Genomic DNA, 57,671 nt, shown 5'->3' with positions numbered 1-57,671 from the left:
AAACGAGGATAACACTTTAGGTGCTATTATCTCTTTAAACTGTGAGACTGACTTCGTTGGTAAAAACGAGGCTTTCATCGAGCTAGCTTACGAATTGGCTGAAATGGCAATCTTTGCTGCTACTAAAGAAGAATTATTGGCTACAGATTTCCACGGAATCACTGTTGCTGAAAAATTAATCGAGCAAACAGGTGTTATCGGTGAAAAAATCGAGATCGGTACATTCGAAAGAATCGAGGGTCCTTATTTAGGAGCTTACATCCACGCTGGAAACAAAATTGCTGCTATCACTGCTCTTTCTGCTAAAGTAGAAGGTTCTGACGAAGTCGCTAAATCTGTTTCTATGCAAGCTGCTGCAATGAACCCAATCGCTCTTGACGAAACTTCTGTTTCTCAGGAAACTATCGATAAAGAATTAGAAATCGAAAGACACAAGCTTGTAGAAGAAGGTAAGCCTGCAAACATTATCGACAATATCTTGAAAGGTAAAATGCAGAGATTCTACAAAGACAACACTTTGGTACACCAAGATTTCATCAAAGACAGCTCTATTTCAGTTGCTGACTATGTGAAGTCTGTAAACGGAGATCTTAAAGTAACAGGATTTGTAAGAGTAAGCTTATAATCTTTTTAGATTTAAAATATTAATCCCGGTGATTTTATCATCGGGATTTTTTATTTCACAAATATGGAATTCACGAAATATTAACTGATTATTAAATATTTAGCAATTAACGTTTTTACACAGATCCATAATATAAAACACTGTAGAAATTAATTATTAATGCTTAGATTTGCAGCCCTTTATTACTAGACATGAAAAAATTTCTACTAATCGTATGCACTTTTTTTTGCATAATTGCTAATGCTCAGTTAGATACAGAACACTGGTTTGCACCAATGTCTGCAAGTTCTCTTCAGGGAACTCCGGAATGTTATTTATACCTTTCGACCAACGAAACGACTCCTTTTTCCGTACAGATTTACAATAATAATACAGTATATTCTACGGTACAGGTAAGTAAAGGTAATCCCGTACAAGTGACGATCCCTAATAATTTTATGATCGCTTCTACTCTGTCGAATCTTTTTGTACAAAGAACAATGGGATTATATGTAAAAGGTACTAAAAAATTCTTTGCAAATTTTAGATTTGCCGTTCCCAACCAAGCTGAAATCATCACTTCAAAAGGATTGGCAGGAATTGGTAAAAACTTTTTCGTGGGAGTAGCTCCAAACACGACAGCAAAACCTTATGTAAATTCTACGATTGGTTTCATTGCAACCGAAGATAATACAACTGTAACATTATCTGGATATAACCCAAACGTTATTTTCTCTGACGGTACTTCTACTCCATCAAGAACTTTTACAATCAACAAAGGTAAATCGTATATAATTGAAGCTCAAAGCGACTTATCTTCCAGCAACTTAACCGGATTAGTAGGAGCAAAAATCACTGCCAACAAACCTATTTCAGTAACCAACGGAAACTTTAACAGTATCTATACCACACAAAATAACAGTAATGTTGATATATTAATGGATCAGGCTGTTCCTGTGGAAAGATTAGGCAAAAACTTTGTGATGGTAAAAGGAAACGGTCCTTCCAATTCAGGAATGGAAGCCGCGTTAGTAATTGCTACAGAAAACAATACAAAACTTACTGTTAACGGGACTCTTTTAGGAAGTGTCACTTTAAATGCAGGGCAATATTATATCATACAAGGTACAAATTACATTAATCAAGGAGGCAGCGGTCATTATAATATGAGTATTTCCGCGACAAATAATGTCTATGTATATCAACTTCTTGCCGGAACTTCCGGAAGTACAGTTTACGCGACAGGTGGAATGAATTTTATACCTCCATTAAGCTGTTTTTTACCTAAAGAAATTAATGAGATCGGATTTATTAATAAAATCGGAAGTTCATCTTTCGATACTAAACTTAATATTATCACTCAAGCAGGTGCAACCGTAACATTTAACGGAGGAGCGATAACAACCGCCAATGGACCTTATCCTGTAACTGGAAATCCAAACTGGGTAAGTTATTCCATTCCAAATGTGACAGGAAATATCACTGTAAATTCTACACTTCCTGTAACCGCAGGAATTGCGGCAGGAAATGGCGCTGTAGGTTATGGTGGATATTTTGCAGGGTTCTCTTCTGTTCCGGCAATTACAAAAACGGGAGACTGTTATGCCGGAATTCTTTTACAGGTTGATAATAATTACGATGCTTATCAGTGGTTTTTAAATGGAACTCCTATTTCGGGAGCAACCTCTTATTCGATTAATCCGGAATTGTATGGAGCGGGAGATTATACTTGTTTAATTACAAAAAACAATTGTGAAACAAGATTGACAACTCCTTACAATTATACTTTATGTCCTCCGATTTCTACAACAACTTTTAATATCGGATCTTGTAATACAAAAGTAATTACACCTGCATTTACAAGTTCTACTCAGACCATTGTTCCTTCACTTACAAGTATTATTTCAGCTCCGACTTCAGGAACTGCAACAGTGAATTCTACGGGACAGATTACTTACACACCGAATCCTGCAACAGTGAATACAACAGATTCATTCATCTATTACGTTCAGGGAAATGGAAATCCGTTTGATTTTGAATATTTTAAAATAATCATTAATACAAATGTTCTTCAGGTTAATAATGGAACTTTATCATCTTGCGCAGGAACAAGCGGAAACGGAACTTATAATCTTACCTCGGTAAATGTTTCTTCAGATCCAGGAACTACGATTACCTATTTTACCAATTCAAATTTAACGGGACAGATTACAAATCCTACAACATATTCCGGACCTGCGGGAACTATTTATGCTAATGTAACTTCTCAGTATGGATGTTCAAAAACAGCTCAGATTACGTTGACTGTAAATCCAGCTCCGAATGTGAATAACACTTCTTTAGCTTCTTGTGCGGGAACAGGCGGAAATGGGACTTACAACCTTACTTCAGCAAACGTTTCTTCAGATCCAGGAATTACAGTTACTTATTTTACCAATTCAAATTTGACTGGACAGATTACAAATCCTGCAACTTATTCGGGACCTGCAGGAATTATTTATGCTAATGTAACTTCAGCGGCAGGATGTTCAAAAATGGCTCAAATCACATTAACTGTAAATCCAGCGCCGAATGTGAATAATGCTTCTTTAGCATCTTGTGCGGGAGCAAGTGGAAACGGAACTTATAATCTTACTTTAGCGAATGTTTCTTCAGATCCAGGAATTACTGTTACCTATTTTACCAATTCAAATTTAACCGGACAGATTACAAATCCTGCTACTTATTCAGGACCTGCGGGAATTATTTATGCTAATGTAACTTCAACGGCGGGATGTTCAAAAACAGCTCAGATCACATTAACTGTAAATCCAGCGCCTAATGTGAATAATGCTTCTTTAGCATCTTGCGCAGGAACAGGCGGAAACGGAACTTACAATCTTACTTTGGCAAATGTTTCTTCAGATACAGGAATTACTATTACTTATTTTACCAATTCAAATTTAACAGGACAAATTACAAATCCTACAACGTATTCGGGACCTGCGGGAATTATTTATGCTAATGTAACTTCAGCGGCGGGATGTTCAAAGACAGCTCAGATCACATTAACAACTACTCCTTCTCCGAATATCAACACAAGTAATTACAATGCTAATCTTTGTGATGATAATTTAGATGGAATCATTAATGTAAATTTTTCAACTATCACTCCTCAAATTGTTACTAATTCGGCAAACTTTAATGTCAGATATTATTTAAATCAAACAGATGCCAATGCTGGAAATAATAATACTTTGCCTGTCAACTGGACATATACTGGAAACACAACAGTTTATGTAAGAGTAGATGCCATTTCAGGAAGCTGTCCTGCTGTATTTGGTCAGATTAATTTTAAGATCGGAAACAAAATTACTTTATTAACAAATACAGTAAATGTAGATGTTTGTGATAATGATCTTAACGGTTCTGAAAACATAATTCTTAGTGATTATAAAAATTTATTTACAACCAATCCCGCCATTACTGTAACATTCCATGCTACTTTAGCAGATGCTCAAAATGGGACAAATACAATTTCGCCAAATCAGACAATTACTGCTCCAAAAACTTTTTATGTAAGATTTGTAAGCGGAACAGAATGTCCAAATACAGGAATTATTAATTTAATATTAAAAACGCCTAAGAAATCAACCACATTAAATGATAAGGTTGTTTGTTCTACAGAAAAAGTTCTATTGGATGCCGGAGCAGAATTCACCTCTTATAAATGGAGTACAGGAGCAACATCTCAAACGATTCTTGCAGGCGCAGGAAGTTATTATGTTGATTTAGGTTTCAATGGCTGTGTTTATCGTCAGTATGTAAATGTGACAACAGCACAAGCTCCGATTATTACCAGCATTAACGTAACAGGAACAACTGCAACTGTAAATGTTACAGGCGGAACTCCTCCTTATCAATATTCATTAAATGGATTTGATTATCAGACTTCAAATACTTTTACCAATCTAACAAGAGGTCTTCATTCTGTGTATGTTTTGGGAAGAGACGGATGCTTACCTGTCATTAAAGAATTTTTAGTTTTGAATCTTGTAAATGCCATCACACCAAATGGTGACGGAATAAACGATATGTTAAATTATTCAGACTTAAGGATAAAACAAGATGTATCAATAGAAATTTCAGATAGATACGGAGCATCTGTTTATAAGTCTGAAGGTAAAACTTACACTTGGGATGGAAAATCCGGAGGCAGAACTCTTCCTACAGGAACGTATTGGTATATTTTGAAATGGATAGAACCTGATACAAAATTACCCGTTTCACATTCCGGTTGGATATTAATTAAAAACCGAGAATAATTTCTTCATAATCTTATAATCTTATAATCTTTTTAGATTTAAAAATATCAATCCCAGTGACAAAATCATTGGGATTTTTTATTTATTAATTATGAGATCGTTCAAAACATTAAAAAAATATTAAATATTCAATAATATTCAACATTATAGAAATTCCTTATCGAATTTTATGTAAAAAATTGATTTTTAATACTTACATTTGCATCCCTTATTGAGAAATATGAAAAAACTTCTACTAACCTTTTGTACTTTTCTTTGTTTATTATTCAATGCACAGCTTGATACAGATCATTGGTTTGCTCCGATGGCTTCAAAATCAGGAATTGGAAACCTTGAAGGATATTTATATTTATCCACAAATGAAACTACTCCTTTTAATGTGCAGATATATAATAACAATACACTTTATACGACAGTTCAGGTTAGTAAAGGGAACCCGGCTCAGGTTACTATTCCTAATTATTTTTTAATTACAAGTAATCAGCCAGATCTTTTCACGCCCAATTCGATGGGAGTATATCTAAAAGGCACAAAAAAATTCTTTGCCAATTATAGATTTTCAGTACCAAGTCATGCCGAAATTATAACTTCAAAAGGATTGGCTGGTCTGGGAAGAACTTTTTATGTGGGACTAGCTCCAATAACAGGTGCGGCAAGCTATGTAAACTCTACCATAGGAGTAACAGCAACAGTAGACAATACTACAGTTGTGGTTTCAGGTTACAATCCAAATGTAGTTTTTTCAGACGGAACATCAAGTCCGACTAAAACTTTCACCTTGAATAAAGGACAATCTTATATTATGGATGTCCTAAGTACAGATTCCGGCTATAATCTTGATGGGCTGATTGGCGCTAAAATTCAGGCAAGCCAACCGGTTTCAGTAACAAATGGAAACTGTAACGGTATTTATACCAATCTAAATTTCACCAACAATGATATCTTAATGGATCAGGCTGTGCCTATCGATAGATTAGGTAAAGACTTTGTTGTAGTAAAAGGAAACGGAACGGTAACGTCCGAAATGGAAACAGCTTTAATTGTTGCAACCCAGAATGATACCAGAATTACCATCAACGGAATACCCAGCGGAATCACTTTGAATGAGGGGCAATATTATATGGTTCCAAGTAGTAATTATATACAACATGGAACCGGAGACAATTATAACATGAGTATTTCGGCTAATAATAATATTTATGTTTATCAATTATTAGCAGGAGTCTCCGGTGCGACAGGTGCTAATGAATATGCAACGGGAGGAATGAACTTTATTCCACCTTTAAGCTGTTTTATGCCTAATAAAGTTGATGAAATTGGCTTTATAAATAAAATTGGTAGCCAGATTTTTAATACAAGATTAAATATCATTACACAAACAGGAGCAACCGTTACATTAAACGGAAATCCAATTGCAACAGCAAACGGACCTTATCCTGTGAACGGAAATCCGAACTGGGTAACTTACACAGTTCCAAACGTAACGGGCACAATCACTGTAAATTCTACAAAATCTGTAACCGCAGGTATTGCAGCAGGAAGTGGAGCCGTTGGCTTTGGAGGATATTTTGCCGGTTTCTCATCGGTTCCTGTGATTTCAAAAACAGGAGACTGTTATACGGGGATTTTATTACAGGTAGATAATTCTTACGATTCTTATCAGTGGTACCTTAATGGAAGTACTATTCCGGGAGCAACTTCATATTCTATTAATCCTGAATTATATGGATCAGGAGTTTATACATGCTCCGTTTCGAAAAGCGGTTGTGGATCGTTACTTACAGACAATTACTACTACACAGCATGTCCGCCAATAACAACTACTACTTATAATATCGGATCATGTGGCACAAAAGTGATCACTCCTGCATTTACGAGTTCTACACAAACAATTGTTCCTGCCAATACAAACATTGTTTCCGCACCAACTTCGGGAACGGCAACTGTAGATCCTATAACAGGACAAATTACTTATACTCCGAATGCCGGACTTACAGCTGATACAACAGATTCATTTATTTATTATATTGAAGGAAATGGAAGTCCTGCCAATTTTGAATATTTTAAAATCATTATCAATATTGATGTTTTAAAAACTACTAATGGATCTTTAGCATCTTGTGCAGATACAAGCGGAAATGGAACTTACAATCTTACTTCTGTAAGTGTGACACCAGATTCCGGAACAACAGTTCAGTATTTTACCAACTCTGCATTGACAGGAACTCCAATCGCAGCTCCAGCAACTTATAATGGACCTGCAGGAACAATCTATGCTAATGTAACTTCTCAATATGGATGTACAAAAGTTGCTCAGATTACTTTAACGACTACTCCACTTCCAAATATTAACACAAGTAATTATAATGCTACACTTTGTGATGATAATTTCGATGGAATTGTAAATGTTAATTTTCCAAGTATCACTCCTGTGATCGTAACAAATGCAGCCAATTTTAATGTAAGATATTATCTGCTTCAAGCCGATGCCAATGCTGGAAATACAAATAATCTGCCTGCAAACTGGACATACACAGCCAACACAACGATTTATGTAAGAGTAGATCCTCTTACCGGAAATTGTCCGCCTGCATTTGGTCAGATTAATTTTAAAATAGGAAACAGAATTACATTACTTACCACAAATACAACGACTGATGTCTGCGATAATGACATTAGCGGTTCTGAAGGGGTAAATTTAAATGACTATAAAAACCTTTTCACAACAAACCCTGCTGTTACTTTAACATTTCATGCTTCTTTAGCAAATGCACAGGCGGGAACAAATGCTATTTCGTCTTTTGCAACAGTTACTGCAACGGGAACATTTTATATAAGATTTACCAGCGCTACAGAATGTCCGAATGTTGGAACAATAACAGTTAATGTAAAAACTCCAAAAAAATCAGACAGACTAATTGATAAAATTGTTTGTCTTGATGAAAACACGACTTTAGATGCAGGACCAGGATTTACTTCATACTTGTGGAGTACAGGAGCGACGACACAGACAGTTAATGTTGGTGCAGGAAGTTATTATGTAGATTTAGGATTTAATGGTTGTGTTTACCGTCAATCTGTAAATGTTACTACAGCGCCAACTCCTAAAATTACAAAAATTGAAGTTTCAGGTTATAATGCAACTGTATCTGCTTCAGGAGGAACGCCTCCTTATCAATATTCACTAAACGGAATTGATTATCAGTCTTCTAACGTTTTCACAGGACTATCAAGAGGAGTTCATAATGTGTACGTGAGAGGAGCAGACGGATGTTCTCCTACTACAACAGAATTTTTAGTCCTAAATCTGATTAATGCAATCACTCCGAATGGTGATGGGCTCAACGATGTATTGGATTATTCTGATTTAAGAATCAAACAAAATGTATCTATTGAGGTGGTAGACCGATATGGTGCAATAGTTCATAGATCTTCTGATAAAAATTATGTTTGGAACGGGAAAATCAATGGAGCTCCATTACCTACCGGAACGTATTGGTATTTATTGAGATGGAACGAACCTGATACTAAATTACCAGTTTCATACTCAGGATGGCTATTAATTAAAAATCGTGAATAAAATTTAATATTTTCTTTACATTTTATTAACAATATTTCAGATATTATTTTAAATTTGTAGAAATCATAAATCATTGAATATGAAAAGATTTCTATTATCTTTAGTACTAATGTTCCTCAGCATTAATACGCTTTTTGCCCAGAGAGATACAGATCATTGGATAGCTCCTTTTTATGCATCTTTAACGGGATACACAAATGCAGTATACTTATCTACGGATTCTACAACTCCATTTGATGTAAAGATTTATAATAATAACAACCTGATCCAAACTGTTTCTGTTGTTAAAGGTACACCGGTAGCCTATACCGTTCCTACAAATTTAATTAACGGAACCACAACCGCAGACGCATTTAGTGTAGGTACAAAAGGTTTATATCTGAAGGGAGACAAACCTTTTTACTGCACTTTAAGATCTGCTCAAGGATCTCACGGTGAAATCATTACCTCTAAAGGTAAAGCAGGAATAGGTAAAAAGTTTTATGTAGCTGCAGCCCCTAATTCAGCAAATAGTGGCTCTAATAATTTCACTGCAGGAATTTTAGCAACCGAAGACAACACTTTGGTTACAGTTTCCTGGAATACTTCAGGATTAGTTTTCATTGGAGGTACTCCGGGTGGGAACTCTCACTCTTTCACGTTAAATAAAGGACAGTCGTTCATGTTTGCAGGTACGCATACTACAACGGCAAACCAAAACGGATTTATAGGAGCAAAAGTAGTTTCAGATAAACCTATAACACTAACCAATGGAAATGCTAACGGGAATTTCGGAACCAGTACTACTGACGGCTCAGATTTAATTATGGATCAGTCTGTTCCTGTAGAAAGATTGGGAAATACCTTTGCCATGGTAAAAACGAAAGCCACCAATCCAACTTTGAATATGGAAGGTGGAATCGTAGTTGCAACGGAAGACAATACTGAAATTTTTATTAATGGCGCAAGCTCTGCAATTGCTACAATTAATGAGGGGCAATGGTACAGAATCAACGAAACAAGTTACGTAGAGCAAACCGCAGGAAGTGGACATTACAATATGTTTATTTCTACTTCTAAAAATGTTTATTTATATCAATTCATTGGAATACAAGGCTTTTCATATAACGGAGGCTATAATTATATTCCGCCATTGAATTGTTTCTTACCTAGAAAAATTGATGAGGTAGGAAAGATCAATGAAATGCCCGGAATCGCGACAGGCGACATTAATTTCTTAAAATTAAATATCTTAACAGAAGCCGGAGCCACTGTTACCTACAGCATGAATGGCGGACCAGCTACAACACCTACCGCAGCACAAGGGCCTTATCCTTTAACCGGAAATACAAACTGGGTAACTTACGCTATTGAAAATCCCGCAGGAAATCTAACAATTACATCAAACAAAGCAGTAACTGCCGGAATCAACGGTGGATACGGAACAGCCGGATATGGCGGATATTTTGCAGGATTCTCTTCTATTCCTGTAATTGCCAAAAAATCAGGAGAATGTGTGCCGGGTATTGTTCTTGAAGTTGATGACAGTTTTGAAACTTATCAGTGGTATTTGAATGGTGTTGCCATTTCAGGAGCGACATTAAATACATACACTCCTGCCGTTGCAGGAAACTATACGGTAAAAGTAACAATGGGAACTTGCCCTCCTGTTACAACTCCTATTTATAAAGTTTTTGCATGTACGAGAAATACAACAGCAAGTTTAAATGTTTGTGCTACGAAAGTAATCACTCCTACATTCTCATTCACTACAACGCAGACTCCGGTTGCAAGTACGGTAACAATCCTTACTTATCCAACTCACGGAACAGCAACGTTGAACTCTGCAGGACAAATTACTTATGTTCCCAATGCAGGATATTTAGGTCCGGATACAATCGTGTATCAGTTCTGTGGTAATGCAACTGAATTCATTGATTGTGAACATGTAACATTAAATCTAACGGTTGTTCCGTTTGTTTTAACAGATACAACAATCAAAGCTTGTCAGTATAACGGAAAAGGATTTTTTGATCTTACTGCTGCAAATGTGACAACATACGATCCTGTGGTTAAGAAATTCTACCCTACTTTGGCTGATCTTAATGCAGGAACAAATCAGATTACAAATCCTACGAATTATCTTTCGGCAATTGGATTTGTTTATGTAAAAGTAACGACCAGTGAAGGATGTACAGGAAATGCAAAAATCACTTTGGCTTTTCTTCCTACTCCGGTAGTTACTGAAGCAACTCTAAGTGAGTGTTTCCTTGAAAATAATGAAACTAAAGCATCATTCAATTTAACGATTTCCAATGTTTCTACCGAAACTCCAATCATTAAAAAGTATTATCCGACATTTGTAGATGCAAGCAACGGAACAAATGAAATTTTAAATCCTTTAGCTCATATTTCTGGAGATACTGTTATTTATATCAGAGTATATAATTCAAACGGTTGTTATGCGATTGCTAAAGTGAATTTAAAAGTAATTCCTCCGAGAAGATCTACAATATTAGTTGACAAAACGATTTGTATCGATGCAAGAACAAATCTTGATGCAGGACCGGGATATCAGTCTTACCTATGGAGCACAGGAGCGACAACTCAGGTTTTATCGGGAGTAACTGTAGGAGATTATTGGGTAATCCTTAAAGATAACGGATGTTCTATAAAACAATTCGTAAGTGTGAAAAAAGCTGAAGATCCTGTAATATCCGATATTGAAATTTCTAACACTACAGTGACTGTTCATGTGACAGGAGGAAAAGCTCCTTACCAATACGCAGTAGATTCTCCGACAAACTGGCAGGACTCTAATGTATTCACAGGACTTTCGAGAGGTCAGCATATATTTTATGTGAAAGACGCTTATAACTGTACTCCTATTTCTGTTGAAGTAACTGTACCAAACTTATTGAATGCAATTACTCCGAATGGTGATAATAAAAATGACTTTATCGATTACAGTGAATTGGCTTACAAAGACAATCTTACTTTTGTTATCTATGACAGATACGGAAATAAAATTTTCACCGGTGATAAATTCAATAACTACAAATGGGACGGTAAACATTATGATAAAAAAATAGTTACCGGAACCTATTGGTATCATATCAACTGGAATGAACCAAATAAAGAAAAAACTCCAATTAAATATACTGGTTGGATTTTGGTCAAGAACATAGACTAGATTTTTAATATAAAATTTAAAAACCACGATTTTTTCTAAATTGTGGTTTTTTTTATTTATTTAATTGTCCTTTTTTAGAAATATTATTAAGAACTTATCAAATATTCTGTTATTTTTGCAATAATCCTAATTCTATAATTATGAAAAGATTTCTATTATCTTTTGTATTAATGTTTCTCAGCATTAATACACTCTTTGCGCAGAGAGATACAGAGCATTGGATTGCACCTTATTATGCATCCACAACAGGATATACCAATGCGGTATACCTGTCAACGGACTCTGTAACTCCTTTTGACGTAAAAATTTACAGCAATAACAATTTAATTACTACTGTTACCATCAGTAAAGGAAGCCCTCAGTCTTATACTGTGGCTGCCACTGATATTTCAGCTACAGCTACAACGGATGCTTTTAAAGTAATTACAAAAGGTCTGTATCTGAAAGGAGACAAACCTTTTTACTGTACTTTAAGATCTGCACAAGGATCTCACGGTGAGATTATTACCTCTAAAGGTAAAGCAGGAATCGGCAAACTATTTTATGTAGCTAACCCTCCTAATACAAGTGCAGGAACAGGGAGTGCAAATAACTTTACAGCCGGAGTTCTGGCAACTGAAGACAATACCTTGGTATCTGTTTCCTGGAGCACTGCAGGATTGGTTTTCATTGGGGCACCTACAACTTTCACTGGAACCTCTCAGAGTTTTACTTTAAATAAAGGAGAATCGTTCCTTATGTCCGGAAATAATGCTACTGCAGCAAACCTTACAGGGTTTATCGGGGCTAAAATCACTTCTGATAAGCCGGTAAGTCTTACAAACGGTAGTTCCAACGGTAACTTTGGGGCATTAGGTTCAAGCGGCTCAGATTTAATTATGGATCAGTCTGTTCCTGTAGAAAGATTGGGGAACACCTTTGCCATGGTAAAAACCAGATCTACAGCTCCTGCTGAAAACATGGAAGGAGGAATTGTAATTGCAACCGAAGACAATACTGAAATTTATGTTAATGGTGGTACTACTCCTCTTGCAACAATCAATGCAGGGCAATGGTACAGAATCAACGAAACAAACTATATAGAGCAAACTTCAGGAAGCGGGCATTTTAATATGCTTGTTTCTACATCTAAAAATGTTTATTTGTATCAGCTAGTTGGTGTAGGTGTATCAAACAATACTGGAGGCTATAATTATATTCCGCCATTGAACTGTTTCTTACCTAGAAAGATCGATGAGATCGGAAAGATCAATGAAATGCCAAGCGTAACAGGTATTACACTGAAATTGAACATTTTAACAGAAACCGGAGCTACTGTGACTTACAGTATGAATGGTGGAGCTCCAACGACACCTACTGCAGCACAGGGACCTTATCCTTTAACAGGAAATACAAACTGGGTAACTTACGCTATTGATAACCCAATAGGAAACGTAACAGTAACTTCAACTAAAGCGGTAACTGCCGGAATCAACGGTGGATATAGTTCAGCTGGATATGGTGGATATTTTGCAGGATTCTCTTCGATTCCGGTAATTGCAAAACAGACAGGAGACTGTATTCCTGGAATTATCCTGGAAGTTGATGACAGTTATGAAACTTATCAGTGGTATCTGAATGGAAACCCGATTACAGGAGCTACATTAAATACTTTCACTCCGGTAACCGCAGGAAACTATACTGTAAAAGTAACAATGGGAACTTGCCCTCCTGTTACAACTCCTATCTATAAAGTTTTTGCATGTACGAGAAATACAACAGCAAATTTGAATGTTTGTGCTACGAAAGTAATCACTCCGACATTCTCATTCACTACAACGCAGACTCCGGTTGCAAGTACAGTAGCAATTCTGACTTATCCAACTCACGGAACAGCAACGTTGAACTCTGCAGGACAAATTACTTATGTTCCCAATGCAGGATATTTAGGTCCGGATACAATCGTGTATCAGTTCTGTGGAAACGCAACCGAATTCATTGATTGCGAACATGTAGTTTTAACATTGAATGTTGTTCCATTTGTTTTAACAGATACAACAATCAAGGCTTGTCAGTATAATGGAAAAGGATTTTTTGATCTTACTGCTGCAAACGTGACAACATACGATCCTGTGGTTAAAAAGTTCTACCCTACTTTGGCTGATCTTAATTCAGGAACAAATCAGATTACTAATCCTACGAATTATCTTTCGGCAATTGGATTTGTTTATGTGAAAGTAACGACCAGTGAAGGATGTACAGGAAATGCAAAAATCACTTTGGCTTTCCTTCCGACTCCGGTAGTTACTGAAGCAACTTTAAGTGAGTGTTTCCTTGAAAATAATGAAACTAAAGCATCATTCAATTTAACGATTGCTAATGTTTCAACTGAAACTCCAATCACTAAAAAATACTATCCGACATTTGTAGATGCAAGCAACGGAACGAATGAAATTTTAAATCCTTTAGCCCATATTTCTGGAGATACCGTTATTTATATCAGAGTGTATAATTCAAACGGTTGTTATGCAATTGCTAAAGTGAATTTAAAAGTAATTCCTCCGAGAAGATCTACAATATTAGTTGATAAAACGATTTGTATCGATGCAAGAACAAATCTTGATGCAGGACCGGGATATCAGTCTTACCTATGGAGCACAGGAGCTACAACTCAGGTTTTATCAGGGGTAACCGTTGGAGATTATTGGGTAATCCTTAAAGATAACGGATGTTCTATAAAACAATTCGTAAGCGTGAAAAAAGCTGAAGATCCTGTAATTTCTGATATTGAAATTTCAAACACTACAGTGACTGTTCATGCAACAGGAGGAAAAGCTCCTTATCAATACGCAGTGGATTCTCCTACAAACTGGCAGGACTCCAATGTATTTACAGGACTTTCAAGAGGTCAGCATATATTTTATTTGAAAGACGCTTATAACTGTACACCTATTTCTGTTGAAGTAACTGTACCTAACTTACTGAATGCAATTACTCCGAATGGTGATAATAAAAACGATTTTATCGACTACAGTGAATTGGCTTACAAAGACAATCTTACTTTCGTGATCTATGACAGATACGGAAATAAAATTTTCACCGGTGATAAATTCAATAACTACAAATGGGACGGTAAACATTATGATAAAAAAATAGTTACCGGAACCTATTGGTATCATATCAATTGGAATGAACCAAATAAAGAAAAAACTCCAATTAAATATACAGGTTGGATTTTAGTTAAAAATATAGACTAAAAAACTTCTTAATTGAATTTTTTAAACCACGATTTTACCATCGTGGTTTTTTATTTAATTTAACTTTTAATTAATTATTTAAAAAAATTAACAAAAAATTCTATTATTTTTGCAAGAATCCTAATTCCATATCTATGAATAAAATTTTACTATCTTTTTTATTAGTGCTTCTCAGCATTAATACGCTTTTTGCGCAAAGGGATACAGATCACTGGATTGCACCTTATTATGCATCCACAACAGGATATACCAATGCAGTATATCTGTCAACAGACTCTGTAACTCCTTTTGCTGTAAAAATTTACAACAACAACACGCTGATTCAAACAGTTACTATCAGCAAAGGAAACCCTCAAACCTATACTGTAGCTGTAGGTTTGATTACAGCAACAACAACATCTGAAGCCCTTCAGGTAATTACAAAAGGTCTGTATCTGAAAGGAGACAAACCTTTTTACTGCACTTTAAGATCTGCTCAAGGAGCTCACGGTGAGATCATTACCTCTAAAGGAAAAGCAGGAATCGGTCAGTTGTTTTATGTGGCAAATCCTCCCAATACCACAACTGCAGGTACTGGAACAGACAAAAATTTCACAGCTGGAGTTTTAGCAACTGAAGATAATACCCATGTTACCGTTTCGTGGAATACTTCAGGACTTGTATTCTTAGGAGGAACTCCAAGTGGAGGTAACTCTCAGACTTTTACCTTGAATAAAGGACAGTCTTATATTATGGCAGGAAACAATGGTACTGCGGCAAACCTTACAGGATTTATTGGAGCTAAAATTGTTTCTGACAAACCTATTACATTGACAAACGGTAGTTCCAACGGTAACTTTGGAGCTGGAGGATCAAGTGGTTCCGATTTAATCATGGACCAGTCGGTTCCTGTAGAAAGATTGGGAAATACCTTTGCCATGGTAAAAACAAAATCTACAGCTCCTGCGGAAAACATGGAAGGAGGAATTGTAATTGCAACGGAAGACAATACTGAAATCTATGTTAATGGCGGTACTACTCCGCTTGCAACAATCAATGCAGGACAATGGTACAGAATCAACGAAACGAATTATGTTTTACAAGGAGGAGGACATTACAATATGTTTATTTCTACGTCGAAAAATGTTTATATTTATCAATTAGTTGGTGTAGGTACAGCAAATAATACGGGAGGGTACAACTACATTCCGCCATTGAACTGTTTCTTACCAAGAAAAATTGATGAGATCGGAAAGATCAATGAAATGCCAAGTGTAACAGGTATCACATTAAAATTAAATATCTTAACAGAAAAAAATGCGGTTGTTACTTATACTGTAAATGGTGGAGCGCCAATAACGCCTACTACAGCTCAGGGACCTTATTCTTTGACAGGTAATGCGAACTGGGTAACTTATGCGATCGACGGAATTACAGGAAACGTAACTGTGAATTCAAATAAAGCGGTAACTGCCGGAGTAAATGGTGGATATAGTTCAGCAGGATACGGTGGATATTTTGCAGGATTCTCTTCAATTCCATTAATTACAAAACAGATAGGAGACTGTATTCCGGGAATTATTCTGGAAGTTGATGACAGCTACGATACTTATCAGTGGTATTTGAATGGAAATCCAATTACAGGAGCAAATTCAAACAGCTATACTCCTACAACTGCAGGAAATTATACTGTAAAAATCACAGTAGGATCTTGTATTCCTGTAACAACACCGGTTTACAAAGTTTATACTTGTCTTCAGCAATCAACAAAAGCCTTGACGGTTTGTGAAGGATTCCAGTCAGTTGTTCCGGCGTTTACAAACTCTACTCAGACTTATGTTCCAAGTACAGTAACAATTATTACTCCTCCGGCAAATGGTTCGGCTATAATCGACCCGGCTGGTGTAATTATCTATACACCTACTTTCGGATTTGTAGGAACAGATACAATTGTTTACAAATTCTGTGGAAATGATCCTGATTTTACAGATTGTGAGCAGGTAACTTTAACTTTCACAGTTTCAGCAAGTCCTGTTGTGACAGATGCAACTTTAAGAACTTGTTTCTTAAATACAAATCCTGCAACCGGATCGTTTAATTTAACAACAGCTCCGGTAACAGTAACTCCGGGTATTGTTAAGCAATATTATCCTTCTCCTACAGATGCGCAGAACGGAACGAATGCAATTTTGAATCCACTTAATTATATTGCTCCAAACGGGGTTGTTTATATTAAAGTAAGCAATGCGAATGGATGTTTCAGAATTGCAAAAGTTACACTAATTGTTCTTCCTCCGGTTTACTCAAGTATTCTGGAAGATAAAATCATCTGTATGGAAGATAAAACAACATTAGATGCAGGATCTGGATTTACCTCTTATAAATGGAGTACAGGAGCAACGACTCAATCCATCAATAATGTAGCAGTCGGAACATATTGGGTTGATCTTAAAACAGGAGATTGCGTTGCAAGACAGACCGTAAAAGTTTACGCTTCTGAACAGCCTGTTATTTCTAATATTGATATTACAAATAATACAGTTACCGTAAATGTAGTTGGAGGAACAGCTCCTTATCAATATTCAATTGACAATATTCATTGGCAGGAATCTAATGCATTCACAAATGTTCCGAGAGGAAACAATACTTTCTATGTAAAAGATGCTTACGACTGTAATCCTCTTGATGTAGAAGTTACGGTTCCTAATTTAATTAATGTAATCACACCAAACGGAGACGGTGTAAATGATATCCTTGATTATTCTGCATTAGCTCATAAACCAAATTTTGTATTTAATGTTTATGACAGATACGGAACGAAAATGCACCAAGGTAATAAAGCCAACGGATACAAATGGGACGGTGCAGTCGGAGGTAAAAAAGTACCGACTGGAAACTACTGGTTTGATATCAGCTGGAATGAGCCAAACAGCAAACAAACTCCAATAAAATACTCCGGTTGGATCTTAGTTAAAAATAGAAACTAATACAGTTTATTATAAATTATTAAAAACACAGTTTTAAAACTGTGTTTTTTTTATGTTTTTTGCAAGTTTTTAGAAATAAAATTCTATTTTTGTCAAAACTAATCACATGACTATGAAAAAACAACTCTATTTTGTATTCTTATTTGTTTTAGCTTTTATTAATCTTTCGGCGCAAAGAGATACAGAACATTGGTTTGCTCCTTTTTCATCAGCCAATTTATCTACCACTGCAAAACAGGCTGTATATCTTTCGACCGATTCTACAACACCATTCAGTGTTGATATTTACAATAACAATATTGTTATCGGAACGGTAACGATCAGTAAAGGCAGTCCGCAGATGTTTGACATTAATGCCGCCAATATGATCGGTTCTACAACGGCAGATCTGTTTAGCATAGGTACGAAAGGACTTTATCTGAAAGGAACCAAACCTTTCTTTGCTACATTCAGATTTACAGTTCCTGCGCACGGTGAAATTTTGACTTCTAAAGGAAAAGCCGGTATCGGAACAAAATTCTATGCAGTTGTTGCTCCTATTACCAATGCCAGTTCAGGAATGAATTTTACAACAGGGGTTCTGGCAACTCAGGATAACACTACAGTTACCATTTCAGGATATGCAAACAATGTGGTTTTCACAAATGGAACTACCGCTGCTGCAATGCCAACCATGACCATTACTTTAAATAAGGGACAGTCATATATAGTTGAAGGAAGAGGAAACCAACCAGGAAACTTAAAAGGCTTTATCGGTGCTAAAATCGTATCAGATAAGCCAATTTCTTTAACCAACGGAAATTTCTTAGGAGAATATAATATAGGAACTCCATTAACGGGAGGAGACATTGTTATGGATCAATCTGTACCTACAGACAGATTAGGAAAAGAATTTGTTTTAGTAAAAGGATACGGAAATATTTCGTCGGCAACAGAAGATGCTTTGATCGTTGCTACTGAAGATGATACAAAGATTTACGTAAATGGAGACCCAACTCCTGTTGCTACAATTAATGAAGGACAGCATTATAGAGTCAATGAAGTCAATAATAACAATTACATCAATCAGGGGAATGATCATTATAATATGCACGTAAGAACAACAAAAAATGCTTACGTTTATCAGCTTCTCGCAGGAACTGCTACTTCAAGTGCAACAATTGGGTTTAATTATATACCTCCATTGAACTGTTTATTACCAAGAAAAATTGATGAAGTCGGGATGATTGAAAAACTTCCTCCAAGCACATCAAATAATATTAAATTAAATATTCTAACAGAAAAAGGTGCTACTGTTAATTATACAGTTAATGGTGGAGCACCGATCACACCAACTGCAGCTCAAGGACCGTATGATGTAACAGGAACAGTAGACTGGGTATCCTATTCTATTACAGGAGTTACAGGAAATGTTGCAATTACATCTACTAAAGCCGTTACTGCAGGAATTGCAGGAGGAAGCGGTGTAGTTGGGTATGGAGGATATTTTGCAGGATTTACTTCAGTTCCTGTAGTCAGCAAAAGTGGAGATTGTGTCCCTGGAGTTGTTTTGGAAGTAGGCGACAGTTTCGAATCTTACCAGTGGTATCTTGGTCCGAATCCAATTTCTGGAGCGAACAGTTATACCTATACACCAATGCAAGCCGGAACCTATACCGTAAAAGTAGGAATGGGCGGTTGTTTTGCTACAACTCCTGTTTTCGTTGTAGAATCATGTTATGAGCAGGTTACAAAAAGTTTAATAGTTTGTGACGCTCAAAAAATAATCGTTCCTGCATTTACTAATCATAATGTTGCAATTGTTGCAGGAACATTACAAATTGATACACCTCCAACTAAGGGAACAGCTACAATCGATGCAGCAACAGGGAACATTATTTATACACCAAATCCCGGTTACGTTGGTAATGATACTTTAATTTATCATTTCTGCGCAAACCCGGCTACAGGTGTTGGTTGTGAGCAGGTAAAAATGACTTTTATTGTAGATCCTAATCCTACAGTGAAAAATGTTTCTATAAGATCTTGCTACATTGCAGCCAATCCTACTACTGCATTGTTCAATCTTGAAACAGCTCCGGTTACAACACAAACAGGACTGATAAAGAAATACTATCCTACTCTTGCAGATCTTACTAACGGAACAAATGAAATTTCACCTGCATCAGCTTATATTTCATCTGATAAAAAAGTATATGTAAAAGTGATAAATTCTAACGGATGTTACAGCATAGCGGAAATTACACTTGTAGTTATCCCGCCTGTAAAATCTACTGTTTTAGCAGATAAAATCATTTGTATTGAAAATACTGCAACATTAGATGCAGGACCAGGATTTGATGGTTATCAGTGGAGCACAGGAGCAACAACTCAGACGATCAATGTTGGAGTAGGGGCTTATTGGGTTAATTTAAAATCAGGCGAATGCTACACAAAACAAGATGTAAAAGTAATTCAGGCTGTACAACCCGTAATTTCAAGTCTTGATATTAAAAATAATACAATCACTGTGAATGTAATTGGTGGAACTCCAGCGTACAAATATTCATTAGATGGAATTAATTGGCAAGATTCAAACTATTTTGAAAATCTTCCAAGAGGTGAAAACAGCATCTATGTAAAAGATTTTTATAATTGTGAACCAATTGATGTAACAGTAACTGTTCCGAATTTGCTTAATGCAATTACACCAAATGGTGATAACAAAAATGATTATATCGATTATTCGGAATTAGCTTACAAGAAAAATTTGGTTTTCAATATTTACGACAGATACGGAAACAAAGTACATCAGGCAACTCAGTTCAACGCTTATAAATGGGATGGAACGATGTACGGTAAAAAGATTCCTACCGCTACTTATTGGTATGAAATCACCTGGACGGAACCAAACAAAGCCCAGACTCAGATAAAATACTCAGGATGGATTCTTGTAAAAAACGTTGATTAACACTTTATTTTAATAATACTCTGAAAACCATGATGTTGAAATCATGGTTTTTTGTTTATTTTTTAGGCAGGTAACATTTTTTATATTAAATTTGTGTTAAAGGCAATCTGAATGAAAAAAATTCTATCTCTTTTATTTATATTTTATTTTTTCACCTCTACATTTGCTCAATTGGATAGGGAGCATTGGTTTGCGCCTATGGTCGACAGAACAGGAAACCCTAATCCTTATCAGAAATTATATCTTTCCACAAACCGTACGACTTCGTTTCCGGTAAGTATTTATAATAACAATATATTAATTGCAACAGTAAATATCAGTAAAAACAATCCTCAAAAAATTGATATTTTACGTGATTATATTATTACCACACAACAAACAGATCTGTTTACGCCAACCACAAAAGGAATTTATGTAAAAGCAGAATTTCCTTTTTATGCCAACTTAAGATTTTCAGTTTATAATCACGCAGAAATTATAACCTCAAAAGGAATTCCTTCTACGGGAAAATTATTCTACGCTGCAAATGCTCCGATCACGGTAAATAATTCTATTTTGAATTTTATGACCAGCATTTTGGCAACAGAAGACAATACAACTGTTACTATTTCAGGATACAAACCTACGGTACAATTTTCAAACGGAACAACGGGAATCACTACTCCATCGATGACGTTTACTTTAAATAAAGGTCAGTCATATATTATTGATGGTATCGGGACTAATACAGGAAACTTTGATGGTTTTATCGGAGCCAAAATTGTTGCCAATAAAAATGTAAATGTCACCAATGGAAATTTCAACGGGCAATATGCAGGAAATTTCCCTTCCAGTTCAGATATTCTGATGGATCAGGCTGTACCAGTAGAAAGGCTCGGAAATGAATTTGCTTTAGTAAAAGGTAACGGAACTATCGGTTCAAACATGGAAGGAGCTTTGGTAATTGCCACCGAAGACAATACAGAAGTAAGAGTAAATAATGAAGTAACGCCTATTGCAACTTTAAATATCGGGCAATATTTTGTTATTCCTGATTCTAAATATCAGCTTCAGGGAACTAATGGGCATTATAATTTATATATCAAAACCACTAAAAATGCTTACATTTATCAGATTCTTGCAGGAGCAAATACTGCTGGAAATGAAGTAGCAACAGGAGGTTTCAATTTTATTCCGGCTCTTAACTGTTATTTGCCAAAACAAATTAATGAACTTGGTCTTATAGATGAAAACTTTGTTTATTCTAATGGAAACCCGACAGGAATTTTAAATATCCCGACAAAATTAAATATAATCACTGAAAGAGGAGCTGTTCTAACGGTAAATGGAGGTGTTCCACCAGCAACGACCGGACCTTATGATATGACCGGAACAAACAATTGGGTAACTTATGGAATTCCCAATACTACCGGAACAATCACCATAGTTTCTACTAAAGCAATTATGGCAGGAATCAATGCGGGAAGTGATGCAGTTGGCTATGGCGGATTTTTTGCAGGATTTCCAACTCAGCCTGTAATTTTAAAATCAGGAGGAGATTGTATTCCGGGAATTGTTCTTACTGTCGATCCTATTATTTATGACACTTACCAATGGTATGTTGGCGGAGTTTTAATTTCGGGAGCAACAGGCTCTTCGATTACTCCTACACAGTCAGGCTATTACACATGTTCTGTAACGATGGGAAGCTGTGCTCCTTTGGTAACGGAACAATTTAAAGTACTGAACTGTACAAAACTGACTAATACAACATATGATGTTTGTTCAACAAAAACAATCACACCAACATTTACAAACTCTCCACAAACACCTGTTCCAGGAACGGTTTCAATTCTTACAGCTCCAACTTTAGGAACAGCCACTGTAAATGCGACAACAGGAGTTATCACTTATACTGTAACAACTCCCGGAACGGTAGGAACAGATACATTCACTTATACATTCTGTGGAAACAATGTTAACTTCCCTGATTGTGAAACGGTTACAGTGACAATGAATATCCAGGCTTTAACTGTGAATAATGCAACTTTGAATGCTTGTGATAACGGATCAGGACAAGGATTTTTTAATTTAACAACAGCGAATGTTACAAGCAATTCTCCGGTATCGATTACATTTTATCCCACTTTGTTAAATGCACAAAACGAAACTCCAGGCACTGCAATAGTAACTCCTTTAAATTATCCTGCTGCAAACGGAACAATAGTTTATGCTCTTGTACAAAATAATATTGGATGTAAAGCAATTGCACAAATTACACTTAACTTCTACCCTTTTGCCAATGTACTTAATAATTATACCGGTACATTTTGTGATGATAATTTGGATGGCATTGTAAACGTGATTTTATCAAATATCACTCCATTGGTTTTAACTAATCCTACCTATTTTACAAGTGTAAGATATTATGGTGACATCACCAATGCTAATGCCGGAAATACAAATACACTTCCGAATAACTGGAGTTATACTACTACGACGACTATTTACATCAGAGTAGATTCTCCGGACGGTTGCCCACCTGTAATTAAGCCTTTAGTATTTAATATCGGACCTAAAATTCCATTAATTAAGACCACTCACACGGTTACAATGTGTGATGATGATTTGGATGGAATAAGAATGATTGATTTAATGCCTTACATCAGTCAATTTACGGCTGATCCTTCGGTAATAGCAACCTTCCACCCTACTTTATTGGACGCTCAGAATAATACAGCTGCACTTAGTAACCCGATGAATTTAACAGGCTCTTCCACAATCTATATCAGATTTGAAAAAGCCGGAGTTTGTCCTAATATTGCTTCCATTACCATCACCATTAAAATCCCGAAACATTCACTTGTTTTAAATAATAAAGTTATTTGTCCTAAAAATTTAACAACATTAGATGCGGGATCAGGATTTGACAGTTATCTATGGAGCACAGGAGCCACAACACAATCTATCACAAACGTTCCGGCTGGAAGTTATTGGGTAGATCTTACTTTTGACGGCTGTACTTACAGACAGAATGTTACTGTTACAGAATCTCCGCTTCCAATAATTACAACTATTGAAATTAGTGGAAATACAGTTACTATCGGAGCAAGCGGCGGAACTCCTCCTTACGAATATTCTTTGGATGGGGTAAACTGGCAAAGCTCAAATGTTTTCAACAATGTTCCAAGAGGGAATCATATTATTCATGTTCGTGATTCTAATCAGTGTGAGGAAATAACGAGACCTTTTGTTATTATTAATTTAATCAATACAATTACTCCGAATTCAGATGGATACAATGATGCAATAGATTATTCGGCATTAATGGATAATGACAATATTGTGTTCAGGATTTTCGACAGATATGGTGCGGAAGTTTTCAGAGGTTCACCAACTAACAGGTTTATCTGGGATGGAAGAATTACGGGTCGACCGGTGAATACGGCAACTTATTGGTATTTCATCAGCTGGACGGAATTTGGAGGTTTAACGACGGTAAAATATTCCAGTTGGCTTTTGGTAAAGAATTATTAATTTCAAAATTAAAAATGGAAAGATTTTCACATATTTTTAACTAAAACAAATCCTTATAACATTCATTAACAATTTTTACGCAAAGTTTAATATAACTTTAACCTCATTTCACTACTAAAACAGGCATAAATTGATGCATTTCTGCGTAATTTTGCCATATTATATGAAGAAGTTATTTATTCTACTGTTGTTGGTTTTTCTGGCAAAAATCAATGCCCAATCTTACTCCGGAGAAGTTTTTCTAAGAGATAATTCTGTATTATATCTCAATCAGGTATATGTTACCAATCTTAATACGCTGAAAACTGTTCTTACCGATTACAACGGAGATTTTACCATTCCTGCAAATGCAGGAGATGTTATTCGTTTTACATCGATTGTTACGGAACGAAAAGATATTAAATTAACTTCTCAAATGATGGAGCAAAAAAATTTAATGGAACTTAAAATCGCTTATCACGATATTCAGGAAGTGGTAATCAACAGATTCAGACCAACCGGAAATTTAAGATATGATGTAAATTCCATAAGAAAAGAAGACAAAGGATTAGCCATAAAAAAAGTGATCGGTTTGCCTGAACCAAAAGGCGACGGAACTTCACCACAACTTCCGGTTGCAGGATTGAGAGATGGCGGATTAACTTTCAGTCTGGAGAGTATTTACGATATCCTTTCCGGCGACAGAAAGAAAAAGCAACGTTACATGGCTTACGAAAGAATGAATAATTCTGTAACGCAGATTAAAAATTATCTTGGAAAAGATTATTTCATAAAATTTAAAATTCCTGAAAACCTGATTGATAATTTCCTTCAGTTCGTTTATACTTCCGAAAACATAGAATCTTATGTAATGGTAGGAAATTTTGATGCGATAAAAGTTCCGATTGAAAAATATTTGCCTATTTATCAGCGAAGATTGAAAAACTCTCATCTTCAGGATATTGTAAAATAAAATCAGCCATATTTATAAAATTTCAGAAAATGTATACTGCTAAAATTGTGGTATACATTTTTTGTTCTTTAAATATTGTTTATTTTTATCAAAAATTTGAGTGTTTAACATAAATTGGTGTGATTTTCGCTGCCAATTTAAACACTAATAATCTAAATTTAAATCAATTAAAAGAGAAAAAATATTTTATTTTTTAATTTTAATATTAGTGAATGAAAAAGTTATTTCTATTCTTTAGTGCAATTCTATTTATAAACCTTTCAGCTCAGTCGAAAGGCAAAGACTACAGCGAGATTTTGAAAAGTAAAAGTATTTACGAAATCAATGCTTTCCTAAGAGATGCGCATCCGGATGATCCCAAAAGATCTATTCTGAAACCACGCGTAATGGAAATGATGAAAGAATACATTAGAACAGCACAACCAGGAGATCAGAAAGTAAAACAAATGCAGGATTGGCTTGCAATGTTGAAAAGAAGACCTTCTACGAAAATTTCTTTCGATGAAATGAACGCTATCATCAAGCAGAAACAGATTGCAAAGTATCAGAAAGAACTACAAATGGGTCAAGCCGCAGTTGTCTACACTCCAAGTAGTCCTAAAAATGTCTATATAGCTTCTACAACAACCACTACAGGTTCATCTTCTCCTAATACCTCTGCAAAGCCTTCCGTTGCAGCAATTCCTGATACGGAAGCCACCGAGTTTAATATGCTAATGGGAGAAAATCCTGATGAACATAAAAACAAAACCGTAAAAATTCTGAATTCACTTTTCGATAACGATCCGAATGCAAAAGAATGTATCGTAATGATCGAGAACAAATCCGACTGCAACATTATCGTAAGAATGGAAGGAGTCGGGACAACAAAATACAGGCTTCCTGTACCTTCACACGGAGATAATTCTATCGTGGTACAAAAAGGAGACTATCTTTTCACAAGTATCGTTTGCGGTGCACAATATGCATCACAAAAAACAATTCAAAAACCTTTGATGGTCGCATTAGGAAGTTCATCTAAAAAATAATCTGTTTCAGTGTTATTTTTAGCCTTAAAAATGAAGCATTTGTGTAAAATTCGCTATTTTTGCGGGATTTTATAAATTTCTCATGGGTAAAAACAAATTAGCAAGATTCGCAGAAAACAAAATATTACCAAACGTTATTCAGCCAACAAGAGAAGATGCCTTAAACGGTTTTGATCTTAAAGGAAAATGGAGAACGGATTTCTTCAAAAATGATCACCCGATCGTGTTGGAATTAGGCTGTGGAAAAGGAGAATATTCGGTAGGTCTTGCAAAAACTTTCCCTGAGAAAAACTTTATCGGAATTGATATCAAAGGAGCAAGATTCTGGTTCGGAGCCAAAGAAGCTGTTGATAACGGAATGAATAATGTTGCTTTTTTAAGATCTCAAATCGAACTTGTTGAACATTTTTTTGGAGAAAATGAAGTAGATGAGATCTGGATCACATTCCCCGATCCGCAGATTAAATACAGACGTACAAAACACAGATTAACTCACCCTGATTTTTTAGAGAGATATAAAAAATTCCTGAAACCAGGTGGAATCGTTCATTTAAAAACGGATTCTGAGTTCCTTCACGGGTATACTTTAGGATATTTACAGGGTGCGGGTTACGAAATTATCTCTGCTCACCACGACATTTACGGGGCTCCTGAATATGATCCGAATACTCCGCATCTAAGAGATATAAGAACTTATTACGAAGAACTTTTTTCTGCAAAAGGAAAAACAATTACTTATATTAAATTCAAAATTAATTAAACAAATAACTTATGATGGAAAAAACACTTATTATTTCGAAACACTTTACAAATTTAACTTATCTGTAGTTTTTAATTGAAAAAATTCACTTAAAAAACCAAAGGCTGTAAAATTTTACATCCTTGCATTGTCATATATAAACACAAAAAATTATTCATTAAAAGAATATGATAGGTTATGAAAAAAATATTGTTGATTATTTCGATTATAATTCTTGCATCCTGTAATTCAGCGAATGTAAAAAATAGCACCCAAAATATCTTAGAAAGTAAAAATATCAATGAAATTGAAAATTTTCTGGAAACGGCTCATCCCGACGATCCCAGAAGAAGGATTTTAAAATCAAAACTGATCGCTTTGAAAAATTCAGAATGGACAAAAGGGAAGAAAAACGCACAGCCTATGGTCGCAAGACCTATTATTTCCGAAATTCCTGCTAGTTTAATACGAAACTCAAGTTCATCTGAGGCGGAGGAATTTAAACATCTAATAGCTTCAACATCAAAAGAACATACTGACAAAACTGTAAAACTTCTGAATATTATGTTTAACGAAGATATAAGTAGTAAGGAAGTTATTCTTTTATTTAAAAATAATTCTGACTGTAATCTCGTTCTAAGGATTCAGGGAAAAGATTTTTATAATATGGCTGTTCCGGCAAAAGGAGAAAATTCCATTGTCATTAATAAAGGAAATTATACTTTGACAAGTAATGTTTGTGATGTTATATATTCTTCACAAAAAGATATTAAAAAGAGTATTTTTTTAACTATAAATAATCCTACTCAAGTTGATAATAAAACTACTTTAGGGAAAAAGTAAAAAGATTAAATTTACACCAAGAAAATCTGCACATGAAAAAGTTTTTTGCTTTTATGTCTCTCATTATTTTGTTTTTGCATAGTTGTGAAACAACACATTACAGGACAACAAATATTCCCGTTAAAAAAAGTCCTCCTACGACTTCAAATATAGGAAGCCGTACTTCATCTGCAACTCAAACTGAAACAGAATATCAGGCTTTAATCAAGACGTATAAATCGGAAACAGCACAAGTTTTAACAGATCTTTTAAACGGATCAGAAGATAGTCCCAATACATCGATTACTGTGGAAAATAACTCTCGTTGTAATATGGTTTTAACAATTAGTGGTAATAATTATTTTAAGAAAATCCCAATTGGAGCTGATAAAATTGGCTCTGCTATGGTTCCGAAAAACCAGAATTACAATCTTTCCGGAATGGTTTGTAATTCGGTGTATCAAAAAACAAAATTCGTGACTAGTTCTTATAATATTACGATTTCTAATTAATAAAAAATATTTTATCAAAGCAGAGTGATATATTAAATAATTTATTACATTTGAATAAATCATTGCGGAATCCGAAAAGCATATAGAGTAGGAAAATTACAAAACAAAAAACTATGAAAAATTTGAAAAAAGTTTCAAGAAATGAATTAAGAACAATTAAAGGAGGCTACAGAAGTTGTGCTGATGGATGTAATACAGAAGGTGGTGAAATATGTTGTAGTGGAGTATGTAAATTTGGTGTTCCAAACCCTAATTTTCCAGATTTATTAATGTGTCCTAAATTGCCTTAAATAAAAAAAGATGGTTGAACCATTTTGTTGTTCAACCATCCTTTATTTTTAAAAAAAACTTTAATTATTCAGCGTCGAAATCTGCATCTTTATCAGCAGAGATTACTTCACCTTCTTCTTTAGATTTTTCTTTATCAGCTTTTCTTTGAGTCTGACCTTCTTTGATAGAATCTGAAACAATGTTTAAGATCATATCGATAGATTTAGAAGCATCATCGTTTCCTGGGATAACGAAATCTACTTTTCTAGGATCAGAGTTTGTATCAACAATACCGAAAACTGGAATACCTAATTTCTTAGCTTCAGTTACAGCGATGTGTTCTCTCATGATATCTACAACGAAGATCGCAGAAGGAAGACGAACCATGTCAGAGATAGAACCTAAGTTTTTCTCTAAGTTAGCTCTTTGTCTGTCAACCTGTAATCTTTCTTTTTTAGATAAAGTTTCGAACGTACCGTCTTTTTTCATTTTGTCGATAGAGTTCATTTTCTTTACAGCTTTTCTGATAGTAACGAAGTTTGTTAACATACCTCCTGGCCATCTTTCTGTAATATAAGGCATATTAAGTTCAGCAGCATGTTTTGCAACAACCTCTTTCGCTTGCTTTTTAGTAGCTACGAAAAGAACTTTTTTACCTGCAGAAGTTAATTTTTCTAAAGCGTTACAAGCTTCATCCAATTTAACTGCTGTTTTATGTAAGTCTACAATGTGAATACCGTTTTTCTCCATAAAAATGTATGGAGCCATATTTGGATTCCACTTTCTAGTCATGTGACCGAAGTGTACACCAGCCTCTAGAAGGTCTTTTACATTTGCTTTTGCCATGTTTTCTGTTTTTGTTAGTTTACTTTCCGTTTCTTAAACAATCAACAACTTCTTTAGATGGGAGAAGTGTTTGGATGCTAAACGTAACGGGCAATTTTTTTGTTTTGATAAATAGATTTTAGATATAAGACAACAGACCGAATAAATTCTGAAATCTGAAATCCTGTATCTGAAGTCTGAAAATTAACGTTTTGAGAATTGGAATCTCTTTCTTGCTTTTTTCTGACCTGGCTTCTTTCTTTCCACCATTCTTGCGTCTCTTGTAAGTAAACCAGCTGGTTTCAAAGCTAATCTGAATTCAGCATTGATTTCGCATAAAGCTCTTGAAATACCTAATCTGATAGCTTCTGCCTGACCTGTATTACCACCACCGAAAACATTTACGGTAACGTCATACTGACCAACAGTTTCAGAAAGGATAAACGGTTGGTTCAATTTGTAAACCATCACGTCTGTAGAGAAATAAGTCGCAGCTTCTTTACCGTTTACTGTAATAACACCAGAACCCGGCTTTACATAAACTCTCGCTACAGAAGTTTTTCTTCTTCCGATTTTGTGAACTATAGACATAAATTAATTATTTAAATTCGTTAACATTAATTGTTTTAGGCTGTTGAGCTTCATGTTTGTGCTCAGTTCCTTCATATAAATAAAGGTTTTTAAGCAATGCAGATCCTAATCTGTTTTTTGGAAGCATACCTTTTACAGATTTTTCCAATACTTTTAAAGAATCTTTTTTCTGAAGTTCAAGAGCTGTCATAGACTTCTGTCCTCCAGGGTAACCTGTATGCCAGATATAAGTCTTATCGTTCCACTTGTTTCCTGAAAGAGTAACTTTCCCAGCGTTCAAAACGATTACGTTATCACCACAATCTACGTGAGGTGTGTAGTTCGTTTTGTGCTTACCTCTCAAAATCTTTGCAACCGTAGAAGCTAGTCTTCCCAACGGTTGTCCTTCAGCGTCTACCACAACCCATTCTTTATTAGCAGTAGCTTTGTTCGCTGAAACAGTTTTGTAACTTAATGTATTCACACGTTTTAGTTAAAGATTAAACATAATTTCCCCCTAAAAGGGTGTGCAAAGGTACAAATTATTTTCTGAATGCAAAAACATATTTTATTTAATCTCTTGACTGTCTGTTTTTATTTATAAAGAATTTAGTTATTTTTTATTTAAATCGATCAAAAAACGGTTTAAAGCGCATATTTACTTTTTATGAAAAATCAAAATATAATAATTAATGTGATGTTTTAAATTCCAAACTAATCTTTTCATTAAATTCTATTTAAACATTACATCAAAAGATTATTAATATGATCATTTCATTTGCTTAAATAATTATATTTGCGTTAAATCCTTATAAAAACATGAGCCACGGAAAAATAAGAGAAGATAAAACATGTCTTAATTGCGGACATACCGTTGAAGAAAGATTCTGCCCACATTGCGGACAGGAAAATATCGAGCCCAAACAACCGTTTCACTATCTTTTCACGCATTTCATTGAGGATTTTACACATTACGACGGGCAGTTCTGGAAAACGATCAAATATTTATTATTTAATCCGGGGAAACTTACCAAAGAATATCTTGCAGGCAAAAGGCAACTGTATGTTGCTCCTGTAAAACTTTACATATTCATAAGTTTTATTACATTTTTAGTTCCGGCACTTATTCCAAAAGCTCATGAATCGGAAAAAGCTGAAAAAATATCTCATATAGAAAGGACAGAAAAAATAGAAGAACAGAAAGAAGCCACAAACAAAATTCTGGATGAATTTCAAAAAAAAGGATTATTTTCCAAGGAAACAGTTTCAAATGCGAAGAAAATTGCCGATTCTATACAAATAAAAGATTCTGTTCAGGAAAAAAGTGTTCTTAATGATGGCGATGTTTTTGAAAAAACATTCAGCGATAATACTACTTTTATGGATGCTCATAATCTGAAAGAGTACGATTCTCTGTATGCAAAAGATGAAGGTTTTTTCCATACCCTCTCAAGACCAATGGCAAAAAAAGTATTTGAATTAAAAGAAAGCGGTTTTACAAAAGCACAGATCAAAGAAAAATATATCGAAACAATCCTTCATACGATTCCAAAAGCTCTTTTTGTATATCTCCCGATTTTCGCGTTTTTCTTATGGATTTTCCACAACAAAAAAAGATGGTGGTATTTCGATCACGGAATATTTACCCTTCATTATTTTTCTTTCCTGTTACTTTCCACATTAATATATATTGTGATTAACCGTATTGGAAATCTATTACCCGATTATACTATTTTCACCCTACTCTTTTCTTTAATCAATGTTGCTTTGTTTTTTTACATTTCATTGTATTTCTTTATAGCTCATTACAGAACCTACGAAAGCAAAAAGAGAGTGAGTATTGTAAAAGGATCGATTTTATTTATCATCAATTTTATAGGTTTGCTGATAATGCTGATTATTTTAATGTATATAAGCTTAATAATGTTACATTAATTACGCAAAGATTTGCTTGTCCTAAAGCTTGCAATCATATAATAAGCTACAAAAACCGTAGAAAATTTCAAAATTGAAGGAATTGCCAGTTCAAGTTTGAAAATTAAAGTTCCTACAAGAACCAAAATTCCCATTGCCACGAAAGACAAACCTAATTTTTGTGGTAATGTAAAATTCGGTGTATCCAAATAATAAGCAATTCCCCACGCAATACCGAAAGACAATGCATAATAAATATCAAGACCTAGATTATCTGAACTGTAAAAGAAATAATTAATTAAAAAACTTAGAACCGTTCCCAATGCAAAATATAGCAATGTCTTTTTCATACCATATATAATATGATGCAAAAGTAAAGATTTTAGTTATCATTTCTAAACGAATGTTTGCGCAGTTGGTGAAAGTCTAATGATTTAAATTTATTTAACAAATTAAAAATCAATAAATTAAACTTAATTAAAAGGTTGCCATTTTATTATTATATTTGAAAATTCAGAAATTTTCTAGATTTTTTATGGAAACCCAAAAATATACTCCAACAAATAAAGTAAGAATCGTGACCGCTGCATCATTATTCGACGGTCATGATGCTGCAATTAATATTATGCGTCGTGTCATTCAGGGAACAGGATGCGAAGTCATCCACCTTGGTCACGACAAATCTGCTGAAGAAGTTGTAAATACAGCCATTCAGGAAGATGCCAACGCAATTGCATTAACTTCATATCAAGGTGGTCACAACGAATATTTCAAATATATCTACGACCTTTTAAGAGAGAAAAACTCTCCGCAAATCAAAATTTTTGGTGGCGGCGGCGGTGTAATCTTGCCCGAAGAAATCGAAGATATCATGTCTTATGGTATCGACAGAATTTATTCACCGGACGACGGTCGTGAACTTGGTTTGCAGGGAATGATCGATGATTTGGTGAAAAGATCAGATTTTGCAACAGGAAAAGAGGTAGAAGCAAGTGATTTAGATTCAATCAGTTTTGAAAAATCTACGAGCATTGCAAAAATCATTTCTGCAGTTGAAAACTTCTCCGAAGAAAAACCGGAATTAGTTAAAGCAATTGACGAAAAATCAAAAGATTTAAATATCCCAATCATCGGTATCACAGGTACAGGTGGAGCCGGAAAATCTTCATTGACAGACGAATTGGTAAGAAGATTCCTACGTTCAAATCCGGGTAAAAAAATTGCGATTATTTCAATCGACCCTTCGAAAAAGAAAACAGGAGGTGCGCTTTTGGGTGACAGAATCCGTATGAATGCGATCAATGACCCAAGAGTTTATATGCGCTCGATGGCGACGAGAGAAAACAACGTTTCTGTTTCTCCGTTCATTCATTCTGCTTTGAATGTCTTGAAATTGGCTCATCCAGATGTGATCATTTTAGAAACTTCAGGTATTGGACAATCGGGTTCTGAAGTTTCAGATTTTGCCGATGTTTCAATGTATGTGATGACTCCTGAATATGGAGCTTCTACACAGTTGGAAAAAATCGACATGTTGGATTATGCAGACTTGGTTGCATTAAATAAATCTGACAAACGTGGTGCTTTAGACGCACTTCAAGCCGTAAGAAAACAGTTCCAGAGAAACCATTTGTTGTGGGAAAGTCCGTTGGATGATATGCCTGTTTATGCAACAAAAGCATCTCAATTCAACGACCACGGAACTACTGATTTGTACAATAGATTAGTTGCTAAAGTAAATGATAAATTTTCTGACTTAAACTTGCAAGGTTTTGTTGAACAGGAAATTACAGATGAAGTAACCATCATTCCTCCAAAAAGAGTTCGTTACTTATCTGAAATCGTTGAAAACAACAGACAATATGATGCTAATGTTGAAAAACAGGCAGAATTAGCAAGAAAAATGTATCATATTGAAGGTGTTAAAAAATTCCTTTCCAATGAAACATTAGATACAGAATATCAAAAAGCTGAAAAAGATCTTCAACAGGAAAATATTGACTTCCTAAAAAATTGGGATGACACGAAAGAGGCTTTCAAGGCTGAATTTTACTCCTATTTCGTTCGTGGGAAAGAAATTAAAGTAGAGACCTCAACAGAATCTTTATCACATTTAAAAATTCCAAAAATATCTTTACCAAAATACACCGATTGGGGAGATTTGATTAAATGGAAAGGTCAGGAAAATCTTCCAGGAGCATTTCCTTACACAGCCGGAATTTATCCTTTTAAAAGAACTGGTGAAGACCCAACGAGAATGTTTGCCGGAGAAGGTGGACCGGAAAGAACAAACAGAAGATTCCATTACGTATCTGCGGAAATGGATGCAAAGCGTTTATCAACAGCGTTTGACTCTGTGACTTTGTACGGACAAGACCCTGCTTTACCACCGGACATTTATGGTAAAATCGGAAATGCGGGCGTTTCTATCGCGACATTGGATGATGCGAAAAAACTATATTCCGGATTTGATTTAGTGAATGCAATGACTTCCGTTTCAATGACGATTAACGGACCTGCTCCGATGTTATTGGCTTTCTTTATGAATGCTGCAATTGATCAAAATGTTGAAAAATATATCGCTGAACACAAGCTTGAAGCAAATGTTGAAAAAGTTTTAAAAACAAAATTCGACGATAAAGGTTTAGCAAGACCAAAATATAACGGAGAATTGCCTCCTTCAAATAATGGCTTAGGCTTAAAATTATTAGGAATCACGGGAGATGAAGTTATTCCAGCTGAAGCTTACGCTGAAATTAAAGCTAAAACGATCGCGACTGTTCGTGGTACCGTTCAGGCTGATATTTTAAAAGAAGACCAAGCTCAGAATACTTGTATTTTCTCAACTGAATTTGCTTTAAGATTGATGGGCGACGTTCAGGAATATTTCATTACAGAAAAAGTAAGAAACTTCTACTCGGTTTCTATTTCAGGATATCACATTGCAGAAGCGGGCGCAAATCCGGTTTCGCAGTTGGCATTTACTTTGGCAAACGGTTTCACTTATGTGGAATACTATTTATCAAGAGGAATGGACATCAATGATTTTGCGCCTAACCTATCTTTCTTCTTTTCTAACGGTATCGACCCTGAATATTCGGTAATCGGACGCGTTGCAAGAAGAATCTGGGCAAAAGCAATGAAATTGAAATATGGAGCAGACGAAAGAAGCCAGATGCTGAAATACCACATTCAAACTTCTGGACGTTCTCTTCACGCTCAGGAAATTGATTTCAACGATATCAGAACGACGCTTCAGGCACTTTATGCAATCTACGATAACTGTAACTCGCTTCATACCAACGCTTATGACGAAGCAATTACAACTCCGACTGAGCAGTCTGTAAGAAGAGCGATGGCAATTCAGTTAATCATCAATAAAGAATTAGGTTTAGCGAAAAACGAAAATCCGTTGCAAGGTTCATTTATTATTGAAGAATTAACAGATTTGGTTGAAGAAGCTGTTTACGCAGAATTCGACAGAATCACAGAAAGAGGTGGTGTTCTTGGTGCGATGGAAACAATGTATCAACGTTCAAAAATTCAGGAAGAATCGATGCATTACGAGTGGTTGAAACACACCGGAGAATATCCTATTATCGGGGTAAATACTTTCCTTGGAAAAGACGGTTCGCCAACGGTTCGTCCTGGAGAAGTGATCCGTTCGACTGAGGAAGAAAAGCAGGTTCAGATTGAAACGCTTCATAATTTCCAAAAGTCTAATGAAGATAAATCTGAAGCCGCTTTGAAAACTTTACAACACGCAGCCATCAATCAGCAGAATTTATTTAATGTGATGATGGATGCCGTGAAATACTGTTCGCTTGGGCAGATTACTAATGCTTTGTTTGAAGTAGGCGGTAAATACAGAAGAAACATGTAAGCCCGTAGTCGGGCAGACAATTTTTACTACTATTTGTTTTAAAAATTATATAATTAAACCTCAAGGAATTTCTTTGAGGTTTTTTATTACTTTAGAAAAATTTGAAAAACATTCCAACCTTTTTTATGTTTTTAGCATCTATATATTATAAAGAAATTTAATTTATAAGATAAAGTAAAAACCATTTATAAATGAAAGAAAACTATAATATTCAGATAGGATATAAATGTCCGCTTAAATTATCCGACACTCCAAATTTTACAGACGGAAAGAGATTTTGTGAGCTTTGTAATAAGAATGTACATGATTTAAGAAATCTTTCGGATGAAGAGATTTACAATTTGGCAATGGGAAAAGAATCTATTTGCGGAAGAATTCAAGTTGACAGAATTTCAAATCCTGACATTAATAATACAGGATTTTTCAAAAAACTTATTACAAGCTTTGCTTTATTTGCTTTTATCACGAGTATATTTTCCCAGAGGAAAAATTCAGACACTATAAGAACACAGGAAATAGAAGGTTTTGCAGTAGTCGCTTTCAAATCCGATGATAGCGATCATGAATATTACTCTCCTAAAAGCCGATTAGTTGGAGGTTTAAAAATTGGAGAAAAATATATTGAGAATGCAAAAATTTTAAAACTAAATCAAAGCACAGTTAAAAAAGGAAATATTGAGTATAATGGTGAAATCGACTTTTCTATTGATGAATATTTGGTAAAAAAAGAAAACATCATATTAATACAAACCAAGGAACCAACTATTTACAGATATAAAATTGTAAAAAAAGAACAATTTGACAGTCGTATTTACGAGAACATTAACGAAAATGATATTGTAAAAGCCGAACTTCCTAAAAAAGATTTAGCCCAAAGTTTATACTATATTGATGGTGAAGAAGTAGATTATGAAGAGTTTTCAGAAACAGTAAATACAAATTCGAAAGACTTTTTATATTTTCTGTTGAATCCTGATTTAGCAAGTATTTTATTAGACGAAAGAACAAAGAAGCACTTATACATTGCTTATAGCAAATAATTTTCCTGAAAATTCAAACCTATATTTCAAACTTAAAATCTATATGAAATATTATCCTTCAAAATTTTGGAGGATTTTTTATATTTGAGCCCAATTAAATAAAAAAACATTCCATGAAAAAAATTCTTTTGCTGTTCGTTTTTTGGCAGTCGTTTATTTTCGCTCAAAAAAACAACGAACTCTTAGTTTTAAGTGCTGTTGTAAAAGACAAAGTCATTCCAAATGCACAAATCATCTTCCAGAAAAACGGTGAAACTTCGGAAACCGTAAATACCGATGCTTCCGGAAAAGCCATTATTCCTCCACAATTTGTTGAAGCCAACAACGAAATAACATTAATCATTAAAAAAGATGGTTATTCTACACTGGTTACAAAAGGTCCTTTTGGCGGTTTAACTTATGCTTTAAGTCCCGTTATGGAAGATCTGGACGGAATGAGAATCGTTCTAAGCTGGGGAAAATCTCCTTCAGATCTCGATTCACATCTTTCATATCCTAACAATCATATTTGCTATTATCACAAAGAAGGAACAAATGCTAATTTGGATGTAGATGATACAGACAGTTTTGGTCCCGAAACAATTACCATCGAAAAAAGAGCTCAAAATCAGAAATATATTTATGCCGTTCATAATTTTTCCGACAGAGGGGAAATCGACAACGAAACGCTTTCAAACAGAAGCAATGCAAAAGTATATGTCTACATTGGTAATACTTTGATTAAAAGCTATGATGTACCAAAACGTAAAAAAGGTACTGTTTGGGTTGTTTTCATGATAGACGAATCGGGAAATATTGTTGATATCAATAATTTCGAAAATTCTACTTCGTGGGAAGGCGTGAGAAGTTTATTAAGCAACTACAGATATTCTTCAACACCGACCAACTCTATTACGGAAAACGACAGACAGAGAGCTTTTGACATCAATAAGCAAGGAGAAAATTATTATCATTCGGGCAGAATGGAACAGGCTGTTAATTATTATCAGCAAGCTTTGGAATACAATCCTTTTGACGGACAGATTTACAGCAACCTTGGACTTGCATTCAGTAAAATAGGCAGAAGTGCAGAAGCAATCTGGGCAAATCGTGAGGCGATTAAATTTGCCGGAGACAATACAGTTAAAGCAAGCTCATACTTTAATATTGCTAAAATTTATGAAAACAGCGGACAATATTCTGACGCACTTTATTATTACGGTTTAGCGAAAGAAAATAAAGAAAATCCAGTGTATGATAAAGCTATTTTAAGGGTAAAAACAAAGATGAGATAATGAGAAAAGTTCTTTTGTTATTTATCTTACTATCAAACTTTCTCTTTTCACAAGGTCCCTCCAACATCGCAACAGCAAACCGAGACCTTTGGAAATTGCCAATGAAAAGCACCAAAGATTTTGATGTGGCTTCTAAATTGGAAATGCTTGTATTTTTAGAAACATTTAAAGATATCGATGTTCTTAATGAATCCGAATTGTTTAAAACTCTTGGTGTAAAAGACGGAAGTTCTTCTGGTGTAAAAACATGGAAAAAACAGACGCAGGATCGTTTAGTTTCAAATTTTAAAGATTTAGAAGCCGATGCTCTTTCTGAAGTTATTTCTGTAAAGGCAAATCCAACTTTTCCGGAATTGGTTCTAGCAACAAAAAAGCTTTCAAACGAATTACCTGAAAATTTAAAAAACTGGTATCAGAATTCGAAAAGTTTTTATAAAACTTACATTTTAGAATGTCTTCGTTTGGCTGCAAAGTCCAATAAAAGAACCAGCGAAATAAATACTTTAGATCCAACCGAAAAAAATGGTTTTGAATCAAAAGACAAAAGCTACTTATTGACATTTGATGATGGTCCGACTCAGAAAAATGGTCACACAGATAAACTTATCAATATTCTGAAAGAACAGCATCTAAATGGTATTTTCTTCTTATCAGGAGATAAATTACAACAGAGAATTGCTGCAAATGGTAAAAACAATGTTGCATCTATGTATGGAGAAAACTGGATCGGATCTCACAGTATGGTCCACAAATCGCATCAGTATCTTCCTGACTGGAAATTGCAGATTGATGAAAGCAACAGTATTATTAAAGATGTATTTGATTTTAATAATAAAACATTTTATTTCCGCCCGCCTTATGGACAAAGAAGTCCGGAAATCATTAATTATTTATTGAAAAATAAGCAACCAATTCTTTTATGGAACATCGATTCGCAGGATTGGAGTGAGAAAATCTCTTCACAGGAAGTTTCTTCAAGAGTGATCACTTTAATGTTATTGTGGAGAAAGGGAATTATTCTGTTTCATGATGTACATCCAAAAGCGGCAGTAGCTGTTCCTGCAATCAATGAATATTTTAAGGATTGTCAGATAAAATGGCTTAAACCTGATGAGATACAATAGGCTTTTGATAAGATAAATTTAACGTAAAAAAATATTAATTAACAGAATCTCCCTATTTTTGGGAGATTTTTATTTTAAACATGAAACCGAAAGCCATTTTCAACTGGAGTAGCGGAAAAGATTCTGCCATTGCTTTATATAAAACTTTAAAAGAAGACAAATTTGAAATTACATCTTTGCTCACAAGCATTAATCAAGAATTTCAAAGAATTTCGATGCACGGCGTTCATGTTTCGCTGTTAGAAAAACAGGCTGAAAGTTTAGGCTTTCCTTTAATTAAAATGGAACTTCCGAAAGAACCGACAATGGAGGAATATCGTGAAATTATGAGTAAAACCATGAATGAAATAAAATCTCAAGGCGTCACTCATTCTATTTTCGGTGATATTTTTCTGGAAGATTTAAGGAAATATCGCGAAGATCAATTGCAATCCATCGGAATGAAAGGAGTTTTTCCATTGTGGAAAATTGATACAACTGACCTCATCCATGAATTTTTAGATCTAGGCTTTAAAACTATTGTAACCTGCGTCAACGAAACTTATCTTGATAAAAGTTTTGCAGGTAGAGTTATTGATAAAGATTTTATTAAAGATTTACCTGAAAATGTTGATCCTTGTGGAGAAAACGGAGAGTTTCACACTTTCACTTTTGACGGACCTATTTTTAAAAACCCGATTCAGTTTGAAATTGGAGAAATTGTAAAAAAGACATATCCTAAACCAAAATCTGATGAAAATGAAGATGGAGAATATATTTTTTGGTTTTGTGATTTGGTTTCAAAATAAGAATTTCTCAAAATAATTTTCATTTAATTAAAAACTTCTCATTTACCGACACATTTTTACCGTTTACCTCAAATTATTTTCTCGTTGTTAACTATAATTTAATTTTGAATTTATAAAAAATTAATTTACAATGAGAATAGTACAACTTTTTAGTAAAGCTGTGTTCTTATTTTTATTATTGTTTGCTGTATTTTCTTTTGCACAAACTACGATAAAAGTTACCTATTACACAGGATCTACGCAGGATTACACCATCGACACGAGCGGAAAACTTTATTTTTCGGGAAGTAATTTATTGGTAAAAACGACAAGCACTGCAACGAATGTTTCCATTCCGACCACTATTATAAGAAAGATCACTTTTTCTTCTTTAGTTCTTGCTACGCAGGAAATCGGAGCGAATAAAGATCAAATAAAATTGTATCCGAATCCTTCCGCAGATTATATCAGAATTACTTCCGGCAAAAAAGAAGCACTGAAAATAAAGATCTATTCAGCCGAAGGACGATTGGTTCTGAACGGAACTTATCAACCTAATGAAGATATCAACATCAGCAGCTTCAAAGATGGATTCTATTTGGTTCAGGTAAATAATACAACTTTAAAACTGATCAAAAAATGAGAAAGCACATTTATATCTTCATCGCTTTAATTTTGTCATTCGGATTAAAGGCGCAAAGCAACATTATCGCTCATAATTCAGGAAATAATATGTACGCTTCTCCAACTCCGGTTGTGGACAGTATTAAATTTGACACTAATTATGCAAAGTTTCATCTTAACGGAAGTACAACAAGTTTAGACTTACCGAAAAGTATAGTTGACAGTTTAACCTTCTCTCCTACTGCAGTTAGCTTAACCAAAATTTATATCATTTATAAAGGTTCGGAAAATGCTACGATTATTAATCCTTATTCAACTCAAGGGGTAAATATTACTGCGACAGGTGGAACTGTAAATGTTGTTTCAACAGCCACAATTAATAATTTAGAATATAATTTGTTGGGAACAAGCACAACAGGAAGTTTGACGATGAGTTCTACCCTTCCTGCCAATTTTGTAATGAATAATCTTAATATTACAAACGTTTCCGGACCTGCTATCAACATTACAGGCGGACAAACACATACTTTCACAATTCAGGCAGGTACAACAAATTCGTTGACAGACGGTTCTTCAAGCACAAAAAATGGAACATTACAAACCGATGGGAAAATAATCTTTGCAGGAACAGGAACTCTGAATATTAAAGGAGTAAAAAAACATGGTGTTTCAACTTCAGCAGGAATTGAGGTACAAAATGGAAATATCAAGGTTACTTCTGCAGCTTCAGACGGATTCCATTCCGAAGGTTATGTCATGAGCAACGGAACGGTAAATATTACAGCAACTGCAGACGCCATTGATGCAGGAGATACTGCAATTTCGATTTCAGGAGGAAATGTTACCGCAACTTTGGCTTCTGCTGATGTAAAAGCTATTAAAACAGGAACTTCAACGATAGGAATTTCGGGAGGAACTTTCAATTTAACATTAACAGGAGCTCAATCCAAAGCAATCAGTGCCAAAGGAAATATCACTTTTGACGGCGGAAATATTACAGCAAATCTTTCGGGAGCAGCAGTTCTTACAGCTTCGGGAAGCGGTTATGATCCGTCCTATTCTACTGCAATAAAAAGTGATGCAGGGATTACTGTAAACGGAGGAACCCTTAATCTTACTTTAGCTTCAACGGCAAATGGAGGAAAAGGAATTTCGGCAGGTCAGAATATTACAATCAATAGCGGAAATATTACAATCACCACAGCAGGAAACGGAGCAACCTATACAAATACGACAGGAGTTTTAGACTCTTATTCGTCTTCTGCGATTACAACAGATGGAAATCTTTTGATCAACGCGGGTTCTGTAACGACGACAAGTTCAGGAACTGGAGGAAAAGGATTAAAAGCTGATGGAACAGTAACGATCGGAAGCACAACAGGAAATCCGACTTTATTAATTAAAACAACAGGGGCAAGATTTTTAGTTTCAGGAACAGATTACAGCCATCCGAAAACTTTAGTCGCAGTCGGAGCAATTACGATTAATAATGGCAACAATACATTTACCTCAACAGATGATGGTATTCATTCTGATGCTTCAATCACGATAAACGGAGGAACGAATACAGTTTCTGCAATATCAGCAACTTCAGGAGTTGGCGAAGGAGTTGAAGCTCCGATTATCACTTTAGCGGGTGGAGTAAATAATATCACCGCTTCCAACGACGGAATTAATGCAACCTACGGAACGGTTTCGGGAGGAACAGAAGCCAATGACAACAGTCATTTGTACATCACAGGAGGAATAAATATCGTCGTAGGAAGTGACGCAATCGACAGCAATGGAAACATCACCATTACAGGCGGAACAACCATTGTAAACGGACCGACAAGTCAGCCGGAAGAAGGTATTGATTATAACGGAACTTTTTTAATGAACGGAGGATTATTAATTTCGGGAGGTTCAAATTCTAGCATGACAAAAGCGATGGGAGCAGCTTCCACGCAGGTTGGAATGTATTTAAAATCAAGTGCACAATTAGCAACAACTTCAATATTGCATATTGAAAATGCTTCGGGTACAGAAATGGTGACTTTCAAACCTAAAAACGGAGTCTATTATTTCCACTTCTCAAGTCCTAATCTGGCGAAAAATGTTTCATACAAAGTATATTTCGGCGGAACTTATACAGGCGGAAGTTATGTAGGAGGAACTTCAGGATGGGGAATGTATACCGGTGGAACTTATTCTACTTCAGGAGGAACGCTGAAAAGTACTTTCACAACCTCAAACACAAACACGGTTAATACGGTCTCTTTTTAATTAATATTTTATATAATTTACTTCAAACCTCTTAATGAAAATTAGGAGGTTTTTTCTTTGTAAGGGCATACAAATTGCTTACAAAAAGAAAAACATTAAATGAATAAAAAATTACTTTCTCCCATTCTATTTACTTTTTTATTAGTCAGTTTAGTTTCATGTCAAAAAGAAATTAGATTAGTAAAAAATGTTCAGGTCGACAAAAAAGCCATCATCGACAGTACTATTATTGTTTTTGAGAAAAATCTTTTAAAAAATCAAATTGATTCTGTTTTTAAAAAGTATCAGTTTAACGGAAGCGTTGCGGTTTTCAAGGATTCCGTGGAATTGTATCGAAAAAATCAAGGGTTTGCAGACTTTAAGAATAAAACTAAAATCAAAAACAATACGGTTTTTGCAATCGGCTCTGTCAGTAAACAATTCACGGCAGCTTTGGTTTTACTTCAGATGGAACAGGGAAAACTGAATGTTGAGGATAAAGTTTCAAAATATATAAAAGATTTTCAAAACAAAGATTACGAAAATATTACTATTCATCAGCTTTTGAATCATACTTCCGGGCTGAATACTTTGGGTGGAAAATTACAATTTAAAAGCGGAACAGATTTCTTTTATTCCAATGACGGATTCAATACTTTAGGAAAAATTGTTGAAAAAGTTTCGGGTAAATCTTATGATGAGAATATTTCGGAATTATTCAAAAAAATCGGAATGAATCATTCTTCAACAGGAACTTTATTTGAAGGGGAAAATTTTGCCGGAGCTTATCTCGGAAACGGAAAAGCTTTCGAGAAGATTCAAAATATGCCCAAAAGATTAGGGAGCAAAGACATCGGAATTCCTGCAGGTGGAATTTTATCAACAATTGACGATCTTCATATGTGGAATAATGCCCTGTACAATTCAAAAGTTTTAAATTCAGAAACATTAGAAAAATTCGAAGCCAAAAGTGCAGAAAGACATCATCCGATTTTTGGAAAAATGGGTTATGGCTACGGAATTATGAGCAACATAGGAAAACCTTCTGCTTATTTCCACAGTGGCTATATCAAAGGCTCTCCTTCACTGAATATTTTCTATCCCGAAACAAAAACATCGGTCATCATTTTATCAAACATTGCTGATGAAGAAAAGGGAAAAGGTTTTACTTTCAAACCTCATGTTGAGATCAAAAAAATTACGGACGCTATTGAAAATTCGATCGCTGAAATGAAAAACGAAACAGCCAAGAATTCGATAAAAATGTAGGTCTATCCTGCGGAAAGATTTAGGAAATCTTTCATTTTGGTTAACGTTTTCTTATGCTCAAAAAAGTTGATCAAAACAAAAATAATGATAGCCTGTAAAATAAATGGAAGAATCAATGTGATCATCAATGGAAATACAGAGACATGATCATTCGTTCTGAAAAAACGGAAAACATGCTTATCTTCTCGCAGAATAAGCTGAAACATTACATTAATACAGACAATAAACAAGCCGAGATTCTGTTGATACATGGTGAAAAATAATTTTCCCTGATATTTAAAATCTTTTTTCACATATTTCCTCATTTTAGAATTAAAAGCCCAAAATAAGAATGGAACCGCAACAAATAAAGTGTTATATAACCTGAAAAGATCGTTATAAACTTCCTGATCAGCGGAAAAATAGACTAAAAGTAAATTAATGGTAAAAGAAGCCAGTCCGAAAAGCAAAGATTTTTTAATGATATTATTATACTTTTCTCTTACAATTTTCTTTACAATAACAGGAATTTCTTCTTTATAAAAGATAGAATATTTGGTCATTTTAAATTCGCTTTCCCACAATTTCTGCGTTTTGTGAAAAGCTTCATCAAAACTCATATTCTCATTGATCTGAATATCCAAAACCTGCGAAATCATGTGATCTTTCACTTCCAGTAAAATATCAAGAGGAAGTCTGTGAAGAATCAGATAATCTGTAACTTGCTGTTCCTGCAATTTATTCATCATGCCAATAAAACATTTATCTTTTTAATTCTAAAATAAAGCAACTGAATTTGAATGATCACCGCATAAGTGATAAAAATATGATTCGCCGGAAACTCCCAAAAACCTTCTCTTGTCGAAAACAACATATTAGAAGCTGGAATAACAATTAATAGCAACAATAAGTTTCGTAATAATAACGGATGAAAGCTCATCTGTCGGTATTCTGTAAATTTCATTTTCCCGAAGATGAAGTTGTATAAAACAAATCCTAAATGCAGAACAATAAAACTTCCTTGTAAACATAGATAGACATTTTCGTTTAAGTTGAAAACAGCCACCATAATCAGCGAACACAAAAACGCAATGATCATCATTTTTCGAAATCTTCTTTGAATAATTTCTTTTTCAATCTTTGCTATTTTTCTGAAGGAGAATAGATCTGCTTTTACCATTTCGAGTTCTTTTGCCCAGCTTAATTTAGTTTCTAAAAAAGCTTCCTGAAAACTTATATTATCTTTTATGATCTCTGAAATCTGTAGTATAAAATGATCTTTTACCTCAAAAAACAATTGAGAATCCAGCTTTTTTGAACTTAAATATAATGAGATCTGGCTTTCCTGTTCTGTTGTTATCATTTTTCTTAGCTATAAAGTTTTTTGTAATTTTTAAATCTTCTGATATTCTCTCTCAAAGAAAAGTATGAGAATAAATAAAATGTAAGAAGAAAGACTCCTGCAATAACACTTTTTGCAAAAACATATGTCGTAATTTCTCCCCGAGATCCGTAATTGATATAATCATATATTATGCTAAGAGAATTTTTAGGTAGTTTAATGAAATTATCTAAAATCAAGGTAACAGCAAATACAAAAAGCGGATGAATAAAATTATTAACAACGATATTATCTCTGTGAACTTTGTTAGCCAAATATTTTTGCTGGATATACATCACAATCAATGCAAAAGGAAGTACAGCAAAAATAATTTTAAAAATGTGAATACCTAAGTACCAGCTTTCACTCAAAACCAATGCTGAAACAATCTGAAAAACTACAACAATCAGCGAATACAATAATGATTTTAGAAATATGTTTTTATTTTTGTTTTTGTCAAGCTCATAAGCGATTTTTGTAATTTTCTGGCTTGAGAATATATTTTTTCTCACCAACATCAAATCCTTGCTCCAATTTACTTTTGTTTCCTGAAAAGCCTTTTCAAAATTTAAGTTTTCATTATTTTGAATTTCTAAAATCTGAGAAATCATATGATCTTTTATCTCGGTTAAAAGTTTTCCCGAAATTTTCTTTTCCCACAAATATTTTTCAATTTCTCTTTCCTGAAAAAAGGTTATCATATATTAAAAATCGTATTTAGGTTAAATAAATAATTTTTCATTTCCTCTTCCTGTGTCACCTGCTGTTTTTTTCCTTTCTCGGTTAAAAGGTAATATTTACGGTCTCTTCCGTTTATTTTTTGAATTTCAGATGTGATCATTCCTTCCGCTTCCAGTTTATGTAAGAGCGGATACAGAGCGCCTTCCGTCATCTCGAGTTCGCCTTGTGTGAGTTCTTTCGCTCGTTGTGTGATCTGATAACCATACATTTTCACTTCTTTCGCAAGTAGCTTTAGAATGATGTTTTGCAGGGTTCCTTTATAAAGACTGTTCTTTTTCAATATTTAATCTTTTATACCTAGCAAATCTATACATAATTTTCTTATGCATCAAAAATATTTTTAATTTTCTTAATTTCAGTACATGAAAAAATTATATTTCATAGCGGTTTATCCGCCACAGGAAGTTATTGAAGAGATAAAAATTTTCAAAAAGGATTTTGCTTTAAACTATGAAAATTCAAAAGCACTAAAAAATGATGCACACATTACTTTATTTCCTCCGTTTTCAAGGGAATTAAATTGGAAAGTGATATTCATGATGCTTTTCATAAAATCGATACAAATATTTCTCCTTTTGAAATTGAATTAAATGGTTTCGGAAGTTTTGAAAATCCGAAAAATCCTGTGATTTTTGTACACCCTGAAGAAAATAATCAGTTAAAGGAATTGTATTTAAAAGTGAAAGAAAAATTTAATTTTATGGAATATTCTTTCAGTCCTCATGTAACAGTCGGTTTCAGAAATTTGAGTTATGAGAACTATCTGAAAGCTTGGGAAATTTATAAAAACAAAGAATACAAAACTAAATTTTTAGTTGATAAAATAATTTTACTTCGTCACGATGAAAACTGGGTTCCGATTGCAGAGAAAAAGTTGGATAAACTTAATAATTAAAAACAAAAACCGACTTATGAAAGTCGGTTTTAATTATATTTGAATGTCTAAAATCATTCTTTAATAATCTTCTGAGAGATAATCAATCCTTTATTTTCAGAAACATTTAAAAGATAAGTTCCGGAAGGCAAATTCTTAATATCAACATACAAATTTGCAGGATCTCTTAATTCAAATTTCACTGGAATTAATTTTCCTGAAGCATCATATAAAATAACATTTACGTTTTTAGAAAAATCCTGTTTTCCTTTGATGTAAAATTCATTTTCAGCGGGATTCGGATAAATTGCAAATCTTCTTTCTTCTGCTTTTACTTCAGATGTTCTTAAAGTTGTAGATTTATTTAAAGTCCATGTTATATTGGTAAAATGAACTGTGCTGTGATTATTCACTTTTACTAACGGATTATTATCATTCACTGAAAAAATCAATGTATTATTTCCATTATTCAGCTGACTTGGTGTAATCGTAATAGAGTTACTTGTTGAAGGTAAAGCCGTTCCGTTCAACGTCCAGGAATTCACTAAAGTATTTGGTATGGGAAGAATTTCTGTTACATTAAAAGTCACATTGGAATTTGCATTTACTGTAGAGCTATTTACCGGAGTATAAAAATCTACCGGAGAAACCAACGCGTGGATTTTTTCTATAATTGCTTCTTTACAAACCGAACAAAACTGTTGATTAAGGTATCTCATTTCACAACTTTGATGTGGACGATACCAACTCGGATTTTCCGCATGAGCATAAACTCCTACTCCATTTAAGCCGACCCAGTTTGCCCATTTTATAGTTGCCGGATTTGAGGTCTGTGTTTTATTAGCTCTTTCACCTGTACCCGAAAACCAATATTCATCGGCTAGATTTCCGAAAGAATGTCCTAATTCATGAACCACAATTTCATTCGAAGAAGAATTTAGTGAAGCAAAAGCGTATGTTCCGCCACAACCTCCGTATTCCGTAGAATTTCCTAAAATATAGGCAATATCAAAATCAGGAAGATTAGCCGCTAAAACCTGCGTCACTTTCGTGGTATTTCCGTAATAACATCTGTGAACACCATTATCAAAAGTTGAGCTAAAATAATTATTAGGATTGGCTACAGGAAAAGCGGGTTCTGTAACGTCTGTTGCAGTTCCGGGATGTTTCACACCAGATTCCGTGGAAATTACTTTGATGGCATAAGCATTAAAATAATTTTTATACTCTGTGTAAGGACTTTTCGTAAAAAGATAATTGACGGTATTCTGCGCAGAAGTAACAAAAGCCGGAAGTTGTGCAGAAGTAAATCCGTCACCCAAAACCGCAATATTAATACGCTTGTCATTCGTTCCGTTCTGTAAAATTGAAACGGTCTCAAAAGTCTGAGCACAACACAAACTTCCTATAAAAAGTGATAATAAAGTTTTTTTCATGATTATAGTTTTTGAGTGAATACTAATTTTTTTCCTGAGCTCGTTATTTTCTCAATTTTCACTGTCTGAATTTCTGCAGAATGTGAATATCTTACGCTGAATTCGGCATTTTCTAATGAAATTTTATTTCTGCTGATCTCATCCTTGGTGTAAACTTCTCTTGACGGATTCAAAGGATCTTCTACCAATTGTTTCATAATTTCTTTTCCACCCGCATCTGTCATAGAAATTACAAAATCTCCTATATTTCCTTCTCCTTCCTCAAAAGTCGGATTTGATTTTAGTTTACCATCAACAATTTTCTTTTCCTGTAATGTAATTTTTTCTACACCTGAATTCGTTTTTTCTACTTTAAAGAAAAGATACACAATCTTGGCATTTTTACTCAAAGTACTCGTAGCTGCAATCTTTGTTTTTCCATTTAAATCTTTCAGCTGCAAAATGTTACAGAAGAAATACAATGGTAACATTAAAATGATAATCAAATTTCTCATAGTTCTATTTTTGTTTAAGTTAAGAAGATTTTTAATACGTTTATATCATTCAATTATTTTTTTCATGATTAAAAATTCAAGAAAGTCATATCTTTGAGCCAATGATTGTAGAGAAAATTATTTTAGGAATCGACCCGGGAACTACGATAATGGGGTTTGGAATTATTTCTGTAAAAAAAGGCAAAATGGAAATGGTTTCTATCCATGAATTGTTGTTGAAAAAATATCCAAACCACGAAACAAAGCTTAAATATATTTTTGACAAAACTTTAGCATTGATCGATGAGTTTCATCCCGATGAAGTGGCTTTGGAAGCTCCGTTTTATGGGAAAAATGTTCAAAGTATGCTGAAACTGGGGCGTGCTCAAGGTGTTGCGATGGCTGCAAGTCTTCACAGAAATATTCCCATCACAGAATATTCTCCAAAAAAAATAAAAATGGCAATCACCGGAAACGGAAACGCTAGCAAAGAACAAGTTGCCGGAATGTTGCAGAGCCTTTTAAACTTAAAAGAATTTCCTACAAAATATCTGGATGCTTCCGATGGTTTGGCGGTTGCGGTTTGTCATCATTTTAATTCGGGAACCATTGCCGACACAAAATCTTACACGGGTTGGGAAAGTTTTCTAAAGCAAAACCCTAATCGTTTAAAATAATTTAGACTTCCTAAATCTCATTTTCATTTTTGGAAATTATTTTCCTTTATATTCTGAAGGTACAATTTTAAAATCTGCAGTCTGTTTACCGTTCTTGTCATAATAAATATAGATCATCGTAACATCGTTATCACGAAATTCTTTAATATCGGGAGAAGTTTTTATTACTTTTAAAGCTCCATCTTTTGCATTGGCTTTGAAAGTTGCGATTTCTTCCGGGCTTACATTTTCTTTTATATCATCAGTTAAAGTATAATTATACTTGAAAATTTTCCCGGGTTGTGCAGAAACACTGTCCAGACGAACACCGTCTGTTAAAATTTGAGGAGCCGTTTTATTGATACTTGCAGCTACTTCTTTAAGATCATCATCAATGGTTCTTTCTTTTTTGCAAGAAGCTAAGATCAAAGTGATGCATACTAATGAAAGCCTGATTACATTTTTCATAATTAAATTTTTGTGGATTGCTATTTAAAGTTAATACTATTTTCTTTAATAAATTAAACAATTGATTTTCAAATTATTAAAATCTCAACTCAACATACTTGGTAAAACATAATACTATCTTTAACATTGGTATGATTTTTAGTACTACATTTGTATTAAATTTTCTATCATGAAAAATAACCAACAAACTATAAATCAATTGAATCATAAAATAAATTGGTTCCAAAAGTTTCTGATGATATGCTCCGGAGGAAACATTCATATTCTGAGAAAAACACCCAGCGAATGGAATAAATTTGCAGGAATTGGCGGAATTGTACTTTTCACGGCAGTTTTTGCAACCCTTTCTGCTGGTTATGCGATGTATACCGTTTTTGACGAGATCTGGACAGCAATCGGTTTTGGAGTTTTATGGGGTTTAATGATCTTTAATCTTGACCGATATATCGTCTCATCCATCAAAAAAACAGGAACATGGTGGAATCAGATCTTAATGGCAATTCCAAGATTGGTTCTGGCGACTTTTTTAGGAATTATTATTTCTAAGCCTTTGGAACTTAAAATTTTTGAAAAAGAGGTTAATAAACAATTAAACACAATTATTCAAAGAAATAAAAAACAGCTTCAGGGCGAGATGAACGGAAGAATTCTTCAGCAAAGCGGACCTTTTGAAACGGAAAAGAAACAGATTTCAGATAAAATTGTTCAGTATCAAAAATCTTATGATTCGGCATCTGTTGAACTTGAAAAAGAAATTTTAGGAAAGCAATCCGGTTTAACGAGTGGAAAGGAAGGTTTCGGACCGAATGCAAAACGTAAACAGGAGCTGAAAGAACAAAGAAGACAGGATCTTGAAAGTTATCAAAAGCAGGTTTCCCCACGATTGGAATATTTAGACAAAGAAATTTCAAAAGTATATACAAATCTGGAAACGGAAAGAAAATCTACGGAAACTTTTGAGGATAAATTTAATGGATTTGCAGCGAGATTACAGGCTTTGGATGAACTGGGAAAAAATTCTGCCATCATAGGTTTAGCTGCATCTTTTATCATGGGACTTTTTATCTGTCTTGAAATTTCTCCAGTTTTGGTTAAGTTAATTTCTCATATCGGACCTTATGATTATCTTTTAGAAAAGACAGAAAATGACTTCCGGCTTTACTCCAAAGAGAAAGTAGAAAAAGGAAATGCGCTGACCGATTTCAGGATCGATGACTTTAAGGATAATTTACACAGATAATCTATTTTACATTAAATAATTTCACCTTTCAGACAATTCTGAAAGGTTTTTTATTTTAATAATTAAAATATGTAGAATAATATCTAACTTTACCTCACCTAATTAAAACTAATTTTTTTATCATGAAAAAACTTGCACTTGGATGTACTTTGCTGTTGAGCATTGCATCTACTTCTGTCGTAAAAGCACAAGCTTCTGAGCCTTTTCTAGGACAAATCGCATTCGTACCTTACAATTTTGTACCCAAAAACTGGGCAGCTTGTAACGGACAATTATTATCAATCGCCCAAAACCAAGCTCTTTTTGCTCTTTTAGGAACAACTTACGGAGGAAACGGAACAACAACATTCGCACTTCCCGATATGAGGGGAAGAGTTTTGGTTCACGAAGGACAGGCTCCGGGAGGACCTACTACTTACACAATGGGACAAACCGGAGGAGCAGAATCTGTAACTTTACAAGTGACACAAATTCCGGCTCACTCACATACAGTAAATGCTGTAACCGCGGACGGAAATCAAAATTCTCCTACCAATGCACTTCCTGCAGACACAAAAGCGCTTGACAAGGAATATTCTGACGCCACTTCAAATACAACAATGAAATCCACGATGGTAAATCCAACAGGAGGAGGTCAGGCTCACGAAAACAGACCACCGTTTATCACATTGAAATGTATTATTTCTTTACAAGGGGTTTTCCCATCACAATTCTAAAATATTATTATGAAAAGTCTTTACTTATTTTGTCTTGCTCTCGGAAGTTTTGCTTCCGCACAGACAATTACATTCAACGGCTGTCATGCGTTGTTTGATAATCAGAACTTTGTTTTCAATAAAACAGGAGTAGACGCTTATAATAAGGGTATTTACATCACAACACCTGTTACTGGAGATCAGGATTGTGGAGGTTTGGGAACATGTGAATTTAAAATCCAATGGAATAATACTTTATCAAGATGGGAGTTTCTTGCAGATGAAGGAAGCGGAACTTTTGCAAGTCCAAATTTGATCTATTATAATTCTACAGGTAATAATAATTTCTTACAAAACCCACCTTCAGTTACATTTGGAACCTGGGTAGAAAATACAGCAGTTACTTCTGGAGCTTGCGGAGGAAATCTTACTACTTCCAATTCTACAATGACAGGAGATCTGCATGCTTCATCTCTTGCAACGTCAGATGTAAAAACAGATGATTCAAAAATCCAGATTTTCCCGAATCCGGTTGCTGAAGTGATTAGAATTTCGGGTATCAATAACGGACAGTCAATTCAGATTTATAATATGGCGGGTCAATTGGTAAAGTCTGAAAACTTTGATCAAAAGATCAATGTTTCTGAACTTTCTGCCGGAGTTTATTTGTTGAAAATCAATACTAAAAATTTCCAGACTCATGAATTTAAGTTTGTGAAAAAGTAATATTTAAATTATTAATTTATATAGTAAGCCTTCGGATTTTTCGGAGGCTTTATTTTATTTTTGAATTTAATACAATTATCTGAACACAATTAGATTTGTATAATATTATAAAATAAATGATTATATATTTATTTTACAATATACTTCTGTAGAAAAATTTATTTTTTTTTAGATTTGCAGAATTAAATAATACACAAATGAATTACATACCTACTTTATTTCTATATGAACATAATAGTCACTTTAAAAATAACACGACAAGTTCCGTCGCCTTGTGAATATATCTTTGTGGAAAGATGACAATATTCACATTAAATCTCATTCATGAATCTTCTTAAAGTGATGTAAAAAAGATAATTTTGCAAAGTTTTAAAAATTAATAATAACAACTCAAAATAGACACTAAGTATGAAGAAATTCTATTTAGGAGCATTATACTTATGCTCCGTCTTGGGCTATGCTCAAGAAGTGGTTTGGCAAAAGGATATCAAATCCTCAACACAGGATTTTTTTTCCCAGGTCACCACAACAATTGACGGACAGTATTTAATTACAGGAAGCAGTATTCAAAGCAGTAAGCTTCAGGCAGCAGACAGTAAGCAGAATAATGGTTACGATTTCCATTTGGTAAAATTAAACGGGCAGGGCGATGAAGTCTGGGAGAAATACTTCTCGGGAAAGAATCATGATTTTTTATCGGCAACCGTGAATACGCAGGAAGGAGGTTTCGTTTTGGCAGGCACTTCGTACAGCGGAAAAGGGCTTGATAAAAAAGATGAATCCAAAGGCGGATCTGACATCTGGCTGATCAGGATCAATGAATTCGGAGATGAATTGTAGCAGAAAACGATTGGTTCTACAGGTGATGAAGAAGCAAGAAGCGTAATCCAAACGACCGATTTCGGATATTATGTTGCGGGAAACACCACCCTTCGAGAGCCTCAGGGTTCAAAAGGATTTGGTTCCAAAGATGTTTTGGTTGTAAGACTGGACAAAAACGGGAAAGAATTATCTCAGATTATTTTAGGTGGAAAAGGATTGGACGAAGTAGAAAAAATGATTCCAACCGTAGACGGCGGAGCTTTGTTAGGGATCTACTCGCGAAGCGGGAAAACAGCTGCCTCTAACCTGTCATCTGCTACCTCAAAACAAACTGAAAACTTTGGCGAAGGTGACTATTGGGTTATTAAGCTTAATAAGGACGGCAAATTAGAATGGGAAAAGAACTTTGGAGGTAAAGGCGATGATCATTTGAGAACACTGGCTTTAACTTCAACGGGATATTTAATCGGTGGAGAATCGAGATCGGAAAGATCTGGAAACAAAACCGTTGGCATTGAAGAAGGTACTGACCTTTGGTTAATCTCACTCAATGAAAGAGGCGAAGAAATCTGGCAGAAATCTTACAATTTCAAAAATAGAGATGTTTTAATGGGAATGAGTGTTTTACATTCTTCGGATGATAAAAGTTCCAAAGGCATTTTACTGGGCGGCTATACTCAGGCAGAGGGAAGAATCGAGACAGATGACGAAACTTTCTGGATGCTATATCTAGATCAGAAGGGTAATGAACAGTGGAGAAAACATGTGAAAGGAGAATCCAGAAAAAGAGAGGAAAGACTTTCTGATATTAAACTGAACAGAGATGGATCAATTATTCTTGCCGGAACAAGTGCGGAGGAACTCGGAAAAGAAAACTGGAAGATCGTAAAACTGGGAGACAGACAACTCGATCAGCTGATAGAGAAACAGGATATAAAGATCTATCCGAATCCGGTATCGGACTATGCGTATGTTGAAATCGGTTTTGAATTTAAAGATGCTGAGATTGTGATGTATGACATGGGAGGAAGGCAGCTACAGAGTGTTAAAACTAAAAATAAGGTGACCAAGATCAATACCCAGGCTTTAATTCAGGGAGCATATCTGATTTCTGTGAAAACCGATGCAGGAAAAACCGCTAATGCTAAACTCATAAAAAAATAAACACATGAAGAAAATATTAATATTATTTATATTATCATTTATTAATAATAATTTTTTATCACAAAATAAAGTTGATGAAAAGCTTAATTTTATTCCTCAAGCACCTGAAGTAGCAGCCTTGATGAAATTTGTAGATCAACCTATATCATATGCTACTGGAATTCCAAATATAAATGTTCCTATATATAACTTAAATTTAGACGGAAAATTAGATATTCCTGTTAATCTATCCTACAATTCGGGAGGGATCACTGTCGATCAAGTTTCTACTTGGGTAGGATTAGGCTGGAATTTAAATGGCGGTGGGGTTATAACCAGAAATGTTAAAGGAAGTGTAGATTTTTATAATCAGGGAGATCATGTATATCAAGAAGTGAAAGCATATAAAGATAATGTTCAAAAATATGATGCTTCAAATTTTGAATTCTATTTAAATAGCAAGGAACCTCAGGATTTACAGCCAGACTCTTTTGCTTTGATAGCGCCAAATTTGAATATTAAGTTTGTATATGATCCTAAATCTCAACAATTTGTTCAAACTCCCAAAAGTTCTGTAAAGATTATTCCGTCTATATCAAGTACCGGAACTATTGGTTCTTGGAAGGTTGTAGATGATCGCGGATTTGAGTATTATTTTGGAAATATTGATGGTAGGTTTGCCACCGAAACAATGACGGGTGGAATAAATATTGCAACAGGAAGCAATTCACCTTCTGGTAATAGTCAGTTGTATACACGAAGCTGGCACTTGCTGAAAATCGTATCTCCAACAGGAAAAGCAATAAATTATTATTATGATGATCAAATTGGATATGAGCAATGGGATTTAATTGGTCAATATAAATATAAATGTATTCCGATGCCGGGCTTTAGTGCAACACCAAGTAATTCGTACCTATTATCAAAAGATATTTGTAACTCACAAAATAATATTTTACAAACTACATTTTCAACACAAAATGTAAATTATCTAACCTTAAATAAGATTGAAACAGAAGATGCTAAAGTAGAGTTTATAAAATCTCTTTCCAATAGAGAAGATATTACCACTCTAAAATACTTGCAAAAAATTATAATCTCCGATAAAGTAAATAATGAAACGATCAGTAATTATGATTTTTTATACTCATATTATAACAATATAAATTATGATTCGAACTATCTTGAACTACCAAATATTCTTCAATCCATTTATAACAATAACAATAAAAGATTAAAACTAGACAATTTTGTTTTAAAGGATAAAAATAATGTTGAAATAGGGAGATATACTTTTTCATACTATACAACTACTTTACCTAATAGATTATCATATGCTAGAGATGCTTGGGGCTATTATAATGGTGCACATAATAATACCAACTTGATTCCCAATATTACTTTTGATCAAGGGCAAGGTAATAATTCTATTATTCAAATAGGGGATGCAGATAGGAATATTAATACTGATTTTGCAAAATATGGTATTTTGAATAAAATACAATATCCAACCGGAGGTAGTGTAAATTTTGAGTATGAAAGTAATGATTTCAAAACCTTTTATGACATCAACAGTCCGTCGACTGCTTTTTTAGGAGTGGGCAATTATAATACAAATACGGTTGATTTTGCAGGAGAATCATCCATTGACGATAATGGTAATGTGGTGTATCAAAATACTTATACAAATAATTTTATAGTTAACGAAAACAATACAAATATCTCAGTACATATTAATATTGAAGGTTGTGGTCTAAATGCAGGAACAAATTGCATGTATAGTATTAGTCTTACAAAATTAAATGACACAAGTTTTCAGCCTATTACTCTTACTAATACTTTTAACAATACTAATTTCGTATTAAATAGTGGTGAATATATTTTAACGGCAAACAAGATTAATAACGGACAAATACCCACTTATGGTTTTAATATGTCTTTAATGTGGACGAATTCGTCAGCTGTTTCCTCTTCCAATACACTAGCGGAAAATCATAAATCAGGAGGACTGAGAATTAAAAAAGTAAGATTTAATGATTCTACAAACTCTTCAATTAAAGAGAAAAATTTTGAGTATAATTCAAGTGGAATTCTATGGAGCTTACCTATTTTTATAGAATCAAAATATGATAAATTCCAAAAATATGTAAACAAATTTTATGGTTTAGCTATTTTCCCATTTAGTAATTTGACGAGTTCAATAACATCATATTATGATGTAAGCGAATTAACTTCAGACATTAATACAAATAAAAAAATTAAAAATAATTATATCTTTTCATCTAATTCTGGTGACGATAATTCAAACCTGATTAGTGATACTAATTTCTCAATCCCTATAACATCCAATACAATAGAATGGAGAGTAGGAAATCTTATTGAGAAAAAAGATTATGAAACAGTTAATGATAATTATAGAATCGTTAAGAAAGAAAAAAACATCTACAATGCATATAGCCCATATATAAATAATGATTTTGGAGCTCGTATTGAAGTGAGGGAACAAGCTAAACCCGATATTAATAGTTCTGAAAGAGCTAATCAGTTTAGCTTTGAATTCTATTCTTTGTTCACTGAAAGTTATAAACTCAAGCAAAAAGAAATAACAGATTTTTCATATAAGAATAATGTTGTTGATTCTATAAAGACTACAATTAACTATCAGTATAATAATTTAACACATATGTTTCCTACAAAGGAGGTTAGCTTATTTCCAGATAGTACGATTAAGGAAACTATTTATTCTTACGCCGCTGAAAAGAACAACCAATTAATGATCAGTAAAAACATGATCGGGATCCCTTTGGAAACCACAACGACGCAAACCATCGGCACTGTAACCAAAACATTAG

The 57,671-nt window shown here is 34.3% G+C and carries 42 protein-coding genes (1 of these 42 running past the window's edge); 31 read left to right on the top strand and 11 right to left on the bottom strand.

Annotation, left to right across the window (positions count from 1 at the left end; all coding sequences use genetic code 11):
• The 14 genes from tsf to ABD940_RS19305 all read left to right on the top strand — a co-directional run.
• Positions 1 to 625, top strand: partial view of a translation elongation factor Ts gene (gene tsf, locus ABD940_RS19370; RefSeq protein WP_345207599.1) — the 3' portion only. It extends 200 nt beyond the left edge of the window; 625 of the gene's 825 nt are visible here — the last part of the coding sequence; its start codon lies off the left edge, out of view; its stop codon occupies positions 623 to 625.
• Between the two features lie 191 nt (positions 626 to 816).
• Positions 817 to 4,908 carry a T9SS type B sorting domain-containing protein gene (locus ABD940_RS19365; protein ID WP_345207596.1) on the top strand — a complete coding sequence of 1,364 codons (4,092 nt, stop codon included), beginning with the start codon at positions 817 to 819 and terminating at the stop codon, positions 4,906 to 4,908.
• A gap of 220 nt (positions 4,909 to 5,128) precedes the next feature.
• Positions 5,129 to 8,488: a T9SS type B sorting domain-containing protein gene (locus ABD940_RS19360; RefSeq protein WP_345207594.1), complete on the top strand. Its 3,360-nt coding sequence runs from the start codon at positions 5,129 to 5,131 to the stop codon at positions 8,486 to 8,488.
• Between the two features lie 79 nt (positions 8,489 to 8,567).
• Positions 8,568 to 11,660 carry a T9SS type B sorting domain-containing protein gene (locus tag ABD940_RS19355; protein WP_345207592.1) on the top strand — a complete coding sequence of 1,031 codons (3,093 nt, stop codon included), beginning with the start codon at positions 8,568 to 8,570 and terminating at the stop codon, positions 11,658 to 11,660.
• A 140-nt stretch (positions 11,661 to 11,800) separates the two neighbouring features.
• On the top strand, positions 11,801 to 14,896 hold the full coding sequence (locus ABD940_RS19350; protein ID WP_345207590.1) for a T9SS type B sorting domain-containing protein: 3,096 nt from the start codon (positions 11,801 to 11,803) through the stop codon (positions 14,894 to 14,896).
• Between the two features lie 134 nt (positions 14,897 to 15,030).
• Complete coding sequence (locus ABD940_RS19345) at positions 15,031 to 17,862, top strand: T9SS type B sorting domain-containing protein (RefSeq protein ID WP_345207588.1); 2,832 nt, start codon at positions 15,031 to 15,033, stop codon at positions 17,860 to 17,862.
• A 112-nt stretch (positions 17,863 to 17,974) separates the two neighbouring features.
• Positions 17,975 to 20,812 carry a T9SS type B sorting domain-containing protein gene (locus tag ABD940_RS19340; protein WP_345207586.1) on the top strand — a complete coding sequence of 946 codons (2,838 nt, stop codon included), beginning with the start codon at positions 17,975 to 17,977 and terminating at the stop codon, positions 20,810 to 20,812.
• Between the two features lie 111 nt (positions 20,813 to 20,923).
• On the top strand, positions 20,924 to 24,328 hold the full coding sequence (locus ABD940_RS19335; RefSeq protein WP_345207584.1) for a T9SS type B sorting domain-containing protein: 3,405 nt from the start codon (positions 20,924 to 20,926) through the stop codon (positions 24,326 to 24,328).
• A 163-nt stretch (positions 24,329 to 24,491) separates the two neighbouring features.
• A complete protein-coding gene (locus tag ABD940_RS19330; protein ID WP_345207582.1) occupies positions 24,492 to 25,280 on the top strand; it encodes a hypothetical protein in 789 nt (262 codons plus the stop codon).
• Positions 25,281 to 25,492: 212 nt separating this feature from the next.
• On the top strand, positions 25,493 to 26,308 hold the full coding sequence (locus ABD940_RS19325) for a DUF6759 domain-containing protein (protein WP_345207580.1): 816 nt from the start codon (positions 25,493 to 25,495) through the stop codon (positions 26,306 to 26,308).
• 82 nt (positions 26,309 to 26,390) lie between these two features.
• The gene (gene trmB, locus ABD940_RS19320; RefSeq protein WP_345207578.1) at positions 26,391 to 27,068 is read left to right on the top strand and encodes a tRNA (guanosine(46)-N7)-methyltransferase TrmB; all 678 of its coding nucleotides are present in this window, start codon (positions 26,391 to 26,393) and stop codon (positions 27,066 to 27,068) included.
• A 177-nt stretch (positions 27,069 to 27,245) separates the two neighbouring features.
• Positions 27,246 to 27,890, top strand: a complete 645-nt coding sequence (locus ABD940_RS19315) for a DUF6759 domain-containing protein (protein ID WP_345207576.1) — start codon at positions 27,246 to 27,248, stop codon at positions 27,888 to 27,890.
• Between the two features lie 32 nt (positions 27,891 to 27,922).
• Positions 27,923 to 28,381 (top strand): DUF6759 domain-containing protein, encoded by a 459-nt coding sequence (locus tag ABD940_RS19310; protein WP_345207574.1) that lies wholly within the window; start codon positions 27,923 to 27,925, stop codon positions 28,379 to 28,381.
• Between the two features lie 113 nt (positions 28,382 to 28,494).
• Positions 28,495 to 28,671 (top strand): bacteriocin-like protein, encoded by a 177-nt coding sequence (locus tag ABD940_RS19305; RefSeq protein ID WP_345207572.1) that lies wholly within the window; start codon positions 28,495 to 28,497, stop codon positions 28,669 to 28,671.
• Positions 28,672 to 28,735: 64 nt separating this feature from the next.
• On the opposite strand, the gene rpsB is transcribed toward ABD940_RS19305, so the two are convergent.
• The 3 genes from rpsB to rplM form a co-directional block, all read right to left on the bottom strand.
• The gene (rpsB, locus tag ABD940_RS19300) at positions 28,736 to 29,497 is read right to left on the bottom strand and encodes a 30S ribosomal protein S2 (protein ID WP_345207571.1); all 762 of its coding nucleotides are present in this window, start codon (positions 29,495 to 29,497) and stop codon (positions 28,736 to 28,738) included.
• Between the two features lie 183 nt (positions 29,498 to 29,680).
• The gene (gene rpsI / locus ABD940_RS19295; protein WP_066674806.1) at positions 29,681 to 30,067 is read right to left on the bottom strand and encodes a 30S ribosomal protein S9; all 387 of its coding nucleotides are present in this window, start codon (positions 30,065 to 30,067) and stop codon (positions 29,681 to 29,683) included.
• A gap of 7 nt (positions 30,068 to 30,074) precedes the next feature.
• A complete protein-coding gene (rplM, locus tag ABD940_RS19290; RefSeq protein WP_056075141.1) occupies positions 30,075 to 30,530 on the bottom strand; it encodes a 50S ribosomal protein L13 in 456 nt (151 codons plus the stop codon).
• A 335-nt stretch (positions 30,531 to 30,865) separates the two neighbouring features.
• On the opposite strand from rplM, the gene ABD940_RS19285 reads away from it, so the two are divergent.
• Positions 30,866 to 31,981 (top strand): DUF3667 domain-containing protein, encoded by a 1,116-nt coding sequence (locus ABD940_RS19285; RefSeq protein WP_345207560.1) that lies wholly within the window; start codon positions 30,866 to 30,868, stop codon positions 31,979 to 31,981.
• Here the strand turns inward: ABD940_RS19285 and ABD940_RS19280 are convergent.
• Positions 31,978 to 32,310, bottom strand: a complete 333-nt coding sequence (locus tag ABD940_RS19280) for a hypothetical protein (protein WP_345207558.1) — start codon at positions 32,308 to 32,310, stop codon at positions 31,978 to 31,980. The two genes, ABD940_RS19285 and ABD940_RS19280, sit on opposite strands and share 4 nt — an antisense overlap.
• Positions 32,311 to 32,495: 185 nt before the next feature.
• Here ABD940_RS19280 and ABD940_RS19275 point away from each other — a divergent pair, with 185 nt between their 5' ends.
• The 8 genes from ABD940_RS19275 to ABD940_RS19240 all read left to right on the top strand — a co-directional run bounded on the left by ABD940_RS19275 (position 32,496) and on the right by ABD940_RS19240 (position 44,185).
• Positions 32,496 to 35,843, top strand: a complete 3,348-nt coding sequence (locus ABD940_RS19275; protein WP_345207556.1) for a methylmalonyl-CoA mutase family protein — start codon at positions 32,496 to 32,498, stop codon at positions 35,841 to 35,843.
• Between the two features lie 191 nt (positions 35,844 to 36,034).
• Entirely contained in the window at positions 36,035 to 36,883 is an 849-nt protein-coding gene (locus tag ABD940_RS19270) for a hypothetical protein (protein ID WP_345207554.1), read from the top strand.
• A gap of 113 nt (positions 36,884 to 36,996) precedes the next feature.
• Complete coding sequence (locus tag ABD940_RS19265; RefSeq protein ID WP_345207552.1) at positions 36,997 to 38,157, top strand: tetratricopeptide repeat protein; 1,161 nt, start codon at positions 36,997 to 36,999, stop codon at positions 38,155 to 38,157.
• The gene (locus ABD940_RS19260) at positions 38,157 to 39,281 is read left to right on the top strand and encodes a polysaccharide deacetylase family protein (RefSeq protein ID WP_345207550.1); all 1,125 of its coding nucleotides are present in this window, start codon (positions 38,157 to 38,159) and stop codon (positions 39,279 to 39,281) included. Before ABD940_RS19265 ends, ABD940_RS19260 begins: the two co-directional genes overlap by 1 nt.
• Before the next feature lie 80 nt (positions 39,282 to 39,361).
• Complete coding sequence (locus ABD940_RS19255) at positions 39,362 to 40,069, top strand: Dph6-related ATP pyrophosphatase (RefSeq protein WP_345207548.1); 708 nt, start codon at positions 39,362 to 39,364, stop codon at positions 40,067 to 40,069.
• Positions 40,070 to 40,199: 130 nt separating this feature from the next.
• The gene (locus ABD940_RS19250) at positions 40,200 to 40,691 is read left to right on the top strand and encodes a T9SS type A sorting domain-containing protein (protein ID WP_345207546.1); all 492 of its coding nucleotides are present in this window, start codon (positions 40,200 to 40,202) and stop codon (positions 40,689 to 40,691) included.
• Positions 40,688 to 42,937, top strand: coding sequence for a carbohydrate-binding domain-containing protein (locus ABD940_RS19245; RefSeq protein ID WP_345207544.1), 2,250 nt, complete (start codon positions 40,688 to 40,690; stop codon positions 42,935 to 42,937). Before ABD940_RS19250 ends, ABD940_RS19245 begins: the two co-directional genes overlap by 4 nt.
• Before the next feature lie 99 nt (positions 42,938 to 43,036).
• Complete coding sequence (locus ABD940_RS19240) at positions 43,037 to 44,185, top strand: serine hydrolase domain-containing protein (RefSeq protein WP_345207542.1); 1,149 nt, start codon at positions 43,037 to 43,039, stop codon at positions 44,183 to 44,185.
• Between the two features lie 2 nt (positions 44,186 to 44,187).
• On the opposite strand, the gene ABD940_RS19235 is transcribed toward ABD940_RS19240, so the two are convergent.
• From ABD940_RS19235 to ABD940_RS19220, 4 genes are read right to left on the bottom strand one after another with little or no spacing between them, the layout of a single operon-like run.
• Positions 44,188 to 44,913 (bottom strand): hypothetical protein, encoded by a 726-nt coding sequence (locus ABD940_RS19235; protein ID WP_345207540.1) that lies wholly within the window; start codon positions 44,911 to 44,913, stop codon positions 44,188 to 44,190.
• Complete coding sequence (locus ABD940_RS19230; protein ID WP_345207538.1) at positions 44,910 to 45,527, bottom strand: hypothetical protein; 618 nt, start codon at positions 45,525 to 45,527, stop codon at positions 44,910 to 44,912. Before ABD940_RS19230 ends, ABD940_RS19235 begins: the two co-directional genes overlap by 4 nt.
• 5 nt (positions 45,528 to 45,532) lie before the next feature.
• The gene (locus ABD940_RS19225) at positions 45,533 to 46,246 is read right to left on the bottom strand and encodes a hypothetical protein (RefSeq protein WP_345207536.1); all 714 of its coding nucleotides are present in this window, start codon (positions 46,244 to 46,246) and stop codon (positions 45,533 to 45,535) included.
• Positions 46,243 to 46,566: a PadR family transcriptional regulator gene (locus ABD940_RS19220; RefSeq protein WP_425550375.1), complete on the bottom strand. Its 324-nt coding sequence runs from the start codon at positions 46,564 to 46,566 to the stop codon at positions 46,243 to 46,245. The genes ABD940_RS19225 and ABD940_RS19220 overlap by 4 nt, the downstream gene beginning before the upstream one ends.
• 240 nt (positions 46,567 to 46,806) lie before the next feature.
• Between ABD940_RS19220 and ABD940_RS19215 the strand changes: the two genes are divergently transcribed.
• Complete coding sequence (locus tag ABD940_RS19215; protein WP_345207534.1) at positions 46,807 to 47,181, top strand: 2'-5' RNA ligase family protein; 375 nt, start codon at positions 46,807 to 46,809, stop codon at positions 47,179 to 47,181.
• A 53-nt stretch (positions 47,182 to 47,234) separates the two neighbouring features.
• On the opposite strand, the gene ABD940_RS19210 is transcribed toward ABD940_RS19215, so the two are convergent.
• Positions 47,235 to 48,596 (bottom strand): T9SS type A sorting domain-containing protein, encoded by a 1,362-nt coding sequence (locus tag ABD940_RS19210; protein WP_345207532.1) that lies wholly within the window; start codon positions 48,594 to 48,596, stop codon positions 47,235 to 47,237.
• Positions 48,597 to 48,598: 2 nt separating this feature from the next.
• Positions 48,599 to 49,090, bottom strand: a complete 492-nt coding sequence (locus tag ABD940_RS19205) for a hypothetical protein (RefSeq protein WP_345207530.1) — start codon at positions 49,088 to 49,090, stop codon at positions 48,599 to 48,601.
• Positions 49,091 to 49,191: 101 nt separating this feature from the next.
• Here ABD940_RS19205 and ruvC point away from each other — a divergent pair, with 101 nt between their 5' ends.
• Positions 49,192 to 49,746, top strand: coding sequence for a crossover junction endodeoxyribonuclease RuvC (gene ruvC / locus ABD940_RS19200; protein ID WP_345207528.1), 555 nt, complete (start codon positions 49,192 to 49,194; stop codon positions 49,744 to 49,746).
• Positions 49,747 to 49,782: 36 nt separating this feature from the next.
• Here the strand turns inward: ruvC and ABD940_RS19195 are convergent, their stop codons facing one another.
• Positions 49,783 to 50,193 carry a hypothetical protein gene (locus tag ABD940_RS19195; RefSeq protein WP_345207526.1) on the bottom strand — a complete coding sequence of 137 codons (411 nt, stop codon included), beginning with the start codon at positions 50,191 to 50,193 and terminating at the stop codon, positions 49,783 to 49,785.
• Positions 50,194 to 50,362: 169 nt separating this feature from the next.
• Here ABD940_RS19195 and ABD940_RS19190 point away from each other — a divergent pair, with 169 nt between their 5' ends.
• The 6 genes from ABD940_RS19190 to ABD940_RS19165 all read left to right on the top strand — a co-directional run.
• On the top strand, positions 50,363 to 51,433 hold the full coding sequence (locus ABD940_RS19190; protein ID WP_345207524.1) for a DUF4407 domain-containing protein: 1,071 nt from the start codon (positions 50,363 to 50,365) through the stop codon (positions 51,431 to 51,433).
• 122 nt (positions 51,434 to 51,555) lie between these two features.
• The gene (locus ABD940_RS19185) at positions 51,556 to 52,149 is read left to right on the top strand and encodes a phage tail protein (RefSeq protein WP_345207522.1); all 594 of its coding nucleotides are present in this window, start codon (positions 51,556 to 51,558) and stop codon (positions 52,147 to 52,149) included.
• Between the two features lie 9 nt (positions 52,150 to 52,158).
• A complete protein-coding gene (locus tag ABD940_RS19180; RefSeq protein ID WP_345207520.1) occupies positions 52,159 to 52,854 on the top strand; it encodes a T9SS type A sorting domain-containing protein in 696 nt (231 codons plus the stop codon).
• A gap of 408 nt (positions 52,855 to 53,262) precedes the next feature.
• Entirely contained in the window at positions 53,263 to 53,694 is a 432-nt protein-coding gene (locus ABD940_RS19175; protein ID WP_345207518.1) for a hypothetical protein, read from the top strand.
• Between the two features lie 135 nt (positions 53,695 to 53,829).
• Positions 53,830 to 54,840 carry a T9SS type A sorting domain-containing protein gene (locus ABD940_RS19170; protein ID WP_345207515.1) on the top strand — a complete coding sequence of 337 codons (1,011 nt, stop codon included), beginning with the start codon at positions 53,830 to 53,832 and terminating at the stop codon, positions 54,838 to 54,840.
• Between the two features lie 121 nt (positions 54,841 to 54,961).
• Positions 54,962 to 57,671, top strand: a 2,710-nt coding sequence (locus ABD940_RS19165; RefSeq protein WP_345207513.1) for a hypothetical protein, incomplete at its 3' end; no start/stop codon positions are given.

Source organism: Chryseobacterium ginsengisoli (genome assembly GCF_039542325.1).
GTDB classification, from domain to species: Bacteria; Bacteroidota; Bacteroidia; order Flavobacteriales; family Weeksellaceae; genus Chryseobacterium; species Chryseobacterium ginsengisoli.
Note: the sequence above shows the minus strand (reverse complement) of the source record. Positions and strands in the feature narration are given on the sequence as shown.

Bases quoted from the DNA above. Each gene is read 5' to 3' on its own strand.
- ABD940_RS19350 (WP_345207590.1), top strand. From the start codon at position 11,801: ATGAAAAGATTTCTATTATCTTTTGTATTAATGTTTCTCAGCATTAAT.
- ABD940_RS19195 (WP_345207526.1), bottom strand. From the start codon at position 50,193: ATGAAAAATGTAATCAGGCTTTCATTAGTATGCATCACTTTGATCTTA.
- ABD940_RS19260 (WP_345207550.1), top strand. From the start codon at position 38,157: ATGAGAAAAGTTCTTTTGTTATTTATCTTACTATCAAACTTTCTCTTT.
- ABD940_RS19190 (WP_345207524.1), top strand. From the start codon at position 50,363: ATGAAAAATAACCAACAAACTATAAATCAATTGAATCATAAAATAAAT.
- ABD940_RS19365 (WP_345207596.1), top strand. From the start codon at position 817: ATGAAAAAATTTCTACTAATCGTATGCACTTTTTTTTGCATAATTGCT.
- ABD940_RS19335 (WP_345207584.1), top strand. From the start codon at position 20,924: ATGAAAAAAATTCTATCTCTTTTATTTATATTTTATTTTTTCACCTCT.
- ABD940_RS19265 (WP_345207552.1), top strand. From the start codon at position 36,997: ATGAAAAAAATTCTTTTGCTGTTCGTTTTTTGGCAGTCGTTTATTTTC.
- ABD940_RS19255 (WP_345207548.1), top strand. From the start codon at position 39,362: ATGAAACCGAAAGCCATTTTCAACTGGAGTAGCGGAAAAGATTCTGCC.
- ABD940_RS19180 (WP_345207520.1), top strand. From the start codon at position 52,159: ATGAAAAGTCTTTACTTATTTTGTCTTGCTCTCGGAAGTTTTGCTTCC.
- ABD940_RS19310 (WP_345207574.1), top strand. From the start codon at position 27,923: ATGAAAAAGTTTTTTGCTTTTATGTCTCTCATTATTTTGTTTTTGCAT.
- ABD940_RS19235 (WP_345207540.1), bottom strand. From the start codon at position 44,913: ATGATGAATAAATTGCAGGAACAGCAAGTTACAGATTATCTGATTCTT.
- ABD940_RS19355 (WP_345207592.1), top strand. From the start codon at position 8,568: ATGAAAAGATTTCTATTATCTTTAGTACTAATGTTCCTCAGCATTAAT.
- ABD940_RS19280 (WP_345207558.1), bottom strand. From the start codon at position 32,310: ATGAAAAAGACATTGCTATATTTTGCATTGGGAACGGTTCTAAGTTTT.
- ABD940_RS19340 (WP_345207586.1), top strand. From the start codon at position 17,975: ATGAAAAAACAACTCTATTTTGTATTCTTATTTGTTTTAGCTTTTATT.
- ruvC (WP_345207528.1), top strand. From the start codon at position 49,192: ATGATTGTAGAGAAAATTATTTTAGGAATCGACCCGGGAACTACGATA.
- ABD940_RS19325 (WP_345207580.1), top strand. From the start codon at position 25,493: ATGAAAAAGTTATTTCTATTCTTTAGTGCAATTCTATTTATAAACCTT.
- ABD940_RS19270 (WP_345207554.1), top strand. From the start codon at position 36,035: ATGAAAGAAAACTATAATATTCAGATAGGATATAAATGTCCGCTTAAA.
- rpsB (WP_345207571.1), bottom strand. From the start codon at position 29,497: ATGGCAAAAGCAAATGTAAAAGACCTTCTAGAGGCTGGTGTACACTTC.
- ABD940_RS19250 (WP_345207546.1), top strand. From the start codon at position 40,200: ATGAGAATAGTACAACTTTTTAGTAAAGCTGTGTTCTTATTTTTATTA.
- rpsI (WP_066674806.1), bottom strand. From the start codon at position 30,067: ATGTCTATAGTTCACAAAATCGGAAGAAGAAAAACTTCTGTAGCGAGA.
- ABD940_RS19210 (WP_345207532.1), bottom strand. From the start codon at position 48,596: ATGAAAAAAACTTTATTATCACTTTTTATAGGAAGTTTGTGTTGTGCT.
- ABD940_RS19205 (WP_345207530.1), bottom strand. From the start codon at position 49,090: ATGAGAAATTTGATTATCATTTTAATGTTACCATTGTATTTCTTCTGT.
- ABD940_RS19330 (WP_345207582.1), top strand. From the start codon at position 24,492: ATGAAGAAGTTATTTATTCTACTGTTGTTGGTTTTTCTGGCAAAAATC.
- ABD940_RS19315 (WP_345207576.1), top strand. From the start codon at position 27,246: ATGAAAAAAATATTGTTGATTATTTCGATTATAATTCTTGCATCCTGT.
- ABD940_RS19185 (WP_345207522.1), top strand. From the start codon at position 51,556: ATGAAAAAACTTGCACTTGGATGTACTTTGCTGTTGAGCATTGCATCT.
- ABD940_RS19285 (WP_345207560.1), top strand. From the start codon at position 30,866: ATGAGCCACGGAAAAATAAGAGAAGATAAAACATGTCTTAATTGCGGA.
- ABD940_RS19225 (WP_345207536.1), bottom strand. From the start codon at position 46,246: ATGATAACCTTTTTTCAGGAAAGAGAAATTGAAAAATATTTGTGGGAA.
- ABD940_RS19240 (WP_345207542.1), top strand. From the start codon at position 43,037: ATGAATAAAAAATTACTTTCTCCCATTCTATTTACTTTTTTATTAGTC.
- ABD940_RS19275 (WP_345207556.1), top strand. From the start codon at position 32,496: ATGGAAACCCAAAAATATACTCCAACAAATAAAGTAAGAATCGTGACC.
- ABD940_RS19175 (WP_345207518.1), top strand. From the start codon at position 53,263: ATGAAGAAATTCTATTTAGGAGCATTATACTTATGCTCCGTCTTGGGC.
- ABD940_RS19360 (WP_345207594.1), top strand. From the start codon at position 5,129: ATGAAAAAACTTCTACTAACCTTTTGTACTTTTCTTTGTTTATTATTC.
- trmB (WP_345207578.1), top strand. From the start codon at position 26,391: ATGGGTAAAAACAAATTAGCAAGATTCGCAGAAAACAAAATATTACCA.
- ABD940_RS19230 (WP_345207538.1), bottom strand. From the start codon at position 45,527: ATGATAACAACAGAACAGGAAAGCCAGATCTCATTATATTTAAGTTCA.
- ABD940_RS19245 (WP_345207544.1), top strand. From the start codon at position 40,688: ATGAGAAAGCACATTTATATCTTCATCGCTTTAATTTTGTCATTCGGA.
- ABD940_RS19345 (WP_345207588.1), top strand. From the start codon at position 15,031: ATGAATAAAATTTTACTATCTTTTTTATTAGTGCTTCTCAGCATTAAT.
- ABD940_RS19305 (WP_345207572.1), top strand. From the start codon at position 28,495: ATGAAAAATTTGAAAAAAGTTTCAAGAAATGAATTAAGAACAATTAAA.